Below are 52,982 nucleotides of genomic sequence, written 5' to 3'. Positions count from 1 at the left end.
TCCTCAGACGACATCGTCCGCGGCATGCGGGCGCAGGATGCCAGCATCAGCAGGGCGGCGAGGCCGAGAAAGAGCGGGATACGGGTCGGGGACACAACGAGAGACATGGGTTTCCAGGGTCGACGGGACCCGGCCATGATGCTCTGCAAGGCTTAATGGATCGTGTCGGCCAGCTGCCTGTCTATCCCGGGACCTCGTCGGCGCGTCGCCGCCCGGCCGCCAGCCCAAGCTCCGCCGCATTGGTCGCGGCCCGCGTCTGGCGCAGGATCCAGAGGCCGTAAGCGGTGACATAGAGATAGGCCGCCAGTTCCAGCGATTCCTCGATTTCGACATGGATGCGGTGTTCGGCCGCTTCGCCGCCGGCGAGGAAGAGCACGACCACGAAGCACGGCCAGACCCAGCGGATGTTCGACAGGCGGAGCACTTCGCGCGTCCATTCCCGGCGCCGCACGAGCACGGCGACGAGCGCTAGCAGGGCCGCGCCGGCAACGATGATGGTCTTCCAGCCGGATTGCAGGCACATGCCGTCGCCGCTGAAGGCGCTGCCGCAGCGTGGCAACTCGCGGGTCACGGCGAAGATCAGCGCGAAGGCCGCAAACGCGCAGAACAGCGCGCGGGAGCCTGCCGATCGCAGGAAGCCGAAAGCGAACACCGCCGCGGCGATCACCAGCATGCCGGCCTGGATTATTTCGATCGGGCCATCCTCCATGAACATGGCCTGGATGTCGTCGAACTCGCGCACGACGGTGCCGAGCAGCAGTGCCCCCGCCAGCAACAGCAGGGCGCCGGCGAGCCAGGGCAAGGGACGCGGGGTGGGAGAGCCCTCCCAGGACCGGCGACCGTCGGTCTCGGGCGATTTGTTTAAAGACATGGAGGTCAACTTTCCGGCCCTGCACCATTGGCCTTGGCCATCATCGAAACGTCATGAGGGGGAGACTTCTATAGAAACATCCGCTGGATAGAAATCCACTAAGTCGACCATAGGATGGACCCCGCCGCTGCTGTGACGTTGCGGAAGCCGCTTTCGCACGCTGCACCGGCCGTTGCAAACGAGGCCATCCGGCCCATGTGTGACTGACCTTCCCGCCCGTAAGGAAACCCTGCAGATGCGCTTCGCCCTTTCCCTAATCGCCGGCCTCGCCCTGCTGCCGTTCGTCGCACCGGCCGTGGCCGAGCAGGTCGGCGAAATTTCGACGGACTGGCTCGGCAACGACATCAAGATCGACGCCATCAGCGATCCCAAAATCTCCGGCGTCACTTGCCATGTCAGCTACTTCGACCGCAGCGTCGTCGACCGGCTACGCCAGGGCAACTGGTTCGAGGATCCCTCGAACTCGTCGATCGCCTGTCGCCAGACCGGGCCGATCGTCATCGGCGACATCGACCTCGACGAGGGCGGCGAGGAGATCTTCTCCGAACGCCGATCGCTGATCTTCAAGGCGCTGGTCGTAACCCGCGTCTACGACAAGGCGAACGACACGCTGATCTACCTCTCGCATTCGCGCGAGGTGAAGGAAGGCAGCGCCAAGATGTCGATCTCGGCGGTGCCGCTGTTTGCGGCCTCGCCGACCTGGAGCAAGGGCAAGCCGCAATAGGCAACGCCCCGGCTCAGGCGCCGGCGAGCGCCCGCTCGACCAGCCGGGTCCAGTAGGAGACGCCGTAGGGGATGGCGTCGTCGTTGAAGTTGTAGCGAGCGTTGTGCAGGCCCGCGCTGTCGCCGTTGCCGATGAAGATGAAGGCGCCCGGCCGCTTCTCCAGCATGTAGGAGAAGTCCTCGCCGCCCATCAGCGGGGCGACCTTGGTGTCGACCTGCGCCGCCGGCACGATCTCCGCCGCGACGGCGGCGCAGAACTCGGCGGCGCCCGCATCGTTGACGGTCACCGGATAGTTGCGGATGTACTGGCAGTCGATCTCGACGCCGTGCGTTTCGCCGACGCCCCGGCAGATGGCGACAATGCGCGCCTCGGCCATATCGCGCGTCTCCGCCGTCAACGAGCGGACAGTGCCGGCGACGAGCGCGGTGTCCGGGATGACGTTGTGGGCGAAGCCCGCCTGGAACTTCGTCACCGAGAGCACCAGCGAGGCCAGCGGGTCGACATTGCGCGAGACCACCTGCTGCAGGGCCTGCACCAGCGTGGCGCCGGCGAGGATCGGGTCGAGCGACTGCTGCGGGATCGCCGCATGCGAGCCGCGGCCCCGGACCGTCAGGTTGAACTCGTCGGTCGCGGCCATGATCGGGCCGGCGCAGAGCGCGAAATGGCCGAGCGGGATGCCCGGCATGTTGTGGAGGGCATAGACCTCGTCGATGGCGAAGCGCTCCAGAAGGCCGTCCTCGATCATCGCCTTCGCGCCGGCGCCGCCTTCTTCGGCCGGCTGGAAGACGACGACCACGCTGCCCTCGAAATGCCGGGTTTCGCACAGGCTCTGCGCCGCCCCGAGGAGGATTGCCGTATGGCCGTCATGGCCGCAGGCGTGCATCTTGCCGGGGGTGTTAGAGGCGTAGTCGAGGCCGGTCGCCTCGTTGATCGGCAGCGCATCCATGTCGGCGCGCAAGCCGATCCGCCGCTTGCCCGGGCCGCTGCGCCCGTGGATCACGCCGACGACGCCGGTCCGGCCGATGCCGGTCACCACCTCGTCGCAGCCGAAATCGGCAAGCTTTGCGGCGACGAAGGCGGCGGTCTCGTGCACCTCGTAGAGGATTTCGGGGATCTGGTGGAGATGCCGGCGCCAGGCGGTGATCTCGGTCTGGCGGTCGGCGATGCGGTTGTTGAGCGGCATGGAAACTTCCGGAAAACGAGGGCTGCGATCACGGAGACTGGAGCGGCCCGCCCTATTTAGGTAGGCTTGCCATCTTGCCATGAGAGCGTCACAGAGGCGAGATAAGGCGCGCAGGTGCAATAATCTGCCGTTCGACATGAAGGAAAAAGCCGTGAAGACGATGGCGTCTGCCGTTTTGCGCCTTGCCGGCGCAGCTGCGCTCGGCGCCGCCGTTCTGGTCCCGCCGGCGGCGAAGGCCGAGGTGTCTGTCGTCGTCGACGTCGCGACCGGCAAGGTTCTGTCGTCGAAGAATGCCAGCGCCCGCTGGTATCCGGCGTCCACCACCAAGCTGATGACTGCCTATCTCGCCCTGAAGGCGATGGAGACGCGGGACGCGACGCTCGATACCCCCGTCGTCATGACGCAGTACGCCGCGACGCAGGTCCCGTCCAAGATGGGCTACGAGCCGGGATCGGTGATGCGGCTCGACATGGCGCTGCGGATGATGCTGGTGAAGTCGGCCAACGACGTCGCGGTGGCCATCGGCCAGACGCTCGGCGGCGGCTCGTTGCAGACCTTCGTCGACCGCATGAACAGCGAGGCGCTGGCGCTCGGCATGAAGGACACGCACTTTATCAACCCGAACGGCTTGCCGGGCGAGGGGCAGTATTCCAGCGCCAAGGATCTCGGCATCCTCGCCATGCACCTGCGCCGCGACTTTCCGGCCTTCAGCGAGATCTTCGGCGTCGAGGCGATCTCGGCCGGCGGCGCGCTGATCCGCAACACCAATCCGCTGCTCGGCCGCTATGCCGGAGCCGACGGGATGAAGACCGGCTACATCTGCGCCTCCGGCTTCAACCTCGTCGCCTCGGCCACCCGCGACAAGCGCACCATCGTGGCCGTGGTGCTCGGCGCCGACAGCCCGATCGTCCGCGACCGGATCTCCGCCGATCTCCTGGAGAGCGGCTTCAAGACCGACACCGCCAAGCTCGGCACCATGATCGAGCAGCTGCCAGCCTCGGACGGGCCGCCCGCCGACATCAGCCAGGCGATCTGCTCGCCGGCCGGTCAGCAGGCCCGGGCGGCCGAGCGCGAGGAAGAGGCCAAGCGCACGGAGCACAATTCCGGCTCGCCGCTGCTGCACGAGATGGTGCGGCCGCCTTCGGTGGTCGATGTCAGCCTCGGCGGCGCTGCCGCGGGCCCGAAGGTGCAGGCCGGTATTGCGCAGATCGCCGGCTACGGCATTCCGCTGCCGCATTGGCGGCCGGACGATGCGACGACGGACGGGGCGCTTCCGAGCTCGGCCCCTGCCGCCGGCAGTCCTCCGGCGGACGGCAAGAGCGCCCGCGTCGGCGGCGATCCCGACGTGATCGGGGAGGCCGAAGGCCTGCGCAGCGGGGTGGCGAACTGACCGCCGTGCCGAAATCCGCCGATCTCACCGCCCCGATCCGCGTCACCGTCCTCACCGGCTTCCTCGGCGCCGGCAAGACGACGCTGCTCAACCGCCTGCTCGCCGATCCCGCGGTCACCGACACCGCCGTCATCGTCAACGAGTTCGGCGAGGCGGGGATCGATCACCTTCTGGTCGAGACGGCGCGCGACGGCATCATCGAACTCTCCGACGGCTGCCTCTGCTGCACCATCCGCGGCGATCTCGTCGATACGCTGGCGGACCTTGCCGACCGGGTGCAGACTGGCCGCCTGCCGAAGCTCGAGCGTGTCGTGGTGGAAACCACCGGCCTTGCCGATCCGACGCCGATCCTCGCCGCGCTGATGGGCCATCCTGCACTCGTCCAGGCCTATGCGCTGGACGGCGTCGTCGCCGTCCTCGATGCGCTCGCCGGCGCGCAGAACCTTGCCGAGCGCGAAGAGGCCCGCCGCCAGGTCGCTGTCGCCGACCGGGTCGTCGTCAGCAAGACCGACCTCGCCGGTCCGGACGCGCTGCAGGCGCTGTCGCGGCTGATCCGGCCGATCAATCCGGGCGCGCCGATCCTTGATGCCGCAGGCGGCGCGGCGGGGCCCTCGGCGCTATTGGGCTGCGGCCTCTACGATCCCGCCACCAAGACCGCCGACGTCGCCCGCTGGCTGCACGACGAGGTCGCGCACGACGCCCATCACCGGGCGCACGGGCACGGGCCGCACGATCATTCCCATGCGCACAAGCACCCTCCTGCCGGCGAACCGGCGCACGGCAATGCCGCCGCCCGCCACGGCGCCATCCGGTCGTTTTCCATCCAGCATGCCGCGCCGCTGCCGACCGCGCAGGTCGAGGCTTTCCTGGACCTTCTGCGCGACCTCCAGGGCGACAGGATCCTGCGGATGAAGGCGATCGTGCGGACGCTCGAGCATCCCGGGCGGCCGCTGATGCTGCATGGCGTGCGCAACCACCTGCATCCGCCGGCGCGCTTGGCCGCCTGGCCCGCCGACTTCGCGCCCGCCTCGCGGCTGGTGCTGATCGGCGAGGGGCTCGACGAGCGGCTGGTGCGTGATCTCTTCGCCGCGTTCGCCGGCGAGCCGCGGCTCGATGCGCCCGACCGCGCGGCGCTGACCGACAATCCGCTGGCGGTGCCCGGCATGTCGTTCTGACCGGAGCGGCGGCGGGCTTCTGTTGAAGGTGTCGTCGGGAAGGCAGCTGGCCGAGGATGCTGCGGGCCGACAAGGGTCAGGCGGCGGACGGCGCCTTGCCGCATTCGATCAGGAAGCGCCGGTGATCGGTCTCGGTCGTCGCGGCGATCAGCACATGCCCCGACTGGCGGCAGAAATGCGGAATGTCGATCGCCGCCAGCGGGTCGTCGGCGAGGACGCCGAGCCTCTCGCCGGCGTTCATCCCCCGCAACTGCTTTTCCGTGCGCAAGGCCGGCAGCGGGCAGTGCAGGCCGCGAAGGTCGAGTTCCACCGCCGTTTCGTTCATCAACCCTTGTCTCCGCCGCATTCGGACCCCCATCTAGCGGCGACCGGCCTTGTCCCGCATCCCCCGCGTTGGAAAACATTTCGGATCCTGCCATGAGCTACGCCATCGATCCCCAGACCATCGTCGACTTCTGGCGCGACGCCGGCCCCGACCGATGGTTCGAGAAGGATGCGGACTTCGACGCCGAGATCGTCCAGCGTTTCCATGACATCTACGAGCGTGCGGCGCTGGGCGAGCTCGACGATTGGGCGGAGGATCCGACCGGCGCGCTGGCGCTCGTCATCCTGCTCGACCAGTTTCCGCGCAACATGTTCCGCGGCGATCCGCGGATGTATGCGACCGACGCCAAAGCCCAGACGATCGCGAAGCAAGCGCTCTCGCGCGGCGATCACCTGACGGTCGGCGACGACGTCAACCAGTTCTTCCCGATGGCGTTGATGCATTCGGAGGATCTTGGCGATCAGGAAGCCTGCGTCGCCTGGATGGAGGAGATCGGCCCCGACAATGTCTCCTTCGCCGTCGAGCACCGGGATATCGTCGAGCGTTTTGGTCGCTTTCCCCACCGCAATGCAATCCTGGACCGCCCGTCGACGCCGGAGGAGACCACCTATCTCGCCGAGGGCGGTTTTGCGGGCTGAAAGCGGCTGCGGCTGCGCGCCGGGAGCGCCGGTCGCTCGGCCGCTGGACGGCGCCGGTCCGGACGCAAGGCGCAAGCGGCCTCGTCGCACAGCGGCGAGCCACAGGGCGGGCCCGCCGTTTTGGTTGCCTGACTTGTAATTGAACCGGCCGCTGGACCAAATCTTAAGCCTCGGCGCCTAGTGTCGGACCTCAGATCCTGCCGATCCCAGGGAACGGGCACAGCGTGGTATTGTCGATCGAGAGACTCGCAGGGCATGTGGTGCCACTGCGGCTGATGGGATGGCTGCGGCCCTCTCTCGTGCGTCTCGACCTCGCCCTCTCCGGCGACACCGAGCAGGCGGTTTCCGCCCGCATCGCTCTCTTCGCCTTCGCCATTCGGGTCGTCTCGGCGGCCATCGCCTTCTTCAGCCAGGTTCTCCTGGCACGCTGGATGGGCAGCGAGGAATACGGCATCTTCGTCTTCGTGCTGGTCGCCAGCGTCATCCTCGGCGGCCTCGCCTGTCTCGGCTTCCAGACCGCGGTGATCCGCTTCGCGCCCGAATACCGAGCGACGGACCAGATCGATCTCCTGCGCGGCATTCTCCTCGCCAGCCGGCTGTTCGCGCTGGCATCGGCGACCCTTCTCACCGTCATCGGGCTTGCCGCCCTCTGGCTCTTCCAGGACGCCGTTCCCGGCTATTACCTGCTGCCGCTGGTGCTCGGCGCCTTCTGCCTGCCGGTGATGGCGCTGGGCGAGGTGCTCGACGGCACAGCACGGGCGCACTCGCTGTCGCGCCTCGCGCTGCTGCCGACCTTCATCGTCCGGCCTCTGCTGATCATCGCCGCCATGGCGATCCTGACGCGTTTCGGCGGTCTCGCCGCCGATGCCGATACCGCGGTGCTCGCCTTGCTCGTCGCGACCTGGCTGACGACGCTCGGGCAGCTCTTGCTTGTCCACCGCAAGACCAGCCGGGAGGCGGGGCCGGGCCTGCGCGAAAACGACATGCGGCGCTGGATGGCGGTCGCCTTGCCGATCTTCCTGGTCGAGGGTTTCTTCAACCTCCTGACCAATGTCGACATCCTGATGGTCGGCCACTTCCTGCCGCCGGCCGATGTCGCCGTCTACTATGCCAGCGTCAAGACGCTGGCGCTGGTGCACTTCGTCTATTTCGCGGTGAAGGCGGGCGCGGCGCAGCGCTTTTCGCAGTATCGGCACTCGGGCGACACCGAGCGTTACGAAAGCTTCATCCACCAGACGATACGATGGACGTTCTGGCCCTCGCTCGCCATGGCGGTTCTGATGCTGGTGTGCGGCGACCTATTGCTCGGCCTGTTCGGGCCTGAATTCGACGAGGGCTATCCGCTGTTGTTCATCCTGATCATCGGCGTGCTCGCGCGGTCGACCGTCGGTCCGGCCGAGAGCGTCCTCACCATGTCGGGCGAGCAAAAGGCGTGCGCCGCCGTCTACTTCGCGACGATCATCGTCAACGTCGTCCTGAACATCGTGCTGATCCCTCGCCACGGCCTCTACGGTGCCGCGTCGTCGACGGCGATCGCGATGGTCTTCGAAGCGGCGGCGCTCTACGCCGTCGCCTATCGGCGCCTCGGCCTGAAGCTGTTCATCCTGGCGCGGCCGCGCGACGCAGCGATCCGGGGGAGCGGGGCATGAGCAGCAAGCCGCTCGTCGACGAAATGCTGGCCTCGCCGAGCGCTGCGCCCGCCATCGCGCTGCTCGACCAGGACCGGCCGCTGGACAATCCGGAAGCCAATGTCGAGGTCGCCTCGGGCGACGGCAAGCGCCGGTTCTCGATCTATGCGCCGGCCGCCGCCTTCGACCTCGCCGCGGAGCTGGATTTCCTGACCCGCCGGGCGATCGACCAGAACGTGTTCTTCGCGCCGCAATTCCTGGTGCCCGCCATGCCGCGGCTCGACGAGCGCCATGTCCGGCTGATGGTCGCACGCGACGAGGGCCCGCGCCGCAGCCGCATGCGCTTCCTGATGCCGTTCTCGATCGAGCGCATCGGCATGCTCGGCGGACCGATGGCGATCCGCGCCTGGACCCATCCTTTCGGCCCGCTCGGCACGCCGCTGGTCGACAGCGACGATCCGCAGGCGACGCTCACGAGCCTGCTCGTCACGCTGCGGCGGCCGGAGCTCAAGCTGCCCGACGTCATGGTGATCCCGGACCTGCGGATCGACGAGCCGTTCGCCCGCACCATGGCGGAGGCGGTCGGCGCGCTCGGCCTGCCGATGACCGCGGTCAACGCTTTCGACCGGGCCGCCCTGGTCAAGGGGGCCTCGCTCACCGATGCGCTGTCGCCGAAGCGGCGGCGCGAGGTGCAGCGCCAGCGCCGCATGCTGTCCGCCCAGGGCGAGCTCGGCTTCGACGTCGCGCGCACGCCGGCCGAGGTGCTGGCGGCGATGGAGGAGTTCCTGACGCTCGAGGCCAGCGGCTGGAAGGGGCGCGAGCGCAGCGCCCTGATCATGGACCGCTACCGCGCCGCCTTCGCCCGCGAGGCGGTCAACAAGCTCGCCGATGCCGACCGGACGCGGATCTTCACCTTGCGGCTCGATGGCGTCGCGATCGCCAGCCTCGTCAGCTTCGTCGTCGGCGGCGAGGCCTTCGCCTGGAAGATGGGCTATGACGAGCGCTATGCCGCCGCCTCGCCGGGACTGCAGATGATGCTGATGGCGAGCGAAGCCCTCCTGGTCGATCCTGCGGTGCTAAGGGCCGATTCCTGTGCCGTTCCCGATCATTTCCTGATGAATCGCTTGTGGAAGGGCCGGATACCGATCAAGACGCTGGTGATCGGCCTGACGCCGGAGAGCGGCCGCAGGGTCGAACGCGCCGCCAACGGGCTGGTAAAGGCCCGCGCGGCCACCAATGTCGCCCGGCTGCTGCGCCGGCGGATCAAGAACGCGCTGGGGATCGGCTGAGCCAGGCATTTTCAGCCGTTGCCGCAACGAGGTGAAGGCAGGACGATGCGAACACTCGAACAGGATCTCGCCGAATTCGGCAAACTGCTGCGGGAGCCGCTGGACCGGATCAGCGCCTCGAAGATCGTCTTCGCGCTGTACGACGCCCGCGCCATCGTCTCCAACGAACGGCTGATCGACATCGAGACCGACGTCTATCTGCTGCGTTCCAGCAAGACGAGCAAGCGCCCGCCCTATGTGCGCGACGTCACGCGCATGCTGGCGGACGCGGCGAAATGGTCGCAGAATCTCGCGGGCGCCTTCCCTTGCCTCGACGAGGACGGCCCGACCTTCCTCGCCACCGACCTGTCGAAGAAGCCGATCAAGTCTTTCATGAAGATCGCCAACGGCAACATCATCCGCATGCGATGGTCGGGCGAGATGCAGCTGGCGACCCACACGCACGGGGTCCAGGGCACGGTCGTCACCAACGAGGTCGAACTGATCTGCCAGGCCGACTGGCTGATGGTCAGCGACCCCGCCGACGCCGCCTGGTTCAGGCAGAACGGCTACTGACGAACCCGCTTCCGGTCTCGACCACCGATCAGGCGAAGGGCAAGGGGCCTGTATAGGTCCCGATCGGCATCACATGCGTGATCAGCCCGCCGTCGCGCCAGTGGTGCAGGAGAAAAGCGGGTGGTTCGACGAACGAGGCGGGCTCGGCGTCAGTGCCAAGCCGCAGGGCGATCGCGGTGGTCGTGCTGGGGGCGGTCAGCAGCAAGGTCCCGGCGAAGCGCTGCTGCATCATCCGGTGGACATGGCCGCAGACGATCCGCTCGACCTGGGGATGCCGGCCGAGGACCTCCGCCATAAGATCCGCACCAAAGCAGCGGTAGTCGTCGAGATAGCCAACGCCGCATTCGATCGGCGGCTGGTGCATCATGACGATCGTCGGCCGCCCCGGCGCGCGGGACAGCGTTGCGTCGAGCCATTCCGCCGCGGCCGCATCGAACAGGCCATGGTGTTCGCCGGGCACCGTAACGTCGAGCCCGATGATGCGCACGGGGCCCGCCTCCTCGATTGCCAGGTGCATCGGTCCGTCGCGGGCGATCCAGGGCTGGTCGGCAAACGCCCGGCGGAAAGCCTCGCGCTCGTCGTGATTGCCGGGGATGACCACGAGCGGCGCTTCGAGGCGCGCCAGCAGGTCGCGCGCATGGGCGTATTCCTCAGCGCTTCCTTCATCCACCATATCGCCCGACAGGAGGACGATGTCGGCTTTCGGCACCAGCGCGTTCACGGCCTCGACCGCACGCTCCAGCATGACATTGGAATCGACCAGGCCTTGGTAGAGGACGCCGGGCGGGCGCAGATGCGGGTCGGAAATCTGGGCGATGATCACGGCGGCTTCCCCGGCGCACCCTGCGTCCGGAAGGACGCACAAAGGACGCTCTATCTTCTTGAGTCGAGAACATCGTTCTTTGGTTGGGTGACACCACCCAATAGCAGAATGCTGTAGCGGTCAGCGGCCTCCGGGACCATCCGCGCGGCCAACGCTTTTTCCCGACGGACCGGATTGCCGTCAACGCCGTGCAACGACCACGTATCTTAATGTAACGTCGAAATTTTTTGATACCAAATTAGCAAGTTATCCATTTTGAGTCTCATATCTTATTTAGTAAATACGGACTGGTCACGCAGTTGCGAAAGTCGATCTGTTATTTTTGCTGAGTGTTAAGGTGGTTCCGGGTATTAGAGGTTCGGCTATCGAATCTGTCTCGCTTTCGGTAGGGCGCAAATGCCGAGGCTTGGATACCCCGATGCAGAATCCCCCCGAGGCGGATCGCCTCCTCGCGCTTCGCCGGTTGAACCTCCTGGATACCGAGGCCAGCGAGAGCTTCGATCGCATCACGCGCATGGCGAGCCAGATCTTCAACCTGCCGATCGCCGCGGTGTCGCTCACCGATCACGACCGCCAGTGGTTCAAGTCGCGCGTCGGCGTTCCGCATGATTCAATCCCCCGCAAGAACGCGCCTTGCGCCGAGGTGGCTGAAACGCGGGAATTGCTGGTCATTCCAGACCTTTCGGCAGATCCCTGCTACGCCGACAGCCACCTCGCCCAGAACGGCGTTGCCTTCTATGCCGGTGCGCCGCTGGTGACGCGGGACGGTTTCGGCCTTGGCGCGCTCTGCGTCCTCGGCACCGAGCCGCGCACCGTGTCGACGGCGGAAGCGGCTGCGCTCACCGACCTTGCGGCAATGGTCATGGCCCAGATCGAGCTGCAGCATGCTTTCGGCCGTATCGACCCGATCAGTGGCCTGCCCAACCGCAACCAGTTCATGGACGACCTCGAGGACATGGCGCGCGACCATGCCGGCCAGAGGCGGCTGGCCGTCCTCGTCGACCTCGCTGAGAACACGCAGCTCAGCAACTACGCTCGCGTGCTCGGCCCTTCCAACGTCGACAAAATAGTGCGCGAAGCCTCCCTGCGCCTTACCCGCACGCTTGGCCCGGGCCGTGCCGGCTATCATGTGTCGGCGACCCAGTTTGCTTACCTTGCCCCGGTCGGCGCGGTGGAAAGCGAATATATGCCGCTGCTCCGGTCTACCCTTGCAAAGGTCGGCCTGGAATCGAGCACGCAGTTCCTGATGACGGTGGTCGCGGGCGTGGCGCCGATGGTCTTCGGCGACACCGCGCCGATGGACCTGTTGCGTGCCCTCCAGTCCGCGGTCGAGGAGGCCCGTGGTGCGTCAGTGAACGTCGGGCTCTACAATCCCCAGGCGGATGCGGCGCATACGCGGCGTTTCAAGTTGCTGCAGGATTTCGAGGCTGCGCTCGGCGCGGACGACCAGTTGCGGCTCGTCTTCCAGCCGCGGGTGGATCTCGCCACCCGGCAGTGCGTCGGCGCCGAGGCGCTGTTGCGCTGGCGGCACCCGACGCTCGGCGCCATCGCGCCGGGCGAATTCGTCCCGGTCATCGAGCCCTCATCGCATACCCACGCGATGACGGACTGGGTGATCCGCAAGGCCGTGCGCCAGATCCAGGTCTGGCAGGCGTTGGGCATCGACCTGCAATTGTCCGTTAACGTTTCCGCCAGCAATCTCGAGGATCCGGGTTTCGTCCAACGCGTCCTCGCGGTCGTCGCCGAGCACGACCTGCAGCCCGACCGGCTGGAGCTGGAGGTCACCGAGAGCGCCGTGATGAAGGATGCGGAAAACGCGCTCGACCGTCTGAGCATGCTCGCCGCCGCCGGGATCAAGCTGTCGATCGACGATTTCGGCACGGGCTACAGCAGTCTTGCCTATCTCCAGAAGCTGCCGGCGCATGTGGTCAAGATCGACCAGAGCTTCGTCAAGGACATCGAGGAGGGCGAGCGCGAGCAGTCGCTCGTCCGCTCGATGATCACGCTCTCGCACGAGCTCGGCTACCGGGTTGTCGGCGAGGGGGTCGAAACCGCCGCGGCCGCCGATCTGCTGGCCGAGATGGGCTGCGAGGAGGCGCAGGGCTATTTCTTTGCCCGGCCGATGGAAGCCGCCGACTTCGCCGCCTGGAGCGCGAGCTTTCGCTTGGGGGCGCTGGCCGCCTAGCCAGGGTGTGGTGCCCGGCCTGAGGGCCGACGCGCCTCATCTACGCAGCCGCCGTGACTGTCGGATGCATCTGAACGTCGGAAGCTGTCGGAAGAGGGTGGGCTGGCACGTGAACGGTGGTGCGGGCGGTCGGAATCGAACCGACACTCCTTGCGGAACCGGATTTTGAGTCCGGCGCGTCTACCAATTCCACCACGCCCGCGGGGACCATTCGACTGCAGGCGTTTCATGCCATAGATCGGCCGCGCTGGTCCAGTGGGGAGTGAAGCAGCTGTTGCACCGTCGCCGGCGACGGCGTGTCGCCGTTTCACGCCGATGCGGCGGGTGCTAGAGGAGGGGCGATCCGGGCGCGTCCCGGTGCTTCCCGGAGATCGACGCATGGACGCACGCCTTTCGCAGCCCGCCGGCCGGCCCCAGACGCTCGCCGCGTTGGTTCTCCTCGTCGGCTGTGCGGCAACGGTCGGTACTGCGCTCGTGTTCGAGCATGTCTTCGGCTACATCCCTTGCGCCCTCTGCCTCGAGCAGCGCACGCCGTACTACGTCTCGATCGTGCTGGCGCTGTTCGCGGTTATCGCCGGCGCGCGCCGGGCTCCCGGCGGTATCACCCGCGGGCTGATCGGCCTCGTCGGCCTGGCGATGCTCTACGGTCTCGGGCTTGCCATCTATCACGCCGGCGTCGAATGGCATTTCTGGCTGGGGCCGTCGGGCTGCGCGGCCGCCGGCAATGCCGATCTCACCGGCGACCTCCTGTCGACCATCGACAGCGTCCACCCGCCGGCCTGCGACCAGGCGGCCGGACGGTTCCTGGGCCTCTCCTTTGCCGGCTGGAACGTCCTCGCCTCGCTGCTGTTCGCGGGCATCGCGTTGCGTGCGGCTTTCGGGAAGGCTGTCCGGACCTGAGGCCCGGACTTTAAAGAACGATGACTTTAAAAAACGAGGACCGGAAACAACGAGGACCGGATCGCGCTGCCTCAGTCTATTCCGGATCGAGCTCGGAATCCCAGTAGAGATAGTCGAGCCAGCTCTCGTGCAGGAAGTTCGGCGGGAACAGCCGGCCGTTGTTGTGCAGATCGTGCACCGTCGGCTGGTAAGGCTTCTGGTGCGGGAGCATGCCAGCGTCCTTCGGCATCAGCCCGCCTTTCCTGAGATTGCAGGGCGAGCAGGCGGCGACGACGTTCTCCCACGTCGTCAGTCCGCCCTTGGAGCGGGGAATGACGTGATCGAAGGTCAGGTCGTTCGGCGAGCCGCAATACTGGCACTGGAAACGATCGCGCAGGAAGACATTGAAACGCGTGAAGGCCGGATGCCGGGCCGGTTTGACGTAGGACTTCAGGCAGACGACCGAGGGAAGCTGCATGGTAAAGTTCGGGCTGCGAACGGTCTGATCGTATTCAGCAAGGATAGTCACGCGGTCGAGGAAGACAGCCTTGATGGCGTCCTGCCATCCCCAGAGCGACAGCGGATAGTAGCTGAGCGGGCGAAAGTCTGCGTTCAGAACGAGCGCCGGGGATAGGTTCTGCGCCACTGCAATCGTCAAGGACAGTCTCCTTCACCAAACGACTTGCGTCTGTTTGCCGGGACTATGGTGTCCTATCGTGTCGCCTTTGTGAAGCCTGTCCGGCAGGCGCTGCAAGACTTTACGCTCACGCTTTCCTGTTGGTCGAAGTGTCCGCGGCGAATCAGCGCGGAAGCTGGTCGTTCCTCGGCGGCAGGGGATTGCCGGGGATTGCAGCGGTCGGGGTCGCATCGCGGCGGTTGACGGCGGCGTAGTAGGCCCAGAACAGCCGTGCGGCGGCCGAGCGGTGCGGCGCCCACCGCGTCGCCGATGTCGCCAGCGCCTTCTCCTTCGGGCGGCCCGGCCAGCCGAAGGCTTCGGCCACGGCAACCTGCAGCGCAAGATCCCCGGCAGGGAAGATGTCAGGGTGGCCGGCGGAGAACAGCAGGAAGCATTCGGCCGTCCAGGCGCCGATGCCACGCAGTGCCGTCAGCTCGGCGATCGCGGCCGCCGGTTCCACGCTTGCCATCCGCTCGAAGTCGAGCGCGCCCGACAGGCAGGCCGAAGCGATCCCGAGGAGCGTCTCCTGCTTGCCGCGCGACATGCCGGCTGCGCGAAAGTCCGCTTCGGACGCTTTGAGGATCGCGGCGGGGTCGTCGAGGTCGATGATCGTCTCGAGCCGGCCGAAGATCGCCGCCGCGCTCGCCCGCGATACCTGCTGCCCGACGAGCACGCCCGCCAGCCCCTTGAGGCCGCCGGGCGTCTGCCGCAGCGGCACGGTGCCGGCGGCAGCGATCACCGGCCCGAGCGCCGGATCGAGGAGGGCGAGCGCGGCGAGTTCCCGCGCGAGGTCTTCGTCGGAGAGAATCATCGCTGCATTCTTGCCAAAAGGCTGCAGGCCGGCCACCCGTTTCCCTCAAGAATGGGGTGGCGAGAATGCGGGTGGCGAGAATGCGATGGCGACAACCCGGATGGCGAGGACCCGGATGGCAAGGACAATGATGAAAAGCCGCTACCGCTTCGCTCCCAGTCCGAACGGCGAGCTGCATCTCGGTCACGCGCTGTCCGCGCAGCTGAACCACCGCATGGCGCGGGCCGCCGGTGCCGATTTCCTCCTGCGCCTAGAGGACATCGATCGGGCCCGGTGCACGCTGGCCTTCGAGCGCGGCATCGTCGATGACCTCGCTTTTCTCGGGATCGACTGGGACGAGACGCCGCGCCACCAGTCCCGGCATTTCGGCGACTACCAAGCGGCGCTCGACGCCATGGCGGGCGAGAATCTCGTTTACCCCGCCTTCATGTCGCGCGGCGAGATCCGCGCCTTCGCCGGGCGGTACGAGGAGGAGGAGGGCACGCTTTGGCCGCGTGATCCCGATGGCGCGCCGCTCTATCCCGGCCTCGATCGCCGCCTGTCAGAGGACGAGAGGCAGGGGCGCATCGCCGCCGGCGAGGCCTTCAACTGGCGGCTCGACATGCAGGCGGCGCTGGCCGGCCTCGGCGCCCTTTGCTTCAATGAGAGCGGCGGATCGCCGGAGGGCGAGACCGGCGAGATCGCCGCCGACCCTGCCGCCTGGGGCGACGTCGTCCTCGGCCGCAAGGACATGCCGACGAGCTATCATCTTGCCGTGGTCGTCGACGACGCGCTGCAGGGCATCACCCATGTCGTGCGCGGCCGCGACCTGTTCCATGCAACGTCGGTCCACCGCCTGCTGCAGGCGCTCCTCGGCCTGCCCGCGCCGCAATATCACCACCACGCCCTCATCCTCGGTGCCGACGGCCGCAAGCTGTCGAAGAGCGCCCACGACGTCTCGCTCGCCTCGCTGCGGGCGGCGGGGCTGACGGCAGAGGACATCCGGCGGATGGTCGGACTGGAAATAATCTGCGGCCGGATCTAGCTTCATGCATGATAACTGTACTGGGCGAGCAAGGCTTTCGGGTCGTCATATACAAGAACGACCATTCGCCGCCGCCCGTGCATGTCTATTACCAGGCGGGTGAGGCGCGCTTCGATCTTTCCGACGGCCAGGACGGCGGGGTGCGGCTCATGTCGGTGAGTGGATACGGTGTGCCGGACCTCAAACGCGCCCGCCATCTGGTCTCGACGATGCGGGTCTTTCTGCTCGAGGAATGGATCAAGTTACATGGCTGAAGTGGTTGATGACGATCTTGAACTGGCGGCGGCTGTGCGCCGTGGTGTCTCGGAGCATCGAGAGCGTCCGACACCGCTGGCGGTCAGGTACGATCGTGCGTCCGGAAAAGTGGTTGTCAGCTTTGCCGATGGCGCAAGCTTCGCCATTCCGGCGAGGGAACTGCAAGACCTCGAGACAGCCTCAGATGAAGATCTCGCCGATGTCTCGCTTCTGGGTGAGACGGGTTTGCACTGGGAAAAGCTCGATGTCGATTTCTCTATCGACGGTCTGATGCAGGGCCGTTTTGGGACGGCGCGCTTCATAGCGAGGCGGCAGGAACGGAGCAGTTAGCGCTGAGCGACCCTACGCCCGGGCTGGTACCGTATCTGACACCCTAGCCGAGGATGGCGAGCCAGGCGCCGAGGCTGACCACCGACATCAGCGTCGACACCACGATGGTCGTCGCGGCCAGCTTTTCGTTCGACTTGAAGTAGACGGCGAAGAGGTAGGAGTTGATGCCGGCGGGGCAGGCGGCGGTGAGCACGGCGACCTTCAGCCAGAGCGGTGGCAGGAGTTCGACGCCAATCGCGTAGGCGATACCCGGCATCAGCGTCAGCGACAGCACGGAGACGACGATCGAGCTGAGCAAGTCGCCGCGGAGGCCGTAGCGGGTCAGCGACATGCCCATGGCGAACAGCGAGACCGGGCCGGCTGTCGAGCCGATCAGCCGCGCCACCTCCTCGGCCTCGGCCGGCAGCGGGATCGTCGTCAGGCGCCAGGCGATGCCGCAGAGGATGCCGATGACGATGCCGTTGCGGCCGAGGTTGATCATCACCTGGCGCACGGTTGCCGCGACCGTCACCTTGCGCATCGGCCGGCCCTCGGCGGCGGCGTCGCGCTCGGCGGCGCGCTCCATCAGCAGCGTCGCGATGATCATCATCGTCGGCAGGTGGACGGAGATGATCAGGAACAGCGGTTCGAGCCCGGGGTCGCCATAGGCGCGCTGCACCGCCGGAATGGCGACGAAGACCGTGTTGGCGAAGCTTGCCGAGATGCCGGCGATGACGCCGGCGCGGCGATCGGCACCCATGAAGCTGCGCACGAAGAATGAGGCCAGCGTCCACGTGATGATCACGCCGGTGAAGTAGGAGATCCAGAGCCAGAGCGGGTTGACGTCGCCGAAGGAGGCGGTGGCGAGCGTGCGGAACAGCAGCGTCGGCACGGCGATGACGAAGACGAACTTCGACAGCGCGTCGCCGACCTCGCCGGCCAGAAGCTTGAACCGCGCGGCGAGAAAGCCGATCGCGATCACTGCGAAGATCGGCAGGATGACGTTGAGGATGATCTGCATGGCGGCGGCTCGGCGTTGCTGCCTGCCGCGATACGCGTTGCCGCAAGGCGGCGCAATTGCCGCAGCGACAGCGCCGGAGTTTGTCGCCTGGCCTGTGGCGGATGTGCTTCCCGAGCAGGCCTGCCGCTGCTACCGCTCGTCCGGCGGCACGGTGAGCGTTCCGTTCTACCGCCGGCGGGCGTGTTCTGCCCGGACAGCTTCCCAACCCAGCCCCGCTATCGAGCCGTGCTCTTCCGGCGCGCCGGCACCGGCCCTTGCAGATTTCACCGATCCCGCCTGCGGATCAAAGAGGAATGCCGTGCACCGCCTCCTTCCCTTCTTTCCCGCCGTCTTCGTGGTGCTCTGGTCGACCGGCTTCGTCGGCGCCCGCTATGCCATGCCGCATGCCGAGCCCTTCACCTTCCTGGCGCTGCGCTTCGTCATCGCCTTCGCGATCCTCGCGCCGATCGCCGCGACCGTCTCGGGCGGCTGGCCAGGCCTTCGGCCGGCGCTGCATGCCATGCTGGCGGGGGCGCTGATCCACGGCGTCTATCTCGGCGGTGTGTTCTTTGCCGTCCGCCATGGCCTGTCGGCGGGCATCGCCGCGCTGATCGTCGGCCTGCAGCCGATTCTCACCGCGGTCCTCGCCGGCAGTTTCCTCGGTGAGACGATCCGGCCCCGCCACTGGCTGGGCCTCGCCGTCGGGCTCCTCGGCGTCTTCCTCGTGGTGCTGCCGAAAATCCATGCCGGCAGCGGCCTCGGGCCGATCACCTTGGTGCCGGCGGTGATCGCGGCGGTGGCGATCTCGGTCGGGACGATCTGGCAGAAGCGCTTCGTCGGCAGCGTCGACCTGCGCGTCGGGACCGCCCTGCAGTATCTCGGCGCCCTCCTGCCGATGGCGGCGGCCTCGTTTCTATTCGAGACGCGGGTGATCGACTGGACGCACGAGTTCGTCCTCGCCCTTGCCTGGCTGGTGGTCGCGCTGTCGATCGGCGCGGTCTTCCTGCTGCTCTACCTCATCCGCGAGGGTGCCGTGTCGAGGGTGACGTCGCTGATGTACCTGACGCCGGGGGTCACCGCCGTCATGGCCTTCTTCCTGTTCGGCGAGACGCTGACGCCGCTGCAGCTCTTCGGCATGGCGCTGGCAGGCCTCGGCGTCGCCGCCGCCACGTGGCGCCAGAAGCCCGCGGCCGAGACGCCCGCCGCGACATGATCACCGGACGCGCGGCGGCGGCTCGCCTATCGCGCCGTTCCGGCCTATATCAGCCGGCAAGTCCCGGAGCCGAAAGCCGCCATGTCCGACACCCTCTCCATCCTCGCTCTGGTCGTGATGATCGCCGTGGCGATCGTGCTGCTGCTCGGCCTCGTCAACATGATGCGCGGCGGGTCTGGCATGACCTCGCAGAAGCTGATGCGCTGGCGCGTTCTGCTGCAGGCGATCGCCGTGCTGATCATGGTCGGTGCGCTCTGGTTCTCACGGACCTGACGCCGGCGCTGCGCCCCGGAGGGCTGCTGCAACACCCCGTTCCGCCCGCGATATCGACGGAGACATTTTCAGCATGGTCAAGCTCAACAAGATCTACACCCGCACCGGCGACGACGGCACCACCGGGCTCGGCAGTGGCGAGCGGCGGGTGAAGTCGGATCTGCGCATCGAGTCCTTCGGCACGGTGGACGAGCTGAACGGCACGATCGGCATGTCGCGGCTCTACACCGAGGGCGAGCTCGATGCGATGCTCGCCACCATCCAGAACGACCTCTTCGACCTTGGGGCCGATCTTGCGACGCCGGAGACGCCCGAGCCGCTGCCCTATGAGCGGCTGGCGATCGTCGCCTCCCAGGTCGATCGGCTGGAGCGCGAGATCGACGCGATGAACGCCCGCCTTGAGCCGCTGAAGAGTTTTATCCTGCCTGCCGGCTCGCCGGCCTCGGCGCATCTCCACTTGGCCCGCACCGTCGCGCGGCGTGCCGAGCGGCTGATGGTGGCGCTGCAGCGGACCGAGGGCGAAACCGTCTCGGCGGCAGCGATGACCTACATCAACCGCCTTTCCGACCACCTGTTCGTCGCGGCCCGCATCGCCAACGACGAGGGCCGCGCCGACGTGCTCTGGGTGCCCGGCGCGAGCCGCTGATCGTGCCGTTCGTCAGCGTCACCCGGCTGCGCCTCCGATCATGGCGCTTCCTGCCGCTGTTCGTGCCCCATGCCCTCTGGACGCAGCGTCAGGTTGAGAGGGCGCCGGGTTTTCGGGCAGGTTCGCTGCTGCCCGGCCAAGGCTGGACGTTCTGGACGCTGACCAGCTGGGACAGTGCCGAGGCGATGAGGGCCTACATGCTGAACGGCGCGCACCGCAAGGCGATGCCGAAGCTCGCCGCGTGGTGCGACGAGGCCTCGGTCGTGCACTGGGAGACGGACGAGGACGGTCTGCCCGACTGGCACCAGGCGGAGGCGCGAATGCGCGTCGCGGGGCGCCCCTCGAAAGTCCGCCACCCCAGTCCCGACCATCAGACCATGACCTTCGCCCCACCGCGCAGCTTTACGGGCAGGCCGTTGCGGGTCCGGCAGCGAGAGATTTAGGGTTTCGAAGGTCCATACGGAGAGCATCGCTCGGGCCGAGGATAGCCTTCATCCCCCTGAGCCATAGTGTCGCCGACAACCGGATCTTCGTCATCCTCGCGCGCAGCGCAGGGACCTATGCCGAGGCGTGGAGGAAGCATCCGGCGGTGCATCCGGCCAGCCATTTCTGTTAGCGAACCGATGGTGGAAACGCTGAGGCATGGGTCCCCGCGCTGCGCGCGAGGATGACGACTGTCGGGGTGCGAGCCATCCACTCGCGGGCCGTCCACTGCGGTCGGGGCCGGCATCGACGTCGCGATCGGCAAGGATGCGCGCCTCGGCCTGTCCTACGAGGGGCAGTTCGGCGACGGCACGCAGCGCAACGGCGCACGGGTGGATTTCTCGCTCGCCTTCTGAGCCTTTGGATGCGCTGTTCCGCGTGATGGGGACGGCGCATCCAGCGGCAGACGCGGCGTCGCGGGTTCTGACGCCATTGCATTCCGGTGACTGCCAAGGCTTGATGGCGGTCTCCACTTCTCCCGGGCTGCGAATGTTCCTGCCGTTCTACGACGACAACCGACTGCGAAGCATTCGCTTCCAGTTCGTCACCCTTGGCCTCGTCCTCCTGAACGCGGGGCTCTACCTCGCGCTGTCGTTTTCCGGCGAGACCGGCGCCTATGTTTCGGGGACGGAACTGGCCTACGGCTTCATTCCCGCGGTGGTGAACGGCTATGCCGCGCTGTCGCCGGAATATATCCTCCAGCCGACCGGATTTTCCTTCGTCACATACGCTTTCCTGCACCTCGACTTCTGGCATCTCCTCGGCAACATGCTGTTTCTCTGGGTGTTCGGCGACAATGTCGAGGATGCTTTCGGGCACCTTCGCTACATCCTGTTCTATCTCCTCTGCGCCGCGGCGGGGGCGGCGGCGCATGCCTGGTCGATGCCGGAATCGGAGGCGACCTTGCTCGGCGCCTCGGGCGCAGTCTCGGGCGTCGCGGCCGCCTATCTGATGCTGCATCCGCGGGTCTGGATCTGGGTGCTGGCCTTTGGCCGCGTGCCCTTGAAGCTGCCGGCCTATGTCCTCCTGGTGCTGTGGATCGGCTACCAGTTCACCATGCTGGCGCTGGGCGACAAGGAGGTCTCCTACGGTGCGCATGCCGGCGGGATATTCGCCGGGGCGCTGCTCACCCTCGTGCTGCGCCGGCGTGGCGTGCCGCTGTTCGCCAAGCCGCCGGTGCTCGACGACTGAGGTCAATCCGGGCGACGTCGCGGACAGGCGCGCCGTTGCCGCGCCAAGACTTGAAAGATCGGATTGGAAGGCTCAAAACCCTTGCACAGGCGATCTCGATCGCCGCATCTGCGGTGCCTTTCTTTGACCTTTACGTCAAAACATCATATCGGGTCGGGCAGGTTTACCGGGGCAGCCAGCCGCACGCACGCCATCCCCGCCGTCATTTGGCCCGCCCGGTGCGGGCCGCGTCATAGGAGAGTTCCGGGATGAAGATCCTCGTCGCCGTCAAGCGGGTGGTGGACTACAACGTGAAGATCCGGGTGAAGCCGGACGGCACCGGCGTCGACCTTGCCAACGTCAAGATGTCGATGAACCCGTTCGACGAGATCGCCGTCGAGGAGGCCATCCGGCTGAAGGAAAAAGGCGTCGCGACCGAGATCGTCGCTGTCTCCGTCGGCCCGCAGCAGTCGCAGGAGACCCTCCGCACCGCGCTCGCCATGGGCGCCGACCGCGGCATCCTGATCAAGGTCGACGGCGTGACCGAGCCGCTGGCGGTCGCCAAGCTGCTGAAGGGCGTGGTCGACGCCGAGAAGCCTGACCTCGTCATCCTCGGCAAGCAGGCGATCGACGACGACTGCAACCAGACCGGCCAGATGCTGGCGGCGCTGCTCGGCTGGAGCCAGGGCACCTTCGCCAACCAGCTGGAACTCGCGGACGGCAAGGCGACGGTGACGCGCGAGGTCGACGGCGGCCTGCAGACCGTCGCGCTGACGATGCCGGCCATCGTCACGGCGGACCTGCGCCTCAACGAGCCGCGCTACGCTTCGCTGCCGAACATCATGAAGGCAAAGAAGAAGCCGCTCGAGGAAAAGACCGCCGCCGACTACGGCGTCGACGTCACCCCGCGCCTGACCGTCGTGTCCACCGTCGAGCCCGCCAAGCGCGGCGCCGGCATCAAGGTCGCCTCAGTCGACGAGCTGATCGGCAAGCTGCGCGGCGAAGCCGGCGTCCTCTGACATCGCGATGAAAGGAAACTCGCTATGACCACGCTTCTCATCGCCGAGCACGACGCGCACGGCCTTTCCGAGCTGACCGCCAAGGCGCTGACCGCCGCCGCCGCCCTCGGGGGCGAGGTGCACATCCTCGTCGCCGGCGGCAATGTCGGCGCCGTCTCAGCTGCGGCTGCCAAGCTATCGGGCGTCTCCAAGGTGCTGCAGGCCGATGCGCCGGCCTATGCCAACCTCCTCGCCGAACCGCTGGGCGACCTCATCGTCAGCCTCGCCGGGCCGTACGACGCGATCGTCGGCCCGTCGACCACCACGGTGAAGAACGTCCTGCCGCGCGTTGCGGCTCTCCTCGACGTCATGCAGATCTCGGATGTCACCAAGGTGGTGAGCGCCGATACGTTCGAGCGCCCGGTCTACGCCGGCAACGCCATCCAGACCGTCACCTCGACCGACGCCAAAAAGATTGTCACCGTCCGTACCGCGTCCTTCGCGACGACGGGCGAGGGCGGTTCGGCCGCGATCGAGACGGTCGCGGGCGTTGCCGACAAGGGCCTGTCGACCTTCGTCGAGGATCGTCTGGCGACCTCCGACCGGCCGGAGCTGACATCGGCCAAGATCATCCTGTCGGGTGGTCGGGCGCTCGGCTCCAAGGAGAAGTTCGAGGAGCTGATCCTGCCGCTCGCCGACAAGCTCGGCGCCGCCATCGGCGCCAGCCGCGCCGCGGTCGATGCCGGCTACGCGCCGAACGACTGGCAGGTCGGGCAAACCGGCAAGGTCGTCGCCCCCGACCTCTACATCGCCGCCGGCATCTCCGGCGCGATCCAGCATCTCGCGGGCATGAAGGACTCGAAAGTGATCGTCGCCATCAACAAGGACGAGGAGGCACCGATCTTCCAGGTCGCCGATTACGGGCTCGTCGGCGATCTCTTCACGCTGCTGCCGGAGCTGCAGTCGAAGCTTTAGCCGTCTTACCCCGCTTGCCGGGGATTGGACGATTCGCCGCTTTCGCTCCGCGAAGGCTTGTGAAAGGATCGAAGGCCTCGCAGCGATGCGGGGCCTTGTTTGTTTCAGGACCGGCGCTGTGCCGGGCGGCACTGAACCGGCCGCAGGGTGAAGCGGGCCAAAAAATAACGCGGAAGATGGACGGATGTCGGAGAGATTGAGGAAGATCGGCGTCGTCGGGGCGGGGCAGATGGGGGCCGGCATCGCCCATGTCGTCGCCCTCGCCGGCTATGGCGTCGTGCTCTACGACGTCTCGCCCGAGCGGGCCGAGAAAGGCATCGCCACGGTCGCAGCGACGCTCGATCGCCAGCGCGCCTCCGGCAAGATTTCGGCCGAGGAGAGGCTGTCTGCGCTCAGCCTCATCGCGCCGGCAAGGGCCGTCGAGGATCTCGCGGAGATGGACCTCGTGATCGAGGCGGCGACCGAGGACGAGGCGATCAAGCGTAAGATCTACGCCACGGTCTGCCCGGTGCTGAAGCCGGAGGCGATTCTCGCCACCAACACCTCGTCGATCTCGATCACCCGGCTTGCCGCCGCCACCGACCGGCCGGAACGCTTCATCGGCATCCACTTCATGAACCCGGTGCCGGTGATGAAACTGGTGGAGCTGGTGCGCGGCATCGCCACCGCCGACCCGACGTTCGAGACCTCCCAGCAATTCGTCGCCACCCTCGAGAAGACCACGACCGTCTCCGAGGACTTCCCTGCCTTCATCGTCAACCGCATCCTCCTGCCGATGATAAACGAGGCGATCTACACGCTCTACGAGGGCGTCGGCTCCGTCGAAGGCATCGACACGGCCATGAAGCTCGGCGCCAACCATCCGATGGGCCCGCTGCAACTGGCCGACTTCATCGGCCTCGACACCTGCCTGTCGATCATGCAGGTCCTGCACGATGGCCTCGCCGACCCTAAATACCGACCGTGTCCACTGCTGGTGAAATACGTCGAAGCCGGCTGGCTCGGCCGCAAGACCCACCGCGGCTTCTACGACTACCGCGGCGAGGTGCCGGTCCCGACGCGGTAGAGCTCGTTCGCTGGGTAATGCGAAGAGCGGGTGGCGAACGTTGACAGCAACCCTAGCCAAGTATCTCATGAACTGTCTCGATGGATACGGACAATCATCATGACCGTTGCCAAACAACGCAGCTTCACCCTGTCATCACAACAGGCACAAATTGTCGACGGCTTGATCGAGTCCGGGCGCTTCGCCACGGAGGTCGAAGTTATCGCAGCTGGCCTCGAGGCGCTTCAGGACAACGACAGTGAATTCGAGCAATGGCTTCTCCACGAGGCCGTGCCGGTGATGACAGCGATGGAAAAAAATCCTGGTCGCGCCCTTTCTGCAGATCAGGTGTTTGCGGAGTTGAGAGCCTTGAGCGAAAAGTCTTAGGTGCTTGCGCTACGAATTGGCCTTCTCGCCGGAAGCGCGTGACGACCTTCGAGACGTTTACTCTTTCATTGCGTCAAGAAGCGGCACGGTCGTGGCCAAGCGATACATCGAACGGCTCGAAGCCTTCTGCCGAGGGTTTGTGGATTTCCCGGCACGAGGAACGCAGCGGGATCACTTGCGCCAAGACTTGCGAACGATCGGCTTCGAGCGGCGAATGTCGATTGTCTTTCATATTTCCGGAAAGACCGTGGTTTTCGATCGCTTTTTGTACGGTGGGCGTCAGCTTACCCCGATGTCGGAAGACTGACGTTCGTGACCGGTGTTTTCAGCCTGCCCGCTGCGCCACGATGAAGATCCGCGGAAACGCCAGCAACCGCCGTCCGTCGCTGCGCTCAGGATAGGCGGCATCGATCTTCGCCGCGTAGCTTTTCAGAAACGCCGGTCGCATCTCGGCCGGGAGTGCGTCGAGGAAAGGCCTGAGGCCCGTCGCCTTCAGCCATTCGACGATTGCCGCCGGGTCGTCCATGCGGTGGTGGTAGATGGTCCGCCAGACATCGACCACGTTAGCCTCGGCGGCGAGGTCGTCATAGGTGTCCGGCAGCGGCGGGAGGGTCGTGCGCGCGCCCGCGGCTGCCGCAGTGTCGGCGGCGAAGGCCGGTTCCGCCGCGGTCTCGCGCATCGCGGCATGCGAGGGCTCGCCGAGATTGTCCGGCATCTGGATCGCCAGCACGCCGCCCGGCGCAAGGCTTGCAAGAAGACGCGGCAGGAGCTGCCGGTGGCCGGGAACCCATTGCAGGACGGCGTTGGCGAAGATCACGTCGGGCGCCTCGGACGGCGACCAGCCCGCGATGTCGGCGATCTCGAAGCGGCAGCCCGGCAAGCGCTCGCGGGCGGCCTCGATCATCGCCGGCGAGGTGTCGAGCCCGAGGATCGCCGCGTCCGGCCAGCGCTTCGCCAGAAGCTCGGTCGAGTTGCCGGGGCCGCAGCCGAGATCGACGACGCGGCGAGGGTTCGCAAGCAGGATGCGGTCGAGAAGGTCGCGGGCGGGGCGGGTGCGCTCTTCCTCGAAGCGGAGGTAGAGCGCGGGCGCCCAGTCGGACTTTGGTGTGGTCATGCCATGCCTTCGATGTCGGGATGCGCCGCCGTCCCTATAGAAAAGCGCAGCTCGGCGCTGCGCCGTTATGGGCGCTACTGCGTCTTCAACAGCCGTTCCAGATAGTCGCGTTCGAGCTGGGGCGACAGCGCGTCGCCGAGGCGGTTGCGGATCGCGTCGAGAATCTTGCGGGCGCGCTGCGTATCGATCTCGTCGGGCACGCGCACGTCCTGGCCGAAGTCTGCCCCTTGCGTCGAGCGCGGCCGGCCGAGCGGGTCGCGGCCCGAGCGCTGCTGGCCCTGGCTGAAGCCTTGGCCCATCTGTCCTTGCTGGCCCGGCTGCTGGCCCTGGCCTTCGCCTTGCTGCATCGCCTGCTGCATCTGCTGCATCATGTCCTTCGCGCCGCGGCGCAGGGCCTCCATCGCCTCGCCTTGCTGGCCGACCGCCTCGCCATCATTGCCCTCGCCGAGCGCGCCTTCGGCCTTGCCCATCGCCTTGCCGGCGTCGCCGAGGGACTCGCCGGGCTCCATGCCCATGCCCTTCATGCCGTCCTGCAGCGACTGAAGATCCTTCTGCAGCTGGCCTTGCTGCTTCTTCAGGTCTTCCAGGGCCTGCTTCAGCTCATCGGCGGTCATCGGCTTGCCACTCTGCTGCTCGCCAGGCTCGCCTTGCTCACCGGGCTGCGGCTCGTTGTTCAGCCCTTCGCCCATCTGGTCCTGCATCTGCTGCTGCATCTGCTTGCGGCCGAGCTCGTAGGTCTTGTCCTTCAGCGCCTGCTGCTGGCGCAGCATCTCGCCGAGCTTGTCCATCTGCTGGCGCATGGCGTTCTGCTGGCCATCCTGTTGCTGCTGACCGGGCTGCTGCATTGCCTGCATCTGGTCCATCATCTGCTGCAGTTCGGAGAGCAGCTGCTGTGCGGCGTCCTTGGAGCCGGATTTCGCGAGGTCCTCGATCCGGTCCATCATCTTCTCGATGTCGGACGGGCGGATTTCCTGCGCGTTCTGCATCTGCTCCTGGCTCACCGGCGGCTGGTTCTTCATCGCCTCGGCCATGGCATGCATGTATTCCTGCATGGCTTCGCGCAGTTCGGCCATCAGCTTGTCGATCTCGGCGTCATCAGCGCCCTTCTCGATCGCGTCGGCGAGCTTCTCCTTGGCGTCGCGCAGCTTCTTCTCGGCAAGCGAGAGGTTGCCGTCCTCGATGCCCAGCGCGATCTGCCACATGAAGTCGAGCGCCGAAACCAGCGTCGCGTCATCCTCGGCATTGGCGATGCGGCTGCGGACGGCGCGCAGCGACAAATAGGCCGAGGCACTCTCGATGAAGTCCTCGCCGCGCAGCGTCACCGCGTCGAGCATCTCGGTGACCCGCGGCACGGCATTGGCGTCCAAAGCCAGGATCCGCCGCTGCTCGACCACTGCCCGCGCGAGCGGGTTGGAGAACGGCCGCTCGGGCAAGGTCAGAACCTTGGTCTCGGACCGCCCGGTCTGGCCGGCATCGTCGGTCGCTTCGAGGGTCATGCCGACCTCGGCGCCCGCATAGGGGCTCTCGGTCAGATCGACGGAGGTGCGCCCCTTCGCCTCGCCCTTGGTCCGCCGCGGCAAGGAGAGGCTGATCTCCGGCACCGGAACCAGCGGCCGCGCGCCAGCTGCCTTGGCGCCGCGCACCTCGATTGCGACCGTTCCCTTCCGGACGCCATAGTCGTCGCCGACGCTGAACGGGATTTCCAGCGCGCCCTTGCGGGCGGCAGCCGGCTCATCGGCAAAGGCGATGGTCGGCGGCGCGTCGGGCGTTACGGTGAAACGCCAGTCGCCGAGCGTGCGGAAGGTCGAGGCGAGCTGAACCGCGCCGCTGGCGGCGAGCGGCAGGTCGTATTCGCCCGCCGCCGGCTGTTCTGCCGTATCCTGCCTGGCAGCGGGGCCAGCCGTGTCGCCGGACTTGCCGCCGGGAGCGGCGCTTCCGCTTGGAGGAGTCGAATCCCCGGCCGCAGGATCGGCGGGGCCACCGGGTGCGATGTCCTCGGCGACGTCGCTACCCTCTGGCGTGAAGGTCAGTTTGCTGTCGCTGCCGTCGGAAACCCGGACCGACAGCACACTGCCCTCGGGAACCTCGATCGCCGCGGCCGGTCTGTCGGCGGTCTCGGCCTGGGCGCTGGCGAGGGCTGCGTCGGTCAGGAAGATCGGCGCTCGGCCGGTGTAGGATGGCGGCGTCACCCAGGCATCGACGCGTGCCGCCAGCAGCGGCGGGGCCTCCGGCGAGGCGAAGGCGTCGGTCAGGCGGCCGCCGACCGGGCCGTAGGAAAAGGCGAAGGCGGTGACGAGAAGCAGTGCGGCGATGGCGCGCAACCCGTACGGGTCGAGCCGCTCCGTCCGCGTCTCGGGTGTGCCGCCGGTGAGATGGCGCAGCCGCAGCGCCATGCGGCGCTGGTGCTCGTGCCAGAGCGCGAGGGCGATCGGGTCCGTGCCGCTCGGCCGGTCGGCTTGCGCCTGCAGCGGCTGGTGGTCGAGCCGACTGCGGCTTTCGATGCGCTGGTCGACCGCCGCCGGAGAGGCGAGGCGCAATCCGCGCGCGCGCCACAGCGTCAGCCCGGCGGCGCCGGCGAACGCCACTAGAACGGCAAGGCGCAGGAAGCCCGGCAGCAAGGCGAAGAGGCCGAACCAGGAGAAGGCGAGGAAGATTGCGAGGATCGAGGCCAACGCGAAGAGCGTCGGCCAGACCCCCTCGAACAGCATCGCTGCTCCGGCCAGACGGCGCGTCGACCGAAGCCGTGCCGCATCGGCGGGCAAGGCGGCGGACGCGACCTTCTTGGAATCTTTCGGCATTCGGCCCGATCTCGTCTGGTGCAGTCCAGCGGCCAGCCTAGCATTTTTTGCGGCGAAGGCGAGGCGGTGACCGATCTGTGAACGTCCCGTCAGTCCCCGCATCGGTTACGCCAGCGCCGAGCATCCCGCCGCGGGTGGCCGAAAGGCGTCAGCCTTCCAGCCAGGGCGGCAAGCGGTCGAGGGCGATCAGCTGCTCGACGGTCTGGCGGGGCCTGACCGTGAAGAAGGCGTCGCCGTTTACCAGTACCTCGGGCACCAGCGCCCGCGTGTTGTAGGTGCCGGACTGCACGGCCCCGTAGGCGCCAGCCGAGGCGATGGCGATGAGATCGCCGGCCGCGACCGTCGGGATCGACCGGTCGTGCGCCATGAAGTCGCCGCTCTCGCAGACCGGGCCGACGATGTCAGCGGTAATGTGCGGGACGCCAAGGCTTTCGGTCACCGGGCGGATGTCGTGCCAGGCCTCGTAGAGCGTCGGGCGGATCAGATCGTTCATCGCGGCGTCGACGATGACGAAGACCTTGTCGCCGGTGTCCTTCACGTAGAGCACCTTGGAGACGAGGATGCCGGCATTGGCGACGATCAGCCGGCCGGGCTCGAAAACCACCTTGCAGCCGAGGCCGCGGACGTGCCGCTTCACGGTCTCGGCGTATTCGACCGGCAGCGGCGGCGGCGTGTTGTCGTCGCGGTAGGGCACGCCCAGTCCGCCGCCGACGTCGACATGGCTGATCGTATGTCCGGCGGCCCGAAGCTTGCCGACGAGACCGGCGAGCTTGCCGAAGGCCTGGTCGAACGGCTCGAGATCGGTGATCTGGCTGCCGATGTGCATGTCGATGCCGGAAACCGCGATGCCCGGCAGGTCGCGCGCCCGGGCATAGACCGGCAGCGCGCGGTCGAAGGCGATGCCGAACTTGTCGGACTTCTTGCCGGTGGAGATCTTGTGATGGGTCTTCGCGTCGACGTCGGGATTGATCCGGAACGAGACATGGGCGGTCTTGCCCAGCGCCACGGCGCGGGCGGAGACCATTTCAAGTTCCGGCTCGGACTCGATGTTGAAACAGAAGATGCCGGCGCCCAGCGCCCGGTCGATCTCGTCCGCCGTCTTGCCGACGCCGGAGAACATGATCTTTTCCGGCGCGATGCCGGCAGCGAGCGCCCGCTGCAGTTCGCCGCCGGAGACGACGTCGGCGCCGGCGCCGAGACGGGCCAGCGTCGTCAGCACCGCCTGGTTCGAATTCGCCTTCATCGCGTAGCAGACGAGGGCGTCGATATCGGCGAAGGCCTCGGCGAAGACGCGGTAGTGCCGGGTTAGCGTCGCGGTGGAATAGCAGTAGAACGGCGTGCCGACCGCCTTGGCGATCTCGGCGATGCCGACGTCCTCGGCGTAAAGAGTGCCGTCGCGGTAGTCGAAATGGTTCATCGTCAGGGCATCCGGAACGCCGGGCGCGCCTGGTATGGCGGGCCGTGCGGACGTCGATCGCGTCGAGGGATCAGTTCAGCAGGAAATCCAGCGGGAAGCTCTGTTTCTCGGCCTTGGGATTGCGGCTGACTTCCGCCGGCGAGACGTTGAGGTTGCTGTCATTGGCGCCGAGGCGCTGCGCCCTCTGGAAGGTCGCAGCCTCGGTCGAGCCGGTCGGGACCGGCGCCAGGCTGGTGCTGGTGCCGGCGCTGCCGCCGGAGGTGATCGGCGCGGTCACGGGCCTCGGAGCCACCGGCAGGTTCTTGCGCCCGCACCCGGTTACGGCGAGGCCCGCCGCCAGAATTACCATCGAAAGCCTGAAGGTCTTCATCGTCGCATTCATCCTCAGCGCTTCCCCGCGCCCTTGATAGCTTCTCCCGCCGGAGAAATCACCCCCGCGCGGCGGCAAGGCGCTGGCGCCATTCGGCGATCTCGCGGCGGACGTTGTCGGGCGCGGTTCCGCCAAAGCTGGTGCGGCTGCGCACCGAGGCATCGACGCCCAGCACGGCGAAGACGGCATCGGTGATCTTTGGCTCCAGCGTCTGGAGATCCTCGACGGTGAGATCCTCCAGCCCGATGCAACGGCCCTCGGCCAGCGCCACGGCGCGCCCGGTCACATGGTGCGCCTCGCGGAACGGCAGGCCGATCTCGCGCACCAGCCAGTCGGCAAGATCGGTCGCGGTGGAGAAGCCGTGGCCGGCGGCCTTGCGCATCGACGCGACGTTGACGGTCATGTCGCGGACCATGCCGGTGGCGGCGGCGAGGGCGAGGGCGAGGCTGTCGATCGCGTCGAACACCTGTTCCTTGTCTTCCTGCATGTCCTTGGAATAGGCGAGCGGCAGGCCCTTCATGACCGTCAGCAGCGAGACCAGCGCGCCGTTAATGCGCCCGGTCTTGGCGCGCACCAGTTCGGCCGCATCCGGATTACGCTTCTGCGGCATGATCGAGGAGCCGGTGGAGAAGGCGTCGGACAGCCGGATGAAGTTGAACTGCGGTGTCGACCAGATCACCAGTTCCTCGGCGAAGCGCGAGAGATGCACGGCGGCGATCGCGGCCATCGACAGGAATTCCAGCGCGAAGTCGCGGTCGGACACCGAATCGATCGAGTTGCGGGTAGGTCCGCGGAAGCCGAGCGTCGACGCGGTCTGGTGGCGGTCGATGGGAAAGCCGGTGCCGGCGAGGGCGGCCGCGCCGAGCGGCGACCAGTCCATGCGCGCGATCGCGTCGGTGCAGCGCGAACGGTCGCGCGCGGCCATTTCGACATAGGCGAGGCAATGATGGCCGAAGGTCACGGGCTGGGCGACCTGCAGGTGGGTGAACCCCGGCATCACCGTCTCGGCATGCTCCTCGGCCCGGTCGAGCAGCGCTTCGATCAGGCCGGTGAAGGCGGCCTCCGCCGCCTGGCAGGCGCGTTTGACGTAGAGGCGAAAATCGACGGCGACCTGGTCGTTGCGCGAGCGGGCGGTGTGCAGCCGGCCGGCCGCCGGGCCGATGATCTCGGCCAGCCGCGCCTCGACGTTCATGTGGATGTCCTCGCGTTCCCGCGAAAACGTGAAGGCGCCGCTTTCGATCTCCTGTCGGATCATGTCGAGACCGCGTGCTATCTCCGCGGCGTCCTCGGACGTGATGATGCCTTGTTCGGCGAGCATGGCCGCGTGGGCCTTGGATCCCGCGATGTCTTCCCGGAAGAGACGCTTGTCGAAATCGATCGACGCGTTGATCTCCTGCATGATGGCGTCGGGGCCCGAGGCGAAGCGGCCGCCCCACATCTCGTTGCCCGCCGTCTTCTCGGTCATCTCGGTTCTTTCGAATACGCTTGGAAAAGGTCAGCCATGTCTCAGCAGAACGATACGCCGGAGAACGTAACGCCAGAAAACCGAGCGCCACGCCGCCGCTTCGCCCTTGTCGGCGTCCTGGCCCTAGTCGCTGGCGTCCTGGCGGGCGCCGTCGGCATATACGTGATGGAGGCCGGCTCTGGCAATCAAGCGCTCGCCGGCAACTGCCCGGCGAGCGAGGGCTTCCGGCAGGCGCTCATCGATACCGCCAAGGGCGAGGTCGCGGCCGTGACGCCGCTCGACACGCCGTTCGATGCGCGGGCGCTGGCCTTCCGAAAGGGCGACGACACGCCGGTGACGCTCGCGGAGTTCTCCGGGAAGACGTTGCTGGTCAACCTCTGGGCCACCTGGTGCGTGCCGTGCCGGGCCGAGATGCCGGCGCTAGACGCGCTGGAAAAGAGCCAGGGCGGCGATGACTTCGCAGTCGTCCCGATCAATGTCGATCTCGGCTCCGTCGACACGCCGAAGGCCTTCTATGCCGATACCGGCATCAAGGCGCTTCCCTTCTACCGCGACGACACGATGGCGGTGTTCAACGACCTCAAGGCCCAGGGCGTCACCATCGGTCTGCCGGTCAGCCTGATCGTCGATCCCAAGGGATGTGCCCGCGGCGTCATCACGGGTCCGGCGGAATGGGCGAGCCCGGACGCGATCGGCATGGTTCAGGCGGTGAAGGCGCGAAGCTTGTAGGGAAACTGTCGCCGAGGACATATACCGTTGGTACATGTGCCTTGTTTGAGCGGAGCACTTCATGACCCGGACGAGCCTGTTCAAATCGAACGAGACGCAAGCCGTCAGGCTCGCCAAGGACGTTGCCTTTCCCGACACTGTTACGGAGGTGGCCATTATCCGCGATGGCCCGCGCCGGATCATCACGCCCGCCGATGCCTCCTGGGACGATTTTTTCCTCGAGCCAGGGACCATGATCGAAGAGCCTGAGGATCCACCGGCGCAAGAGCGTGACGCGCTATGAGCCTGCGGTATCTCCTCGATACCAATCTTTGTATTCGGGTTCTGCGGGATCGGCCGCCGTACCTGCGCGCAAAGTTCAACGAAGAGGCTGATGCACTTTGCATCTCGAAGGTCGTTCTGACTGAACTGTTGTTCGGTGCCGAGAAATCTGTGCGGCCAGTAGAAAGCCGCCGCGACGTGAGCAGGCTGGCGGGGCGTATGGTCATCCTCGATTTCGACGAGGATGCCGCGACGCATGCTGCCGACATCCGAATGTCGCTTCAGCGACAGGGTCTTCAGATCGGTGCCTACGATCTTCTCATTGCAGGCCACGCCCGCAGCCGCGGGCTGGTCGTCGTGACCGGCAATTTAGGCGAGTTCTCGCGGGTCGAGGGTCTCCGAAGCGAGGACTGGTAGCGCCTGCCTAGCCATACCGCCGCAGCGGTGCTTCCTCGTCCATCTCCGCCGCCGCGCTGCGCGGTCCCAGCGCCGTGCGCACCCGGTCCCTGATTTCGCTGAGGGTGAACGGCTTGTCGACGACGCCGACGACGATGCGCATCAGGTCCTCGGCGGCTTCACGCTGCTCGGCATAGCCGGTCATCAGGAGGATCGTCAGATCGGGCCAGTGCCGGTGCGTCGCATGGGCGAGCTCGATGCCGGTCATCGCCGGCATGCGGATGTCGGACAGCAGCAGATCGTAGGCGCCGTCGTCCTCGACGAGCCGCTCCAGCGCATACTCGCCGTCTTCCACCGCCACGACGCTATGGCCTTCCAGCCGCAGGGCGCGTGTCACCAGCAGGCGGACGCCGGCATCGTCTTCGGCCACCAGGATGCGGGCCATGGCTCTATCCTTCCACGCGGGGGGAAAGGGCAATCGGCGCAATGCGGTCTTGCCTAAATGTCTGGATTGGCAGGAGGGGCTTGCGCCAGCCTGACCCTGTCGCTGCGCGCATCAGGCGTCGACGACCCGCCCGACGAAGGGGAGTTCGCGAAACGCGTGCGCGACGTCCATGCCGTAGCCGACGACGAAATGGTCGGGACAGTCGAAGCCGGTATAGTCCGCCTCGATGTCGGCCTTGCGCTTCATCCGCTTGTCGAGGAGCACGGCGACCTCGACGGCGGTCGCCCCGCGCGACAGCATCAGGTCGCGGGCGAACTTGATGGTGCGGCCGGACTCCAGGATGTCGTCGATCATCAGGACGCTGCGCCCGGCGACGTCGGTCTCGACATCGCGCACGACGCGCACCGTCCCGCCGGTGGTGCCGGCGCCGTAGCTCGAGAGCGAGATGAACTCGACCTCCGGCGCGACGCCCGCGCGGTGCAAGGCGCGGATCAGGTCGGCGGCGAAAACGAACGAGCCCTTCAGCACCGCCACCACCAGAAGATCCTCCGGCGCCCCGCGGGCGATCTCGCCGGCAAGGCGCTCGATCTCGGCGGCGATCGCCTCCTGCGAAAACAGCGTCTCGATGTCTCGGCCGCGCACGGTGATCATTCGGCAGGTGTCCTTCGGGCGGCGTTCTTGAGGTCGCGGACGTTCTGCACGGATCCGAGCCGCGCGACGCCGGCCGAATGGGGGCCGGCGACGACAGGATAGACGCCGCCGAGCGTGCCGGGAAGCGGTGCCGGGCGCGTATCCCCGCTAAAGGCAAGACGTGTCGGTGCCACGACCAGCGTGCCGTAGAGGATCTGGACCGGCTTGTCGGGCTGCCGCGCGGCGGCGGGTGTCGGGGCGAGCGGCGACGATCCGAAGGGCCGCGATAGGGCCGCGACCTCGGGCGCCCCGCCGTCGGAGCCGGTATAGACAGAGACCGCGGCGAGCGGCACGAGGGCTGCCAGCGTTACCAACCCGGCGATCCAGACGGAGTACGGCAGGACGGAGCGAGGCCTCTCAGCCGGAAGAGCGAAGCGTTGTCGCGGCGCGCCCTGGAACAGAAGGTCGGGGGCAGGCGGCACGCGTCGCCGCGCTGGCTGAGGCTGGGACCTGCCGGAAGAAGCGGGTGGGACGGCGCCCGCGGGAGCCTCCGCCCAGGCCTCGCCGTCGACCGGCTTGGCCCGTGCATGTCGGGCGATCAGCACCGCCTCGCCATCGATCACCAAGGCTGGCCGCGGGCGGGTCGAACCGCGATTGAGATGCTCCGTCATCGCGGATTCCTCCGTTCCGTTTAGGATGAGGTAAGGAATGATGGTTAACGAAGGGTGAAGCTGGTGCCGGGGGCAGGGCGGCGGCGCCGGCCACAAATGAACACACTGCCGGGGTTTGAGAGTAGCGTGCGGCGACGGCGAGGATGGCGGGTGGAAGTTCCCGCCGGCGGCGTCCGTTGCGGCCACGGGAAAGGCATCGTGTGATACGTTTCGAGAATGTAGGGCTGCGCTACGACATGGGGCCGGAGGTGCTTCGCGACCTGACGTTCGAGATCAAGCGCCAATCCTTCCAGTTTCTCACGGGCCCTTCTGGCGCCGGCAAGACCAGTCTGCTGCGCATGCTGTTCCTGGCGCTGAAGCCGACGCGCGGGCTGATCACCGTGCTCGGCAAGGACGCCTCGACCCTCTCGCGCGCCGACCTGCCGTCGATCCGCAGGCGCATCGGCGTCGTCTTCCAGGATTTCCGCCTGCTCGAGCACATGACGACCTACGAGAACGTCGCGCTGCCGCTCCGGGTGCGCGGCAAGGAGGAGGCGAGCTACCGCCAGGACGTCATCGACCTCATCAAATGGGTGGGCCTCGGCGAGCGCATGAACGCGCTGCCGGTGGTGCTCTCGGGCGGCGAGAAGCAGCGCGCGGCGATCGCGCGGGCACTGATCGACCAGCCCGACATCCTCCTCGCCGACGAGCCGACCGGCAATGTCGATCCGCCGCTCGCCCGCCGACTGCTGCGCCTTTTCATGGAGCTGAACCGCACCGGCACGGCCGTCATCATCGCCACGCACGATCTTGGCCTGATGGACCAGGTCGAGGCGCGCCGGCTGATCCTGTCCGACGGCAGGCTCGACATCTATGATTGACCGCAAGTCCCTCGTTGCCGGACTGCGCGGCCGAATCCGCCGCTTTGCCCGCCGTCAGGTCGACAAGCCGACGCCGATCGTGCCGCCCGGCAATGTCGCCGGCCGCGCGCTGATGACGGTGATCGGCATCATGACCTTTCTCGCCAGCCTAACGCTCGGCGCGGTGACGCTGGTTTCGGACACCGCTTCGGTCTGGGAGAGCCAGATCTCGCGCGAGATCACCGTGCAGGTGCGCCCCGACGACGGGCTCGACATGCGAAAGGCGCTGGAGACGGTGCGCGGCATTGCGCTGGCGACGCCGGGCGTTGCCAGCGCCAACATCATGGACGATGCCGCCACCGGCCGCCTGCTGGAGCCCTGGCTCGGCGAGGGGCTCGACCTCGACGACCTGCCGGTGCCGAGGCTGGTCCTCGTCGCCATCGATGAATCCGCCCAGCCCGACTTCGCCGCACTCCGGGCGAAGCTCGTTGCCGCCGTGCCGCAGGCCAGCCTCGACGATCACCGCGCCTGGGTGTCGCGCCTCGTCTCGATGGCCAACGCCACCGTGCTGATCGGCGCGGCGATCCTCATCCTGGTGATGGTCGCGACCGTCCTGACGGTGATCTTCGCCACCCGCGGCGCCATGTCCGGCAGCCGCAACATCATCGAGGTGCTGCATTTCGTCGGCGCGCGGTCGAGCTTCATCGCCGCCGAGTTCCAGGGCCATTTCCTGAAGCTCGGTCTCGTCGGAGCCATGGCGGGCGGATCCGTCGCGCTGATGGTCTTCGTCCTGATGGGCTTCTGGACACAGTCCAACCAGGCGACGCCGGAGGCCGACCAGATCAGCGCGCTGTTCGGCTCCTTCGCCATCGGCTGGCGGGGCTATGCCGGCGTCGTCGTGCTGATTGCAACAGTCGGCGGTCTCACTGCGTTCACCTCACGACTGACGGTGAAGCGGCAACTCGCCGCCATCGACATGATTTCGCCGGTCGAAGCGTAATTGTCGCTAAACCGACCTCCCTCGGTCGGGGTGCCAAACCAAATCGTTAACCATTTACGCCCACCCTTTACACCACCGAAACGGAACCCAGCTTAAGCCAGATGTCGTCGCTCTCAGCTCCCTTCTCCTCACGGCACGCGGCGTCGCATGACGCCGGTCGGCCGGTGGCGCACGGGACGATGCGGCGCGGGGACAAGGATGGACGCGGGCGCCGGCGTCGCAAGCTGATATTGGCCATGGCCGCCGCGGGGCTGCTGGGGCTCGGCTACCTCGGCGGTGGGTTCCTGCGGTTTACCCAGGAAGTGGCGTCGCTGAACACGCCGCAGCGGGTTCAGTCCGCGGACGGGATCGTCGTTCTCACCGGCGGTGCGTTGCGTGTCGACCAGGCGATCGATCTCTTGAAGGAAGGCCGCGCCAAGCGGCTGCTGATCTCGGGCGTCAATCCCGGGACCAGCATCGCCACCCTTTCCAAGCTGACGGATACCGATCGCGGCTGGTTCGATTGCTGCGTCGACCTCGACTACGACGCGTTGAACACTGTCGGCAACGCCGAGATGGCCGATCTCTGGGCGCGCAATCTCGGCTTCAAGGAACTCATCCTCGTCACCTCCGACTACCACATGCCGCGCACGCTCCTGGAGTTCGAGCGCTTCGCCCATGTCTCGGTGATCCGTCCCTATCCGGTGGCCCGCGGCGATCTCTGGTCGACGCAGACCGTGCCGACCATGCTCGGCATGAAGGTCCTGATGGTCGAGTATGCCAAGCTTATCGCCACGCGGCTGCGGCTCGCAGCGGGCGTCGAAGCGCCGCGGGCGCTGTTCTCGGCAGGTTCGGCGGTCAAGCGCCCGTCTTGATGCCGCCATCGATGGCGGCTATGGGCTCCGTACGGCATCGTGCACGTGCGCGTCGGCCCGGCGCAGCGTGTGCCCATAGACGGAAACCTTGCCACGATGACCGCCCTGCGATCGTTCGTCTTCACGGTCTTTTTCTACCTCAACCTGATCGGCCACATGGTGCTCTTTGCGCCCATGGTGTTCTTCGGGCGTGAGGGTGTGATCTGGTGGGTGACAAAAAGCTGGGCGAAGACCAGCCTCTGGCTGCTGAAGGTGATCACCGGCACGAAAGCCGAATTCTCCGGCCGGCAGAACATTCCCCCGGGCGCCGCGCTCATCGCCGCCAAGCACCAGGCCTTCTGGGAAGTTTTTGCGCTGGTGCCCGAACTCGACCGGCCGACCTTCATCCTGAAGAAGGAGCTGATGAAGATCCCGCTCTTCGGCTGGTATTCGCGCCGGCTCGGGATGATCCCGGTCGACCGCGAGAAGCGGGGCGCCGCCCTGCAGTCGATCCTCGTCGGCGCCACCAAAGCGGTGGCCGAGGGCCGGCAGATCATCATCTTTCCCGAGGGAACGCGCACCGCGCCCGGGGCCGAGCCCGACTACAAGCCGGGCGTCCATTTCCTCTATTCCCAGCTCGGCGTTCCGCTGGTGCCGGTGGCGCTGAACTCCGGCGTGTTCTGGCCGCGCGACAGTTTTCTGCGCCGCCCGGGCACGGTGAAGGCCGAGTTCATGCCCGCGCTGCCGCCGGGCCTCGACCGTCACCAGATGCTGCGCGGGCTGAAGGGCGCCATCGAAGGCCGCTCCAACGCACAGCTGCGCGAGGCCTATCGTGGGCGGAGCGACCTGCCGATGACCGACCTCGTCGCCGCGCGGCTGGCGGAAGAAGCATAGCGTCCCCGACGCCGAGCGGGCTCTCTCCGAGCCGGGTTTTGCTTGGCTTCTCCAGGAGTCGGCGGCCGTTTAAGACTTCTTTCGTGGATCAAGACGGCAGCCGGGCGACCACGGATTCCAGCCAGATGTCCTTCAGCCCGAGCGCCTGGATCTCCTGCAGTGACGAGCGGACGTAGTCGACATTGGCGCCAGAGCGGCCATGCCCCCGCGCGACGATCTCGGCCGCATGGTCGACCGAGAGGCTGCCCGCATACTGGCTATGGCCGCGGTCGACGACGAAGGCCATCGCCTGGACCTGGCGACCGTCGAGCAGGCGCACCGACAGCGTGCGCTCGGTATAGACATTGGTCACAAGTTCGCGTTCGCGCAGATAGGCCGTCACCGCCTCCCGGTCCTCGTGGCGGATCCGGAACGCCATCCCGATGCAAGAGCCGCCGCGGTCGAGCCCGAACACAAGGCCCGGCCGTTCCGGCGTTCCGCGGTGCACGGTCGAGCGGATGCAGAGCGAGCGGCGGTAGCCGGCCAGCCGCGCCTTTACCCGCTCCTCGAAGGCGAAGCCGGGTTGCCAGATCAGCGAGCCGTAGCCAAAAACCCATAGATCGTTCATTGCGGTCGGATCGCCTCGTCTTTTCCGGGATGGGGTGGCACTGAGAGGATAGAGCATGGCCCCGTCAAGCTTGCCGGCAAAAAACCGTTCGTTTCGGCCCTTCGTCTGGATTGCGCTCGTCGCCGTGCTGCTGGCGGCGGCCCTGTCCGGTGCGTGGTATTACCTGGCCAACCAGCTCGACCGGGCGGTCCGCGCCGGGATCGAGACGGCCGGCGGGCAAGGGGTGCGGATCGGCTGCGAGAACCAGAGCGTCTTCGGCTACCCGTTCCGGCTCGGCCTTCGCTGCGACGCGCTGGACATCGAGGCGCCCGAGAAGAATTTCCGCGCCGATGGCGGTGCGCTGCGCACGGCAGCGCAGATCTACCAGCCCAACAAGGTCGTCGCCGAGCTCGATGGCCCGCTGACCATCGCCGCGGGCGGCATGCCGCCGTTCGAGGTGACCTGGGCGCTGGCGCAGTCCAGCACGAGTTTCTGGACCGCCGGCATCGACCATTTCGCCTTGGTGCTGGAGGCGCCGAAGATCGCGCTCAACCAGCCGGCCGGCGCCCGGCTGCCAATGCTGCAGTCCGACCATGTCGAGGTTCATGCCCGCCGCCGCGATGAAGCGCTCGACGTTGCCGTCACCGACCGGGGCATTCGGCTGATGGCCCCGCAATTGGCAGCGGTTCCCGCCTTCGACGTCGCAGCCGACGTCACGGTGGAAGGCGCGGCCAAGTGGCTGGCGGGCCAGCGCGAAGGCCAGACGCTCGGCGACGCCCTGGCCGGCAAATCCGGCGCGATCCGCACCCTCTCGATCGCTTTGCCGGGCGCTGCGGGCACCGCCACCGTCTCCGGTCCGTTCAGCGTCGATACGGAGAAGCGCGTCTCGGGCGACTTCACCGTGGTGGTCGTCAACGTCGAGGGGGTGGTCTCGCTCGTCACCGCCGCAGCGCCGCAGCTCGCCGGCCTCGCCTCGACCGTCGCCTCCGGCATCGCCTTCGCCGGCCGCACCGAGAACGGCAACACGACGATCCAGATCACCGTCCGCGACGGCAAGGCAGCCCTTGGGATGATCCCGCTCGGACGGATCCCGCGGCTGGATTAGGAAGGACTGTCGCCGAACGGGGCTTATGCATTCCTACAGCGTGGCATGTATCAACCGTGACGCTTGATCAGGCCGTTGGCCCCTCGACCGCGCGGGCCAACGCCTTTTCCGCCCATTCGTTCAGGCTCGTGCCGGCCACTTCCGCTGCGACCGCAGCCTTGGCGTGGAGATCCGGCGAAATGCGGAACATCACCTTGCCGGAATAGGGCCGCTGCGGGCTCTTGCCGATCTTTGCGCAGGTTTCGACATAGTCATCGACTGCCTCGTGAAAGGCGGCTTTCAGATCTGCCACGGTGTCGGCGTGGAAGGTGACGCCGTCCTGGATTCCAGCGATCCGACCCACGAAGATACCGTCCTCGTCGTCATAGTCGATGCGCGCCGAATAACCCCCGTAGGTCATCGCGTTCATGGTTTCACTCCGATCCTGATCAGGAATTCACGGGCTGCGCGAACCTGATAGCGCTTGGCTTCCTTTGCGGGATGGGGGCGGTGGAAGGTTTCGACCGCCTCTTCGTGGACGAAGCGCACGCGAGACCCGTTTCCCTCGACCACTTGGCAACCCACAGCGAGCAGCAAGCCCTCGATCGAATCCCACTCGACGGTGCCCGATACGGGGTCGGCGAAGACGATAGCCAAGGTCTTCAGGTGCTTGCTGTTCATGCCCGCTATAGTGCTACCGTCAGCTGCAAGGTGCAAGCATAAAACGCTAGCGTCTGTGGTTGGCGGATACGCGTCTCAAGCCTTTGGCTCGCCGTCCTCGTTCCACACGTCCCGCCGGATCGGCTGGCGGCCGAAGTTCGGCTCGTTGGTGTCCTGGCCGGCCTCGACGATCGAGCGACGGATGGCGCGGGTGCGGGTGAACAGCTCGAACAGGGCGTCGCCGTCGCCCCAGCGGATCGCCCGCTGCAGCGAGGCGAGGTCTTCGGAAAAGCGCGCGAGCATTTCCAGGACGGCATCGCGGTTGTTGAGAAAGATGTCGCGCCACATCGTCGGGTCGGAGGCGGCGATGCGGGTGAAATCGCGAAAACCCGAGGCGGAGAATTTGACGACTTCCTGCTGCGTCACGGTCTCGAGATCGGCGGCCGTGCCGACGATGTTGTAGGCGATGAGATGCGGGACGTGGCTGACGATGGCGAGCACCAGATCGTGGTGCTCCGGCGTCATCACCTCGACGCGGGCGCCACAGGCGCGCCAGAAGGCGAGCAGCCGCTCGACCTCGGCGGCATTGGTATCGGGCACCGGCGTCAGGATCGTCCAGCGGTTTTCGAACAGCGTAAGGAAGCCCGCATCCGGGCCGGACTCCTCGGTGCCGGCGATCGGGTGCGCGGGGATGAAGTGGACGTTGGCCGGCAGATGCGGCTGCATCTGCTCGACCACCGAGGCCTTGACCGAGCCGACGTCGGAGACGATGGCGCCGGGCTTCAGTGAGGCCGCGATCGCCTGCGTGACCGCGCCCGAGGCGCCGACCGGCACCGACAGGATGACGAGGTCGGCATCGCGCACCGCCTCGGCGGCATCGGCGTGGTAGCTGGTGCCGAGGTGCAGTTCCTCGGCCCTTTTCAGCGTTTCGGCACTGCGGGTCGAGATCGCGACATGCTTGGCCAGCCCGCGGTCGCGGATGTTGATGGCGATGGACGAGCCGATCAGGCCGATGCCGATCAGCGCGACGCGCTCGAAGAGGGGCTCGCTCATGCCGGCGCCTTGCCGAGGAACTCGCGCAGCGTCTCGACGACACCGCGGTTGGCCTCCTCGCTGCCTATGGTCATCCGCAGCGCGTTGGGGAAGCCGTAGCCGGCGACGCCGCGCAGGATGTAGCCGCGGGCGGTGAGGAAGGCATCCGCCTCGACCGCGCCGAAGCCCGGCGTTTCGGGGAAATGGACGAGCAGGAAGTTGGCGACGCTCGGCGTCACCTTGAGGCCGAGTGCGGTGAACTCGGTCGTCAGCCAGTCCAGCCACTCATCATTGTGCGCGACGGCCTTCTCGACATGGGCGCGGTCGCGGATCGCCGCCGCGCCTGCCGCGATGGCGAGGGCGTTGAGATTGAACGGGCCGCGGATTCGGTCCAGCGCGTCGATGATCTCGGTCGGCGCGTACATCCAGCCGACGCGGAGCGCCGCAAGGCCGTGGATCTTCGAGAAGGTTCGCGTCATCACGACGTTCTCGGCCTCCGAGACCAGTTCGATGCCCGCGCCATAGTCGTTCTTGCGGACGTATTCGGCATAGGCGGCGTCGAGTACCAGGATGACGCCAGCCGGCAGCCCGGCGTGCAGGCGCCGAACCTCGTCGAAGGGGATGTAGGTGCCGGTCGGGTTGTTCGGGTTGGCCAGCAGGACCAGACGGGTGCGCTCGGTGACGCAGCCGAGGATGGCGTCGACGTCGGCGCGCGCGTCGGTTTCCCGGGCGATCACCGGGGTGCCCCCGGCGGCGCGGATGTAGACGTCGTAAACGCTGAAACCGTGCTCGGTGTAGATCGCTTCGTCGCCTGCCGCGAGGTAGCCGGCGCAGAGGAGGCCCAGCACTTCGTCCGAGCCGTTGCCGCAGAAGATGTTGGCCGGGTTCAGTCCGTGCGTCTCGGCGATCGCCTGCTTCAGCGCCTTGGCCTGCGGGTCCGGGTAGAGCTCGAGATGGTCGAGGCTCGCCTGCATCGCTTCCCGTGCCTTGGGCGAGGGGCCGATCGGCGTTTCGTTGGAGGACAGCTTGTGGAGCTTCACCCCGGCTGGAGCCGCGCTCTTGCCGGGGACATAGGCCGTGATGTCCATGATGCCGGGCTTGGGAACCGGCCGCAAAACGGGTGCCATGTCAGTGTCCTTGAACTCTGTGAGAAGCGCGCGCGGGGCGGCTGTTCTGGCGTCGATGCCGAGCGGTGCCGCATACCCCCCGACGGCGGCGATGTCGAGACCTGCGGCCGCGGCCATCGCCGCGCCGGCCGTGCCGCTGTCGGGCATGGCCATCAGCGTCGAGACGCGATCGCCGTCGCCGTGGCTGGCCAGCCTCTCGGCCCCGAGGGCGGCAACGAGGGCATCCACCGCCGCAGCATCGCCGCGCACGGCGTAGCAGGCGATCTCCGGCGGTACCGGGTCAGCCAGCGGCGGGGCCAGCACCAGCGCAGGCACGCCTGCCTCGCGCCGGCCGGCCTCGAAGAACGGCAGGCGGGCGACGATCTGCGCCGTGCGCAGGCGATCCCACCAGGCGCCGGCCTCTTCCTGCAACAGGATGACCCCCAGCCGGTCGCCGCCTTCCTCCATCCAGGCGACGACGTCGTGCGCACGGTCGCAGGCCTTCAGCGGAACCGAAAAGCCGAAGGTGAAGCGCGCCGCCTCGACCGCGGCCACCGGATGGCCGCCGAGCGAGACCGCCACGTCGAACGGCGCCTGCAGCGCGGTGAAGGTCGAGATGATCTCGCGCCAGAGGTGCTCGATCGCCGTCAGCGGCAGGTGACCCTGGTGGCGGGCGGCGAGCCGGCGCATCATGTCGGCCTCGCGCCCCGGGCGGAAGGCGGCGCCGTTGCGCGCGGTTCCCTTCACCTGGATCAGCTCGTCGATCACCATCGCCCGCTGCATCAGCAGCCGGTGCACGGACTCGTCGATCGCGTCGATCTTGGCGCGGAGTTCGGCCAGCCTCGAAGGGTCTGACGCCGTGGCGACCGTCATCGTCTCACCTCTGGAATGGATCGTACAAAATGTACCGTGTCGGTGGTTCTTCTATCGGCGGTCGATCGAACTTGCAAAGCCGTGCCGTCGACCGCATCTCGGGCAGGCACGCGCTGCAGGCGCGCGGGATGCTTGCGTCGGGGCCGCGCGCATGGTGACTGTCGCGACCGACCCGCGGACCGAAGATCGACCGACATGACCATCACAGCCACTTCGAGGGACGAGACCGAGGATGCCGCGCGCCGCGAAGCGCGCCATCCATCAAGCCTCGTCGCCAGTTTCGGGCCCGACGAGCCGCTGCGGCTCGATGCCGGGCGCGACCTCTCGCCGTTCCAGATCGCCTATACGACGCATGGCGCGCTGAACGCAGAGCGCTCGAACGCCATCCTCGTCTGCCACGCGCTGACCGGAGACCAGTATGTCGCCAGCATCAACCCGGTGACCGGCAAGCCCGGCTGGTGGAGCGCGCTGGTCGGGCCCGGCCGGCCGATCGACACCGACCGCTACTTCGTCGTCTGCTCCAACGTCATCGGCGGCTGCATGGGCTCGACCGGGCCGGCCTCGATCGACCCGGCGAGCGGCGAGCCCTATGGCATTGATCTGCCGGTGCTGACCATCCGCGATATGGTGCGGGCGCAGGCGATGCTGGTCGACCGGCTCGGCATCGACACGCTGTTTGCCGTCGTCGGCGGCTCGATGGGCGGCATGCAGGTGCTGGAGTGGACGGTGAGCTATCCGCACCGGGTCTTCGCGGCGCTGCCGATCGCCACCGGCGCCCGGCACTCGTCGCAGAACATCGCGTTCCACGAAGTCGGCCGGCAGGCGGTGATGGCCGATCCCGACTGGCGGCAGGGGCGCTACATCGTCGAGGGCACGCGGCCGCACAAGGGTCTTGCGGTCGCCCGCATGGCCGCGCACGTCACCTATCTCTCGGAGGCCGCGCTGCAGCGCAAGTTCGGCCGCAACCTGCAGGACCGCACGCAGCTCGGTTTTGGCTTCGACGCCGACTTCCAGATTGAGAGCTATCTGCGCCACCAGGGCATGACCTTCGTCGATCGCTACGACGCCAACTCCTATCTCTACATGACGCGGTCGATGGACTATTTCGATATCGCGGCGGAGTTCGGCGGCAGCTTGGCTGAAGCCTTCCGCAACACGACGACGCGCTTCTGCCTCGTCTCGTTCTCGTCCGACTGGCTGTTTCCAACCGAGGAGAACCGCGCGGTGGTGCATGCCCTGAACGCCGCGGCCGCCTCGGTCTCCTTCGTCGAGATCGAGACCGATCGGGGCCATGACGCGTTTCTCTTGGAGGAGCCGCGTTTCTTCGAGGCGATCGACGGCTTCATCTCGTCGGCCGCTCGCCTGCGGGGTCTCGCATGACGCCGATCCAGCCGCCGATCCCGACAACCGCAACGGTTGCGGCCGAGGCAGAAACCCGCATCGACCTGCAGCTGATCGCCGATCTCGTGACGCCGGGCAGCCGCGTCCTCGACGTCGGCTGCGGCGACGGCGCGCTGCTGCAGCTCCTGCAGGACCGTCGCAAGGTCGACGGCCGCGGCATCGAGCTCAGCCAGGCCGGCGTCAACGAATGCGTCGCCCGCGGCCTGTCGGTGATCCAGGGCGACGCCGACCGCGACCTCGTCTACTACCCCGACGACGCGTTCGACTACGTCATCCTGTCGCAGACCATCCAGGCGACCCGCAACCCGAAGATCGTGCTGCAGGAACTCTTGCGCATCGGCGAACGGGCGATCGTCTCGTTCCCGAACTTCGGCCACTGGTCGATCCGGCTGTCGCTCGGGCTGACCGGCCGCATGCCGGTCACGAAGAACATCTCCTATTCCTGGTACGAGACGCCGAACATCCACTTCTGCACCATGCGCGATTTCGTCGAGCTGACGGAGGAGATCGGCGCCCGCATTGAGACGGCGGTGGCGATCAACGGCACAGGCCAGAAGATGGGGATGCGGATGCCTTGGGCGTTCTGGAACCTGTTCGGCCAGCAGGGCGTGTTCGTGCTCAGCCGGTAGGGGTTCAGCGGTTTCGGAACAGGGCGAAGACGATAAAGGCGCGACGGTCGGCTTCGTCGACGAATGCAAAGGCCGAAATCGCCGCCTCACAGGCATCGATGCTCTCGTCGACCTGGTTCGCCGAAAACCTTGTCATGGGGCTGTAGTCGGCTTGGTGGCGCCTCAACTGCATCACCAGCAGAAGATCGGCAAAATCGTCCAGCGCTTTGGGCAAGCGGCGCCGTAAGCTCTGATTCCGGCAGGCGTTCTTCAGCGTTGCATGATCGAGCGCCCGATACGCGATGCTCGACGCCTCTCGCGCGAAATCGTTTCGGCCGTCGATGATCAGAAAGTCGGCGGCCGATGCGGCGATGGTATGGAACAGCGCATAGTATGCGGTACTGACCGCACGTCGCAGATCGCAGTCAGACGGACTGCCGGCGACTGGCGCCGCCAGTTTTCGCGCCGTGGCGATCAGCTCAAGCGGCCTCAGAGCGCATCTGCTGATATTCGGAGACCGGCATGAAAGAGAGCGCGGTATAGGCTGCCTCGCCCCGTTCACGAACAGCTCTACCGACCGCAGAGCGAAACGGCAGCGTCATTTTGGGGTCGAGGGGCATAACGCCATCGCGCATCAGGACGAAAAGCTCGATCACCGCATCGCCATCCTGGTCGGCGTGCCGCCATGCCCGAACGCTGTCGATCGCCTCGCGAGAAAACGTTTCGACTGCAAGTGTCTCGACCGTCTTCACGATATCTGCGTCGCTGACCATCGCCGTTCCCATCAGATCATGGCGAAACCAATGATGCCGCGAATGCACCTTAGCAGCAAGCCCGAGGTCGGTAGCCGACCTCGGGCTTCGCAGCGTGTCAGAGATTGACCGCCTTCATCCCCGCCTCCGGATACCGCGTCCCGGCCGTCGCGTCCTTGTGGAATGCTGCACCGAGTTCTTCCAGATCGGCCGTCGACAGTTCCACGCGGGCCGCGGCGACGTTTTCCTCGAGGTAGCTGATGCGCTTGGTGCCGGGGATCGGGACGATGTCGTCGCCTTGCGCCAGCACCCAGGCGAGCGCGACCTGGCCGGCTTTCACGCCGTTCTTGGCGGCGATCGACTCGACCAGCTCCACGAGCTTCAGGTTGCGGGCGAAGTTCTCGCCGGAGAAGCGCGGCGAGCCCTTCCGGAAATCGCCCTCGGCCAGGTCGGCCTCCGACTTGAACTTGCCGGTGAGGAAGCCGCGGCCAAGCGGCGAATAGGGCACGAAGCCGATGCCGAGCTCGCGCACCGTCGGCAGGATCTCCTCCTCCGGCTCGCGGCTCCAGAGCGAATATTCCGTCTGCAGCGCGGCGATCGGGCGCTCCTTGTGGGCGCGGCGGATGGTTTCGGGCGCGGCCTCCGAGAGGCCAAGATGCAGGATCTTCCCCTCGTCCTTCAGCCGTCCCATCATCCCGACGGTCTCCTCGATCGGCGTGTTCGGGTCGACGCGGTGCTGGTAATAGAGGTCGATCACCTCGACGCCGAGCCGCTTGAGGCTCGCCTCGCAGGCGCTGCGGACATATTCCGGGCGGCCGGAGATCCCGAGGCGCTCGCCCTTCGGCCCGCGCACGTTGCCGAACTTGGTGGCGAGCACGACGTCGTCGCGCCGGCCCTTGATCGCCTTCCCCACCAGTTCCTCGTTCTTACCGACGCCATACATGTCGGCGGTGTCGAGAAAGCTGACGCCGAGGCCGATCGCCCGCTGGATCACCTTGATCGATTCGGCGTCGTCGCCTTCGCCATAGAACTCCGACATGCCCATGCAGCCGAGGCCGAGGGCCGAGACGTCGAGATCGCGGCCGAGTGTGCGCTTATCCATGACGGATGCTTTCTGTTGCAGAAGGAGATGGGGAGAGAGATAGGGTCGGGTGACGGCATGTCATGGCCCTCGCGCCGCTCAAGGATGCGCTCCGTCGAGACGTTTCTAGACGCGCTCCCGGTGCGCGCCGGCGCCCTGCGGCACCAGCACGGGCTTCACCACCCGCCGCCGTTCGCGCCGCGCGGAAGCCACCGGCACGCCGCGATAGACCTGCTTGGTCGCCTCGATCAGGAGGACGCCGGAAAACAGCGGCCAGAGGTTGCGCCCGAAGCGCTCCAGCGCCGGGGCGAGGCCGAGCAGGGTGCGGCGCTGGAAGGGCGGAAAGAGCAGCGCGTCGGACCAGGCGGTCGGCGTGAACATCGCCTCCCGCAGAAGCCGCAGCAATTGCCCGCGCGACCAGGGCCGGCCGGAGCCGAAGGGCGTGTGCTCGAAGCGCGTCCAGACGCCGCGACGGTTCGGCACGACGATGACGATGCGCCCGCCCGGCGCCAGCACCCGCCAGCATTCGCTGAGCATGTCGAGCGGGCTCTCGGCAAACTCCAGCGCGTGCACGAGGAGGATGCGATCGATCGCGGCGTCGCCGAGCGGCAGTTCCTCTGCGCCGACGAGGGCGGTGCGCGACGCAGCGCCGAGCGGCCAGTTCACCGCGCCCTGGCTCGCCGGCATGAAGGCCAGCGCGCGTTCGCAGTCGCCCGAGAACCGGTCGAGATAAGGCAAGGCATAGCCGAGGCCGAGAAGGCGTTCCTGTGGGATCGGCTGCCACATCGGCGTCAGCCCGGCGGTGATCGCCCTCTGCGCGGCCTGACCGAGGCGGCCCGAATAGAAATCGCGGAGATCGACGATATCGGCATTCATGCTCAGCGGGGCGGCTCCGGCGGGTGCGGTCCCCCGTCTATAGCCCGATCCGCGCGGAGCCGGGTGAAGAAAACTTCATCCGCCGGCGAACCACCTGAGTTCGCTGCGGGAACAACGGGTGCGGCACTGGCCCTCTTCGCCGGCTGAGGAAAGGCGCACTCCCCGGATCGGTATCGTGCGCTAGCTCCTGTCGCATCCTCCCTGCAAGGAACCGACATGGCCGACATCGACATCCGCCAGTTCATGTGCCGAAGCGACAATTTCGGCGTCCTCGTGCACGACGCCTCTTCCGGGGTGACGGTCTCGATCGACGCGCCGGAAGAGGGCCCGATCGTGGCGGCGCTGGAAGCCGAAGGCTGGACGCTGACGCACATCCTGACCACCCACCACCACACCGACCATGTCGCCGCCAACGAGGCGCTGAAGGCTGCCTACGGCTGCGAGATCATCGGTCCGGTGAAGGAGAAGGCGAAGATCCCCGGCATCGACCGCACCGTCACCGGCGGCGACCGGCTGACGCTCGGCGCGATCGACGTCGAGGTGATCGATACGCCTGGCCACACTCTCGGCGAGGTCTCGTATTACCTGCCGGGCGCGAAGGCGCTGTTCGCCGCCGACGCCTTGTTCTCGCTTGGTTGTGGGCGGCTTTTCGAGGGAGATGCTGCCATGCTGTGGGCGTCGTTGCAGCGGCTGCGGGAGTTGCCGGACGACACCGCGCTCTACTGCGGGCACGAGTACACGACCACCAATGCGCGCTTCTCCGTCGACGTCGACCCCGGCAACACCGCCTTGCGCAACCGGGTGGAGGAAGTCGAGCGGCTGCGCATTTCCGGCAAACCGACGCTGCCCGTCTCGCTCGGCCAGGAGAAGCACACCAACCCCTTTCTGCGGGCCGACAATCCCGACCTGATGGCCGAGCTCGGTACATCCGACCCGGTCGCAACCTTCGCCCTGCTGCGTGAAAAGAGGAACGGCTACTGATGAGCTCCAAGGCGCTTTCGATCGTCCGCCAGTTCGGCCTGAAACCCCATCCGGAGGGCGGCTGGTACCGGGAGAGTTTCCGCGACGAGGCAGTGGACGAGGCCGGGCGTCCGCGCTCGACCGCGATCTACTACATGCTGGAGGCCGGCGAGACGTCGGAGTGGCACCGCGTCACCGATGCCGCGGAGGTCTGGCACTGGTATGCCGGCGCACCGATGGTGATTACCCTCTCGCCGAATGGCCACGATGCTTCTGCGCACAGGCTCGGGCCGAACTTCTCGGAGAACGAGACGCCGCAGCTTGTGGTGCCCGCAGGCGCCTGGCAGACGGCGACGACCCTCGGCGAGTACACCCTCGTCGGCTGCACGGTCTCGCCTGGCTTCCAGTTCGAGAGCTTGGAGATGGCCCCGCCGAACTGGCGCCCGACGCCGCGTCCGCGCAGTTGACGAAAACGCTCTTCGGCGCGCGGTTGCCGCGGTTCAGGAAACCGCGGAGCGTGTCGCCAGCAGCCGCTGGAACAGCGGCAGGGCGGCAAGGGCGGCGCCGGCGGTGATCAGCGCGGCGGCGCCAACGACAGCGCCGGTAATCTCGGCCTCGCCGGCCAGCACTAGCACCAGCGTCGACAGCAGCGGCGCGGCGTAGCTGGCGGCGCCGAGCAGCTGGATGTCGCCGTGCTTGACGCCGTGATCCCAGACGTAGAAGGCCGCGCCGACCGGCAGCAGGCCGAGCAGCAGCACCGCCCCCCATTGTCCCGCATCGGCCGGCCAGACCGTTGTCTCGAAGGCGAGGTGGGCGACCAGCGAAAGCGCGGCGGTCGCCGCGCAGAAGCCGGTGACGATCTCGCTCGGCACCGTGCCGAAGCGGCGCGACAGCAGCGAGTAGGCCGACCAGAAGACGGCGCAGAGTGCCGCGAGACCGTAGCCCAGCGCATACTGGCCAGAGAAGCCGGCATCGCCCTTGCCGAGGATGATCAGCGCTGCGCCGCCCAGCCCCAGCACGGCGCCGGCGAGGTGATACCAGCGCAGCCGCTCGCCCGGCAGCATGGCCGAGCCCAGCACGATCAGCAGCGGCCAGAGATAGGCGATGAGGCTTGCCTCGGCCGCCGGCGCATTGCGCAGCGCGGCGAAGTAGAGCGCGTGGTAGCCGAACAACCCGACGATGCCGAGCCCCCAGACTGCCGGTGGCTGGCGAAAGGTCGCCGCCAGCGGCGTGCCGTCGCGGCGTCTCAACAGAAGCCAGCCGAGCCCGACGAGCGTGCCGATCGCAAAGGTCATCGCATTCATTTGGAACGGCGGCACCGCGCCGCTGCGCGCGGTCAGCATCGCCAGCAGCGACCACATCAGGACGGCCGAAAAGCCCAGCAATGTCGCCACGGTGATTCCCCTCGGGTTCGCGTGGCTTCGGCTATAGAGGCGGGGAGGCGGGGTGAGAAGGGGCGGCCAGTGAGCCGGCGACCCATCCCGTCCTGGCGCTCACCCCTTCGCGAAGGTCGCGGCGCGGAAGGTGAGGGGGCCGATCTCGGTGGGGATGCGGGCGTAGACCGGGGCGAAGATGCCGGTGTCGCCGATCGGTGCGAACCAGAGCTCTATCGTCTGGCGCTGGATGAATTTTACGCCCTTGGAGGTCGCGCGGTAGCCGCTGACCGGGCTGATGCGGACGTTGCAGGCGGTGACGTCGCCGGAATAGCCATCGGTGGTGAAGGTCTTGGTGCCGGCCGGCGACAGCACGAGGTCAAGCCGCGACCATCCGTCGAAGAACGGCAAGGTGCGGTCGCAGAGGGTCGCCGGCTTGCCCTTCAGCATCAGCCCGCTCAGCGGGTCGACCACCGAGAGAAGGTGCTTCGGCGAGACCGGGACGTAATCCTTCTTCGGCTTGGTGATCTTCGGCGCGACGTCCACCGAGGCGACCCGGCCGCCGCGGAAGGTGACGTCGCTGCGATAGGTCTTCTTGTCGCTGGAATAGTCGAGGCCGTAGGTGGTGGCGAGCACCTTATCGCCCTTGATCGTGCCGCTGACCGAGCTGGTCCCGGCGACCTTCGAGAAGATGTCGGCAAGGCCGGTCGAGCCGAGCGTGCCCTTGATGCTGTAGCGGTTGCCGTCGATCGTGGTATCGAAGCTGGCGCGGCCGACCGGCAGGCCGATCAGCGAGACGTTGTAGCGCGAGGAAACGGTCTGCGCGGCGGCCTCGTCCAGCGCCAGCGGCGCCATGGCGAGCGCGGCGAGGAAAGCGGCGGTCGCCCGGTGGAAATGCGTCATGCCGTGGCTTCCCGGAGTGTCGACGAAAACAGCTGCACGCGTCGTCAGCCCATGCGTGCCATGTTCCCTGGCGGATGAATAGGGCTGAATTCCGCCGTCTGGGCATTTTCGCTGCTGACGCGGCGGTGGCTTCGGGTTGACGAAGCGCCGGTGGCAGATTATAGCACGCACCAATTCCGATCATGCCTCGTGGACGATGATCGCGCCGTGTTCCTATCGGCGGCGCTCCGCGATGGCCGTTTCGAGCTTGAAAGGTGTAACCCATGTCGCGCGCTTGCGAACTGACCGGCAAGGCCGTCCAATACGGCAACAATGTGAGCCATGCGAACAACAAGTCGCGTCGCCGCTTCCTGCCGAACCTGTCGGTTGTCACGCTGATCTCCGATGCCCTCGGCCAGCGCATCCGCCTCCGCGTCTCGGCCCATGGCCTGCGCTCGGTCGAGCACCGCGGCGGCCTCGACGCCTTCCTCATCAAGTCGAGCGAGCTCGAGCTGTCGCAGAAGGCCCGCCTTCTGAAGCGCCAGATTGCCAAGAAGCTGGCCGAGACCACCACGGTCGCCGCCTAAGCTTTCTGTCTCGACGTGCTAATTTGAACCGGGTGCCGAAAGGCGCCCGGTCTTCTGGTTCCATCACCCCAGGATAAAAAAATGAACCTGCGCTCCTTCGCGCTGCCGTTGGCAGCCATGACGTTGATCGTGCTCGCCTCCAATATCCTCGTGCAGTTTCCGCTGTCGGGGCATGTCGGGACACTCGCCCTCGGCGACATCCTGACCTGGGGCACCTTCACCTATCCCTTCGCCTTCCTGGTCACGGATCTTACCAACCGTCGCTTCGGCCCTGCCGTCGCGCGGCGAATCGTCTATGCGGGCTTTGCCGTCGCGATTCTCGCCTCGAT

The 52,982-nt window shown here is 67.0% G+C and carries 63 protein-coding genes, 1 tRNA gene and 1 pseudogene (2 of these 65 only partly in view); 36 read left to right on the top strand and 29 right to left on the bottom strand.

What is annotated here, in order from left to right:
- Nucleotides 1-107, bottom strand: partial view of a cell wall hydrolase gene (locus ACZL02_RS11420; RefSeq protein WP_472939728.1) — the 5' portion only. The gene continues 628 nt to the left of window position 1, outside the view; the window shows 107 of its 735 coding nt (coding positions 1-107); the start codon lies at nt 105-107; its stop codon lies beyond the left edge, outside the window.
- Between the two features lie 74 nt (nt 108-181).
- Entirely contained in the window at nt 182-871 is a 690-nt protein-coding gene (locus ACZL02_RS11415) for a hypothetical protein (RefSeq protein WP_472939727.1), read from the bottom strand.
- A gap of 229 nt (nt 872-1,100) precedes the next feature.
- On the opposite strand from ACZL02_RS11415, the gene ACZL02_RS11410 reads away from it, so the two are divergent.
- A complete protein-coding gene (locus ACZL02_RS11410; RefSeq protein ID WP_472940067.1) occupies nt 1,101-1,595 on the top strand; it encodes a CreA family protein in 495 nt (164 codons plus the stop codon).
- A gap of 13 nt (nt 1,596-1,608) precedes the next feature.
- Here ACZL02_RS11410 and ACZL02_RS11405 read toward each other — a convergent pair whose 3' ends face one another.
- Nucleotides 1,609-2,778, bottom strand: a complete 1,170-nt coding sequence (locus ACZL02_RS11405; RefSeq protein ID WP_472939726.1) for a M20 aminoacylase family protein — start codon at nt 2,776-2,778, stop codon at nt 1,609-1,611.
- Nucleotides 2,779-2,938: 160 nt separating this feature from the next.
- Between ACZL02_RS11405 and ACZL02_RS11400 the strand changes: the two genes are divergently transcribed.
- Complete coding sequence (locus ACZL02_RS11400) at nt 2,939-4,168, top strand: D-alanyl-D-alanine carboxypeptidase family protein (RefSeq protein WP_472940066.1); 1,230 nt, start codon at nt 2,939-2,941, stop codon at nt 4,166-4,168.
- 5 nt (nt 4,169-4,173) lie between these two features.
- Nucleotides 4,174-5,343 carry a CobW family GTP-binding protein gene (locus ACZL02_RS11395; RefSeq protein ID WP_472939725.1) on the top strand — a complete coding sequence of 390 codons (1,170 nt, stop codon included), beginning with the start codon at nt 4,174-4,176 and terminating at the stop codon, nt 5,341-5,343.
- Nucleotides 5,344-5,419: 76 nt separating this feature from the next.
- Here ACZL02_RS11395 and ACZL02_RS11390 read toward each other — a convergent pair whose 3' ends face one another.
- Complete coding sequence (locus ACZL02_RS11390; RefSeq protein ID WP_472939724.1) at nt 5,420-5,668, bottom strand: sulfurtransferase TusA family protein; 249 nt, start codon at nt 5,666-5,668, stop codon at nt 5,420-5,422.
- Between the two features lie 92 nt (nt 5,669-5,760).
- Here ACZL02_RS11390 and ACZL02_RS11385 point away from each other — a divergent pair, with 92 nt between their 5' ends.
- The 4 genes from ACZL02_RS11385 (at nt 5,761) to ACZL02_RS11370 (ending at nt 9,778) form a co-directional block, all read left to right on the top strand.
- Complete coding sequence (locus ACZL02_RS11385) at nt 5,761-6,306, top strand: DUF924 family protein (protein ID WP_472939723.1); 546 nt, start codon at nt 5,761-5,763, stop codon at nt 6,304-6,306.
- Nucleotides 6,307-6,530: 224 nt separating this feature from the next.
- Nucleotides 6,531-7,955: a flippase gene (locus ACZL02_RS11380; RefSeq protein ID WP_472939722.1), complete on the top strand. Its 1,425-nt coding sequence runs from the start codon at nt 6,531-6,533 to the stop codon at nt 7,953-7,955.
- Complete coding sequence (locus ACZL02_RS11375) at nt 7,952-9,223, top strand: GNAT family N-acetyltransferase (protein WP_472939721.1); 1,272 nt, start codon at nt 7,952-7,954, stop codon at nt 9,221-9,223. The genes ACZL02_RS11380 and ACZL02_RS11375 overlap by 4 nt, the downstream gene beginning before the upstream one ends.
- A gap of 45 nt (nt 9,224-9,268) precedes the next feature.
- A complete protein-coding gene (locus ACZL02_RS11370; RefSeq protein ID WP_472939720.1) occupies nt 9,269-9,778 on the top strand; it encodes a hypothetical protein in 510 nt (169 codons plus the stop codon).
- A gap of 28 nt (nt 9,779-9,806) precedes the next feature.
- Here ACZL02_RS11370 and ACZL02_RS11365 read toward each other — a convergent pair whose 3' ends face one another.
- The gene (locus ACZL02_RS11365; RefSeq protein WP_472939719.1) at nt 9,807-10,601 is read right to left on the bottom strand and encodes a phosphodiesterase; all 795 of its coding nucleotides are present in this window, start codon (nt 10,599-10,601) and stop codon (nt 9,807-9,809) included.
- 418 nt (nt 10,602-11,019) lie between these two features.
- Here ACZL02_RS11365 and ACZL02_RS11360 point away from each other — a divergent pair, with 418 nt between their 5' ends.
- Nucleotides 11,020-12,786, top strand: coding sequence for a putative bifunctional diguanylate cyclase/phosphodiesterase (locus tag ACZL02_RS11360; RefSeq protein WP_472939718.1), 1,767 nt, complete (start codon nt 11,020-11,022; stop codon nt 12,784-12,786).
- Nucleotides 12,787-12,903: 117 nt separating this feature from the next.
- Here ACZL02_RS11360 and ACZL02_RS11355 read toward each other — a convergent pair.
- A tRNA-Leu gene (locus tag ACZL02_RS11355) sits at nt 12,904-12,988 on the bottom strand.
- 176 nt (nt 12,989-13,164) lie between these two features.
- Between ACZL02_RS11355 and ACZL02_RS11350 the strand changes: the two genes are divergently transcribed.
- A complete protein-coding gene (locus tag ACZL02_RS11350) occupies nt 13,165-13,686 on the top strand; it encodes a disulfide bond formation protein B (protein WP_472939717.1) in 522 nt (173 codons plus the stop codon).
- A gap of 76 nt (nt 13,687-13,762) precedes the next feature.
- On the opposite strand, the gene ACZL02_RS11345 is transcribed toward ACZL02_RS11350, so the two are convergent.
- Both ACZL02_RS11345 and ACZL02_RS11340 read right to left on the bottom strand, forming a co-directional pair.
- On the bottom strand, nt 13,763-14,323 hold the full coding sequence (locus tag ACZL02_RS11345) for an HNH endonuclease (protein WP_472939716.1): 561 nt from the start codon (nt 14,321-14,323) through the stop codon (nt 13,763-13,765).
- A gap of 142 nt (nt 14,324-14,465) precedes the next feature.
- On the bottom strand, nt 14,466-15,152 hold the full coding sequence (locus tag ACZL02_RS11340) for a DNA-3-methyladenine glycosylase family protein (protein WP_472939715.1): 687 nt from the start codon (nt 15,150-15,152) through the stop codon (nt 14,466-14,468).
- A gap of 127 nt (nt 15,153-15,279) precedes the next feature.
- Between ACZL02_RS11340 and gluQRS the strand changes: the two genes are divergently transcribed.
- Genes gluQRS through ACZL02_RS11325 form a run of 3 tightly spaced genes read left to right on the top strand, consistent with a single transcriptional unit; the run spans nt 15,280 to nt 16,761 of the window.
- Entirely contained in the window at nt 15,280-16,176 is an 897-nt protein-coding gene (gene gluQRS, locus ACZL02_RS11335; RefSeq protein WP_472940065.1) for a tRNA glutamyl-Q(34) synthetase GluQRS, read from the top strand.
- 8 nt (nt 16,177-16,184) lie between these two features.
- A complete protein-coding gene (locus ACZL02_RS11330) occupies nt 16,185-16,430 on the top strand; it encodes a DUF4160 domain-containing protein (RefSeq protein WP_472939714.1) in 246 nt (81 codons plus the stop codon).
- Nucleotides 16,423-16,761 (top strand): DUF2442 domain-containing protein, encoded by a 339-nt coding sequence (locus tag ACZL02_RS11325; protein WP_472939713.1) that lies wholly within the window; start codon nt 16,423-16,425, stop codon nt 16,759-16,761. Before ACZL02_RS11330 ends, ACZL02_RS11325 begins: the two co-directional genes overlap by 8 nt.
- Nucleotides 16,762-16,804: 43 nt before the next feature.
- On the opposite strand, the gene ACZL02_RS11320 is transcribed toward ACZL02_RS11325, so the two are convergent.
- Complete coding sequence (locus tag ACZL02_RS11320; RefSeq protein ID WP_472939712.1) at nt 16,805-17,761, bottom strand: AEC family transporter; 957 nt, start codon at nt 17,759-17,761, stop codon at nt 16,805-16,807.
- Between the two features lie 298 nt (nt 17,762-18,059).
- Here ACZL02_RS11320 and ACZL02_RS11315 point away from each other — a divergent pair, with 298 nt between their 5' ends.
- The 10 genes from ACZL02_RS11315 (at nt 18,060) to ACZL02_RS11270 (ending at nt 25,237) form a co-directional block, all read left to right on the top strand.
- The gene (locus ACZL02_RS11315) at nt 18,060-18,953 is read left to right on the top strand and encodes a DMT family transporter (RefSeq protein ID WP_472939711.1); all 894 of its coding nucleotides are present in this window, start codon (nt 18,060-18,062) and stop codon (nt 18,951-18,953) included.
- Between the two features lie 81 nt (nt 18,954-19,034).
- Entirely contained in the window at nt 19,035-19,226 is a 192-nt protein-coding gene (locus tag ACZL02_RS11310) for a twin transmembrane helix small protein (protein ID WP_472939710.1), read from the top strand.
- Between the two features lie 73 nt (nt 19,227-19,299).
- Nucleotides 19,300-19,872 (top strand): cob(I)yrinic acid a,c-diamide adenosyltransferase, encoded by a 573-nt coding sequence (locus tag ACZL02_RS11305; RefSeq protein ID WP_472939709.1) that lies wholly within the window; start codon nt 19,300-19,302, stop codon nt 19,870-19,872.
- Between the two features lie 2 nt (nt 19,873-19,874).
- Nucleotides 19,875-20,315 (top strand): DUF3291 domain-containing protein, encoded by a 441-nt coding sequence (locus ACZL02_RS11300; RefSeq protein ID WP_472939708.1) that lies wholly within the window; start codon nt 19,875-19,877, stop codon nt 20,313-20,315.
- A gap of 499 nt (nt 20,316-20,814) precedes the next feature.
- Nucleotides 20,815-21,546, top strand: coding sequence for a rhomboid family intramembrane serine protease (locus ACZL02_RS11295; protein WP_472939707.1), 732 nt, complete (start codon nt 20,815-20,817; stop codon nt 21,544-21,546).
- Between the two features lie 248 nt (nt 21,547-21,794).
- Complete coding sequence (locus ACZL02_RS11290; protein ID WP_472939706.1) at nt 21,795-22,544, top strand: electron transfer flavoprotein subunit beta/FixA family protein; 750 nt, start codon at nt 21,795-21,797, stop codon at nt 22,542-22,544.
- A 24-nt stretch (nt 22,545-22,568) separates the two neighbouring features.
- Nucleotides 22,569-23,498, top strand: a complete 930-nt coding sequence (locus ACZL02_RS11285; protein ID WP_472939705.1) for an electron transfer flavoprotein subunit alpha/FixB family protein — start codon at nt 22,569-22,571, stop codon at nt 23,496-23,498.
- 184 nt (nt 23,499-23,682) lie between these two features.
- Nucleotides 23,683-24,564: a 3-hydroxybutyryl-CoA dehydrogenase gene (locus tag ACZL02_RS11280; protein ID WP_472939704.1), complete on the top strand. Its 882-nt coding sequence runs from the start codon at nt 23,683-23,685 to the stop codon at nt 24,562-24,564.
- A gap of 99 nt (nt 24,565-24,663) precedes the next feature.
- On the top strand, nt 24,664-24,930 hold the full coding sequence (locus ACZL02_RS11275; protein ID WP_472939703.1) for a ribbon-helix-helix domain-containing protein: 267 nt from the start codon (nt 24,664-24,666) through the stop codon (nt 24,928-24,930).
- 4 nt (nt 24,931-24,934) lie between these two features.
- The gene (locus tag ACZL02_RS11270; RefSeq protein ID WP_472939702.1) at nt 24,935-25,237 is read left to right on the top strand and encodes a type II toxin-antitoxin system RelE/ParE family toxin; all 303 of its coding nucleotides are present in this window, start codon (nt 24,935-24,937) and stop codon (nt 25,235-25,237) included.
- An 18-nt stretch (nt 25,238-25,255) separates the two neighbouring features.
- On the opposite strand, the gene tam is transcribed toward ACZL02_RS11270, so the two are convergent.
- The 5 genes from tam to argH form a co-directional block, all read right to left on the bottom strand.
- Nucleotides 25,256-26,044, bottom strand: coding sequence for a trans-aconitate 2-methyltransferase (tam, locus tag ACZL02_RS11265; protein ID WP_472939701.1), 789 nt, complete (start codon nt 26,042-26,044; stop codon nt 25,256-25,258).
- A 74-nt stretch (nt 26,045-26,118) separates the two neighbouring features.
- Complete coding sequence (locus ACZL02_RS11260; RefSeq protein ID WP_472939700.1) at nt 26,119-28,842, bottom strand: TIGR02302 family protein; 2,724 nt, start codon at nt 28,840-28,842, stop codon at nt 26,119-26,121.
- 148 nt (nt 28,843-28,990) lie between these two features.
- On the bottom strand, nt 28,991-30,259 hold the full coding sequence (lysA, locus tag ACZL02_RS11255; RefSeq protein WP_472939699.1) for a diaminopimelate decarboxylase: 1,269 nt from the start codon (nt 30,257-30,259) through the stop codon (nt 28,991-28,993).
- A 70-nt stretch (nt 30,260-30,329) separates the two neighbouring features.
- Nucleotides 30,330-30,629, bottom strand: coding sequence for a hypothetical protein (locus ACZL02_RS11250; RefSeq protein ID WP_472939698.1), 300 nt, complete (start codon nt 30,627-30,629; stop codon nt 30,330-30,332).
- 58 nt (nt 30,630-30,687) lie between these two features.
- A complete protein-coding gene (gene argH, locus ACZL02_RS11245; protein WP_472939697.1) occupies nt 30,688-32,094 on the bottom strand; it encodes an argininosuccinate lyase in 1,407 nt (468 codons plus the stop codon).
- 36 nt (nt 32,095-32,130) lie between these two features.
- Between argH and tlpA the strand changes: the two genes are divergently transcribed.
- The 3 genes from tlpA to ACZL02_RS11230 all read left to right on the top strand — a co-directional run bounded on the left by tlpA (nt 32,131) and on the right by ACZL02_RS11230 (nt 33,501).
- The gene (gene tlpA / locus ACZL02_RS11240; protein WP_472939696.1) at nt 32,131-32,823 is read left to right on the top strand and encodes a thiol:disulfide interchange protein TlpA; all 693 of its coding nucleotides are present in this window, start codon (nt 32,131-32,133) and stop codon (nt 32,821-32,823) included.
- Nucleotides 32,824-32,884: 61 nt separating this feature from the next.
- Nucleotides 32,885-33,106, top strand: a complete 222-nt coding sequence (gene vapB / locus ACZL02_RS11235) for a type II toxin-antitoxin system VapB family antitoxin (RefSeq protein WP_472939695.1) — start codon at nt 32,885-32,887, stop codon at nt 33,104-33,106.
- Complete coding sequence (locus ACZL02_RS11230; RefSeq protein ID WP_472939694.1) at nt 33,103-33,501, top strand: type II toxin-antitoxin system VapC family toxin; 399 nt, start codon at nt 33,103-33,105, stop codon at nt 33,499-33,501. Before vapB ends, ACZL02_RS11230 begins: the two co-directional genes overlap by 4 nt.
- 7 nt (nt 33,502-33,508) lie before the next feature.
- Here the strand turns inward: ACZL02_RS11230 and ACZL02_RS11225 are convergent, their stop codons facing one another.
- The 3 genes from ACZL02_RS11225 to ACZL02_RS11215 all read right to left on the bottom strand — a co-directional run bounded on the left by ACZL02_RS11225 (nt 33,509) and on the right by ACZL02_RS11215 (nt 35,226).
- Nucleotides 33,509-33,925: a response regulator gene (locus ACZL02_RS11225; RefSeq protein WP_472939693.1), complete on the bottom strand. Its 417-nt coding sequence runs from the start codon at nt 33,923-33,925 to the stop codon at nt 33,509-33,511.
- A gap of 111 nt (nt 33,926-34,036) precedes the next feature.
- Nucleotides 34,037-34,576 carry a hypoxanthine phosphoribosyltransferase gene (gene hpt, locus ACZL02_RS11220; protein ID WP_472939692.1) on the bottom strand — a complete coding sequence of 180 codons (540 nt, stop codon included), beginning with the start codon at nt 34,574-34,576 and terminating at the stop codon, nt 34,037-34,039.
- Complete coding sequence (locus ACZL02_RS11215) at nt 34,573-35,226, bottom strand: hypothetical protein (RefSeq protein ID WP_472939691.1); 654 nt, start codon at nt 35,224-35,226, stop codon at nt 34,573-34,575. The genes hpt and ACZL02_RS11215 overlap by 4 nt, the downstream gene beginning before the upstream one ends.
- Nucleotides 35,227-35,426: 200 nt before the next feature.
- Here ACZL02_RS11215 and ftsE point away from each other — a divergent pair, with 200 nt between their 5' ends.
- The 4 genes from ftsE to ACZL02_RS11195 all read left to right on the top strand — a co-directional run bounded on the left by ftsE (nt 35,427) and on the right by ACZL02_RS11195 (nt 38,792).
- Nucleotides 35,427-36,086 carry a cell division ATP-binding protein FtsE gene (ftsE, locus tag ACZL02_RS11210; RefSeq protein WP_472935836.1) on the top strand — a complete coding sequence of 220 codons (660 nt, stop codon included), beginning with the start codon at nt 35,427-35,429 and terminating at the stop codon, nt 36,084-36,086.
- On the top strand, nt 36,079-37,065 hold the full coding sequence (locus ACZL02_RS11205) for a cell division protein FtsX (protein WP_472939690.1): 987 nt from the start codon (nt 36,079-36,081) through the stop codon (nt 37,063-37,065). Before ftsE ends, ACZL02_RS11205 begins: the two co-directional genes overlap by 8 nt.
- A gap of 236 nt (nt 37,066-37,301) precedes the next feature.
- A complete protein-coding gene (locus ACZL02_RS11200; RefSeq protein WP_472939689.1) occupies nt 37,302-37,919 on the top strand; it encodes a YdcF family protein in 618 nt (205 codons plus the stop codon).
- Between the two features lie 96 nt (nt 37,920-38,015).
- Complete coding sequence (locus ACZL02_RS11195; protein ID WP_472939688.1) at nt 38,016-38,792, top strand: lysophospholipid acyltransferase family protein; 777 nt, start codon at nt 38,016-38,018, stop codon at nt 38,790-38,792.
- An 88-nt stretch (nt 38,793-38,880) separates the two neighbouring features.
- Here the strand turns inward: ACZL02_RS11195 and ACZL02_RS11190 are convergent, their stop codons facing one another.
- Nucleotides 38,881-39,399, bottom strand: coding sequence for a gamma-glutamylcyclotransferase (locus tag ACZL02_RS11190; protein WP_472939687.1), 519 nt, complete (start codon nt 39,397-39,399; stop codon nt 38,881-38,883).
- Between the two features lie 55 nt (nt 39,400-39,454).
- Here ACZL02_RS11190 and ACZL02_RS11185 point away from each other — a divergent pair, with 55 nt between their 5' ends.
- Nucleotides 39,455-40,483 carry a DUF2125 domain-containing protein gene (locus ACZL02_RS11185; RefSeq protein WP_472939686.1) on the top strand — a complete coding sequence of 343 codons (1,029 nt, stop codon included), beginning with the start codon at nt 39,455-39,457 and terminating at the stop codon, nt 40,481-40,483.
- A 67-nt stretch (nt 40,484-40,550) separates the two neighbouring features.
- On the opposite strand, the gene ACZL02_RS11180 is transcribed toward ACZL02_RS11185, so the two are convergent.
- The 5 genes and pseudogenes from ACZL02_RS11180 to pheA all read right to left on the bottom strand — a co-directional run.
- Nucleotides 40,551-40,892: a type II toxin-antitoxin system HicB family antitoxin gene (locus tag ACZL02_RS11180; protein ID WP_472939685.1), complete on the bottom strand. Its 342-nt coding sequence runs from the start codon at nt 40,890-40,892 to the stop codon at nt 40,551-40,553.
- Nucleotides 40,889-41,143 carry a type II toxin-antitoxin system HicA family toxin gene (locus tag ACZL02_RS11175; RefSeq protein ID WP_472939684.1) on the bottom strand — a complete coding sequence of 85 codons (255 nt, stop codon included), beginning with the start codon at nt 41,141-41,143 and terminating at the stop codon, nt 40,889-40,891. Before ACZL02_RS11175 ends, ACZL02_RS11180 begins: the two co-directional genes overlap by 4 nt.
- A 75-nt stretch (nt 41,144-41,218) precedes the next feature.
- Nucleotides 41,219-42,175, bottom strand: a complete 957-nt coding sequence (locus tag ACZL02_RS11170) for a prephenate/arogenate dehydrogenase family protein (RefSeq protein ID WP_472939683.1) — start codon at nt 42,173-42,175, stop codon at nt 41,219-41,221.
- Nucleotides 42,172-43,281, bottom strand: a complete 1,110-nt coding sequence (gene hisC / locus ACZL02_RS11165; protein ID WP_472940064.1) for a histidinol-phosphate transaminase — start codon at nt 43,279-43,281, stop codon at nt 42,172-42,174. The genes ACZL02_RS11170 and hisC overlap by 4 nt, the downstream gene beginning before the upstream one ends.
- 585 nt (nt 43,282-43,866) lie before the next feature.
- Nucleotides 43,867-44,133 (bottom strand): annotated as a pseudogene (pheA, locus tag ACZL02_RS11160) (chorismate mutase); the annotation flags it as partial.
- 195 nt (nt 44,134-44,328) lie between these two features.
- On the opposite strand from pheA, the gene metX reads away from it, so the two are divergent.
- Complete coding sequence (gene metX / locus ACZL02_RS11155; protein WP_472939682.1) at nt 44,329-45,513, top strand: homoserine O-acetyltransferase MetX; 1,185 nt, start codon at nt 44,329-44,331, stop codon at nt 45,511-45,513.
- A complete protein-coding gene (gene metW / locus ACZL02_RS11150; RefSeq protein WP_472939681.1) occupies nt 45,510-46,163 on the top strand; it encodes a methionine biosynthesis protein MetW in 654 nt (217 codons plus the stop codon). Before metX ends, metW begins: the two co-directional genes overlap by 4 nt.
- Before the next feature lie 4 nt (nt 46,164-46,167).
- Here metW and ACZL02_RS11145 read toward each other — a convergent pair whose 3' ends face one another.
- From ACZL02_RS11145 to ACZL02_RS11130, 4 genes are all read right to left on the bottom strand, one after another.
- Complete coding sequence (locus tag ACZL02_RS11145) at nt 46,168-46,704, bottom strand: hypothetical protein (RefSeq protein ID WP_472939680.1); 537 nt, start codon at nt 46,702-46,704, stop codon at nt 46,168-46,170.
- Nucleotides 46,622-46,915 (bottom strand): hypothetical protein, encoded by a 294-nt coding sequence (locus ACZL02_RS11140; protein WP_472939679.1) that lies wholly within the window; start codon nt 46,913-46,915, stop codon nt 46,622-46,624. The genes ACZL02_RS11145 and ACZL02_RS11140 overlap by 83 nt, the downstream gene beginning before the upstream one ends.
- A gap of 97 nt (nt 46,916-47,012) precedes the next feature.
- Entirely contained in the window at nt 47,013-47,996 is a 984-nt protein-coding gene (locus ACZL02_RS11135; RefSeq protein ID WP_472939678.1) for an aldo/keto reductase, read from the bottom strand.
- Nucleotides 47,997-48,101: 105 nt separating this feature from the next.
- Nucleotides 48,102-48,851 carry a class I SAM-dependent methyltransferase gene (locus ACZL02_RS11130; RefSeq protein ID WP_472939677.1) on the bottom strand — a complete coding sequence of 250 codons (750 nt, stop codon included), beginning with the start codon at nt 48,849-48,851 and terminating at the stop codon, nt 48,102-48,104.
- A gap of 216 nt (nt 48,852-49,067) precedes the next feature.
- Here ACZL02_RS11130 and gloB point away from each other — a divergent pair, with 216 nt between their 5' ends.
- Both gloB and ACZL02_RS11120 read left to right on the top strand, forming a co-directional pair.
- Nucleotides 49,068-49,832, top strand: a complete 765-nt coding sequence (gene gloB / locus ACZL02_RS11125; RefSeq protein WP_472939676.1) for a hydroxyacylglutathione hydrolase — start codon at nt 49,068-49,070, stop codon at nt 49,830-49,832.
- Nucleotides 49,832-50,278 (top strand): cupin domain-containing protein, encoded by a 447-nt coding sequence (locus tag ACZL02_RS11120; protein ID WP_472939675.1) that lies wholly within the window; start codon nt 49,832-49,834, stop codon nt 50,276-50,278. Before gloB ends, ACZL02_RS11120 begins: the two co-directional genes overlap by 1 nt.
- A 33-nt stretch (nt 50,279-50,311) precedes the next feature.
- Here the strand turns inward: ACZL02_RS11120 and yddG are convergent, their stop codons facing one another.
- Together yddG and ACZL02_RS11110 are read right to left on the bottom strand one after the other, a co-directional pair.
- Nucleotides 50,312-51,211: an aromatic amino acid exporter YddG gene (gene yddG, locus ACZL02_RS11115; protein WP_472940063.1), complete on the bottom strand. Its 900-nt coding sequence runs from the start codon at nt 51,209-51,211 to the stop codon at nt 50,312-50,314.
- A gap of 93 nt (nt 51,212-51,304) precedes the next feature.
- Complete coding sequence (locus ACZL02_RS11110; protein ID WP_472939674.1) at nt 51,305-52,087, bottom strand: DUF3108 domain-containing protein; 783 nt, start codon at nt 52,085-52,087, stop codon at nt 51,305-51,307.
- 263 nt (nt 52,088-52,350) lie between these two features.
- Between ACZL02_RS11110 and rpmB the strand changes: the two genes are divergently transcribed.
- Together rpmB and ACZL02_RS11100 are read left to right on the top strand one after the other, a co-directional pair.
- Nucleotides 52,351-52,653, top strand: a complete 303-nt coding sequence (gene rpmB, locus ACZL02_RS11105) for a 50S ribosomal protein L28 (RefSeq protein ID WP_472935815.1) — start codon at nt 52,351-52,353, stop codon at nt 52,651-52,653.
- A gap of 81 nt (nt 52,654-52,734) precedes the next feature.
- Nucleotides 52,735-52,982 carry the 5' end (the start) of a queuosine precursor transporter gene (locus ACZL02_RS11100; RefSeq protein WP_472939673.1) on the top strand. The gene runs 436 nt beyond the window's last position, so 248 of the gene's 684 nt are visible here — the first part of the coding sequence; it begins with the start codon at nt 52,735-52,737; its stop codon lies beyond the right edge, outside the window.

It is taken from the genome of Mesocryomonas fontinalis (assembly GCF_055730125.2).
Note: the sequence above shows the minus strand (reverse complement) of the source record. Positions and strands in the feature narration are given on the sequence as shown.

Excerpts from the sequence above, each read along its gene's own strand:
- ACZL02_RS11415 (WP_472939727.1), bottom strand. The coding sequence starts at position 871 with ATGTCTTTAAACAAATCGCCCGAGACCGACGGTCGCCGGTCCTGGGAG.
- ACZL02_RS11405 (WP_472939726.1), bottom strand. The coding sequence starts at position 2,778 with ATGCCGCTCAACAACCGCATCGCCGACCGCCAGACCGAGATCACCGCC.
- ACZL02_RS11400 (WP_472940066.1), top strand. The coding sequence starts at position 2,939 with ATGGCGTCTGCCGTTTTGCGCCTTGCCGGCGCAGCTGCGCTCGGCGCC.
- ACZL02_RS11390 (WP_472939724.1), bottom strand. The coding sequence starts at position 5,668 with ATGAACGAAACGGCGGTGGAACTCGACCTTCGCGGCCTGCACTGCCCG.
- ACZL02_RS11385 (WP_472939723.1), top strand. The coding sequence starts at position 5,761 with ATGAGCTACGCCATCGATCCCCAGACCATCGTCGACTTCTGGCGCGAC.
- ACZL02_RS11375 (WP_472939721.1), top strand. The coding sequence starts at position 7,952 with ATGAGCAGCAAGCCGCTCGTCGACGAAATGCTGGCCTCGCCGAGCGCT.
- ACZL02_RS11370 (WP_472939720.1), top strand. The coding sequence starts at position 9,269 with ATGCGAACACTCGAACAGGATCTCGCCGAATTCGGCAAACTGCTGCGG.
- ACZL02_RS11360 (WP_472939718.1), top strand. The coding sequence starts at position 11,020 with ATGCAGAATCCCCCCGAGGCGGATCGCCTCCTCGCGCTTCGCCGGTTG.
- ACZL02_RS11350 (WP_472939717.1), top strand. The coding sequence starts at position 13,165 with ATGGACGCACGCCTTTCGCAGCCCGCCGGCCGGCCCCAGACGCTCGCC.
- ACZL02_RS11340 (WP_472939715.1), bottom strand. The coding sequence starts at position 15,152 with ATGATTCTCTCCGACGAAGACCTCGCGCGGGAACTCGCCGCGCTCGCC.
- gluQRS (WP_472940065.1), top strand. The coding sequence starts at position 15,280 with ATGATGAAAAGCCGCTACCGCTTCGCTCCCAGTCCGAACGGCGAGCTG.
- ACZL02_RS11330 (WP_472939714.1), top strand. The coding sequence starts at position 16,185 with ATGATAACTGTACTGGGCGAGCAAGGCTTTCGGGTCGTCATATACAAG.
- ACZL02_RS11325 (WP_472939713.1), top strand. The coding sequence starts at position 16,423 with ATGGCTGAAGTGGTTGATGACGATCTTGAACTGGCGGCGGCTGTGCGC.
- ACZL02_RS11320 (WP_472939712.1), bottom strand. The coding sequence starts at position 17,761 with ATGCAGATCATCCTCAACGTCATCCTGCCGATCTTCGCAGTGATCGCG.
- ACZL02_RS11310 (WP_472939710.1), top strand. The coding sequence starts at position 19,035 with ATGTCCGACACCCTCTCCATCCTCGCTCTGGTCGTGATGATCGCCGTG.
- ACZL02_RS11305 (WP_472939709.1), top strand. The coding sequence starts at position 19,300 with ATGGTCAAGCTCAACAAGATCTACACCCGCACCGGCGACGACGGCACC.
- ACZL02_RS11295 (WP_472939707.1), top strand. The coding sequence starts at position 20,815 with ATGGCGGTCTCCACTTCTCCCGGGCTGCGAATGTTCCTGCCGTTCTAC.
- ACZL02_RS11290 (WP_472939706.1), top strand. The coding sequence starts at position 21,795 with ATGAAGATCCTCGTCGCCGTCAAGCGGGTGGTGGACTACAACGTGAAG.
- ACZL02_RS11285 (WP_472939705.1), top strand. The coding sequence starts at position 22,569 with ATGACCACGCTTCTCATCGCCGAGCACGACGCGCACGGCCTTTCCGAG.
- ACZL02_RS11280 (WP_472939704.1), top strand. The coding sequence starts at position 23,683 with ATGTCGGAGAGATTGAGGAAGATCGGCGTCGTCGGGGCGGGGCAGATG.
- ACZL02_RS11275 (WP_472939703.1), top strand. The coding sequence starts at position 24,664 with ATGACCGTTGCCAAACAACGCAGCTTCACCCTGTCATCACAACAGGCA.
- tam (WP_472939701.1), bottom strand. The coding sequence starts at position 26,044 with ATGACCACACCAAAGTCCGACTGGGCGCCCGCGCTCTACCTCCGCTTC.
- ACZL02_RS11260 (WP_472939700.1), bottom strand. The coding sequence starts at position 28,842 with ATGCCGAAAGATTCCAAGAAGGTCGCGTCCGCCGCCTTGCCCGCCGAT.
- lysA (WP_472939699.1), bottom strand. The coding sequence starts at position 30,259 with ATGAACCATTTCGACTACCGCGACGGCACTCTTTACGCCGAGGACGTC.
- ACZL02_RS11250 (WP_472939698.1), bottom strand. The coding sequence starts at position 30,629 with ATGAAGACCTTCAGGCTTTCGATGGTAATTCTGGCGGCGGGCCTCGCC.
- argH (WP_472939697.1), bottom strand. The coding sequence starts at position 32,094 with ATGACCGAGAAGACGGCGGGCAACGAGATGTGGGGCGGCCGCTTCGCC.
- tlpA (WP_472939696.1), top strand. The coding sequence starts at position 32,131 with ATGTCTCAGCAGAACGATACGCCGGAGAACGTAACGCCAGAAAACCGA.
- vapB (WP_472939695.1), top strand. The coding sequence starts at position 32,885 with ATGACCCGGACGAGCCTGTTCAAATCGAACGAGACGCAAGCCGTCAGG.
- ACZL02_RS11230 (WP_472939694.1), top strand. The coding sequence starts at position 33,103 with ATGAGCCTGCGGTATCTCCTCGATACCAATCTTTGTATTCGGGTTCTG.
- ACZL02_RS11225 (WP_472939693.1), bottom strand. The coding sequence starts at position 33,925 with ATGGCCCGCATCCTGGTGGCCGAAGACGATGCCGGCGTCCGCCTGCTG.
- hpt (WP_472939692.1), bottom strand. The coding sequence starts at position 34,576 with ATGATCACCGTGCGCGGCCGAGACATCGAGACGCTGTTTTCGCAGGAG.
- ACZL02_RS11215 (WP_472939691.1), bottom strand. The coding sequence starts at position 35,226 with ATGACGGAGCATCTCAATCGCGGTTCGACCCGCCCGCGGCCAGCCTTG.
- ACZL02_RS11205 (WP_472939690.1), top strand. The coding sequence starts at position 36,079 with ATGATTGACCGCAAGTCCCTCGTTGCCGGACTGCGCGGCCGAATCCGC.
- ACZL02_RS11200 (WP_472939689.1), top strand. The coding sequence starts at position 37,302 with ATGGCCGCCGCGGGGCTGCTGGGGCTCGGCTACCTCGGCGGTGGGTTC.
- ACZL02_RS11195 (WP_472939688.1), top strand. The coding sequence starts at position 38,016 with ATGACCGCCCTGCGATCGTTCGTCTTCACGGTCTTTTTCTACCTCAAC.
- ACZL02_RS11190 (WP_472939687.1), bottom strand. The coding sequence starts at position 39,399 with ATGAACGATCTATGGGTTTTTGGCTACGGCTCGCTGATCTGGCAACCC.
- ACZL02_RS11185 (WP_472939686.1), top strand. The coding sequence starts at position 39,455 with ATGGCCCCGTCAAGCTTGCCGGCAAAAAACCGTTCGTTTCGGCCCTTC.
- ACZL02_RS11180 (WP_472939685.1), bottom strand. The coding sequence starts at position 40,892 with ATGAACGCGATGACCTACGGGGGTTATTCGGCGCGCATCGACTATGAC.
- ACZL02_RS11175 (WP_472939684.1), bottom strand. The coding sequence starts at position 41,143 with ATGAACAGCAAGCACCTGAAGACCTTGGCTATCGTCTTCGCCGACCCC.
- ACZL02_RS11170 (WP_472939683.1), bottom strand. The coding sequence starts at position 42,175 with ATGAGCGAGCCCCTCTTCGAGCGCGTCGCGCTGATCGGCATCGGCCTG.
- hisC (WP_472940064.1), bottom strand. The coding sequence starts at position 43,281 with ATGGCACCCGTTTTGCGGCCGGTTCCCAAGCCCGGCATCATGGACATC.
- metX (WP_472939682.1), top strand. The coding sequence starts at position 44,329 with ATGACCATCACAGCCACTTCGAGGGACGAGACCGAGGATGCCGCGCGC.
- metW (WP_472939681.1), top strand. The coding sequence starts at position 45,510 with ATGACGCCGATCCAGCCGCCGATCCCGACAACCGCAACGGTTGCGGCC.
- ACZL02_RS11140 (WP_472939679.1), bottom strand. The coding sequence starts at position 46,915 with ATGGTCAGCGACGCAGATATCGTGAAGACGGTCGAGACACTTGCAGTC.
- ACZL02_RS11135 (WP_472939678.1), bottom strand. The coding sequence starts at position 47,996 with ATGGATAAGCGCACACTCGGCCGCGATCTCGACGTCTCGGCCCTCGGC.
- ACZL02_RS11130 (WP_472939677.1), bottom strand. The coding sequence starts at position 48,851 with ATGAATGCCGATATCGTCGATCTCCGCGATTTCTATTCGGGCCGCCTC.
- gloB (WP_472939676.1), top strand. The coding sequence starts at position 49,068 with ATGGCCGACATCGACATCCGCCAGTTCATGTGCCGAAGCGACAATTTC.
- ACZL02_RS11120 (WP_472939675.1), top strand. The coding sequence starts at position 49,832 with ATGAGCTCCAAGGCGCTTTCGATCGTCCGCCAGTTCGGCCTGAAACCC.
- ACZL02_RS11110 (WP_472939674.1), bottom strand. The coding sequence starts at position 52,087 with ATGACGCATTTCCACCGGGCGACCGCCGCTTTCCTCGCCGCGCTCGCC.
- rpmB (WP_472935815.1), top strand. The coding sequence starts at position 52,351 with ATGTCGCGCGCTTGCGAACTGACCGGCAAGGCCGTCCAATACGGCAAC.